The sequence below is a fragment of the Curtobacterium citri genome, from assembly GCF_030362955.1.
Classification (GTDB): Bacteria; Actinomycetota; Actinomycetes; order Actinomycetales; family Microbacteriaceae; genus Curtobacterium; species Curtobacterium citri.
Map to the genome: position 1 here is coordinate 115,344 of NZ_JAUCML010000007.1, position 56,165 is coordinate 171,508.

Here is a 56,165-nt window from a genome sequence, read left to right on the forward strand (position 1 = left end):
CGTCGCCTTCGACGTCTACTCGAAGTCGCAGGGTCGTCCGTCCCTGATCGGCGGGATGTTGAAGCAGTTCCAGCGGAAGGACACCGAACAGAACACGGTGGCCGCGCAGCAGCCGCGGACCATCGAGGACCAGCCCGAGAAGGTCAACGTCCAGTAACACGTGGCGGGTGGCCACCCCGGTGGCCGCCCGCACGATCCCCGCAGCACACAGCACCACTCCTCAACGAAGAGAAAGCAATCTCATGCGCAAGAAGCTCATCGCCGGCATCGGTCTGGCACTCGTCGCGGGCCTGGCCCTCAGCGGCTGCTCGGCCCGCGGCAACTCGGACGCCGGCTCCGGCTCGACCGGCGGCGCCTCGAACGTCCAGATCAAGAAGGGCGACCTGATCGGCGTCGCGCTCCCCGCCAAGACCTCGCAGAACTGGGTGCTCGCGGGCGCCGCGTTCGAGAAGTCGATCGAGGACGCCGGCTTCAAGGCCGACATCCAGTACGCCAACGCCGGCAACCCGGTCCCGGACCAGCAGGGCCAGATCCAGTCGATGGTCACCAAGGGCGCGAAGGCGATCATCATCGGTGCCGCCGACGGTTCGCAGCTCGGCACGCAGGTGCAGGCCGCCAAGAAGTCCGGCGCCGTCGTCATCGCCTGGGACCGCAACATCCTGAACACCGAGAACGTCGACTACTACGTCGCGTTCAACAACTTCAAGGTCGGCCAGCTGCAGGGCCAGGCCCTGCTCGACGGACTCAAGGCCAAGAAGCCGAACGGCCCGTACAACATCGAGCTCTTCTCCGGCTCGCCCGACGACGCCAACGCGAAGGTCTTCTTCAACGGCGCCATGGACGTGCTCCAGCCGAAGATCGACGACGGCACGCTCAAGGTCGTCTCGGGTCGCACCAGCTTCTCGGACACCAACACGCAGGGCTGGCTCGCGCAGAACGCCCAGTCGCGCATGACCGACATCCTGACGAAGTCCTACACGAACACCGAGCTCGACGGCGTCCTGTCGCCGAACGACACCCTGGCCCGCGCGATCCTGACCGCCACCAAGGCGGCCGGCAAGCCGAACCCGGTCGTCACCGGTCAGGACTCCGAGACCGCGTCGATCCCGCTGATCATGCAGGGCGAGCAGTACTCGACCATCTACAAGAACACCACCGAAGAGGCCCAGGCCGCCATCGACCTGGTGTCGGACCTCGCCGACGGCAAGACCCCGAAGACCACGGACGACAAGAACAACGACAACGGCAAGAAGGTCGTCCCGGCCGTCGAGCTGACGCCGGTCCTCGTCACCAAGGAGAACGCGGTCGAGGCGTACAAGGGCAACGACACCCTCGAGGAGCTCGCCAAGAAGGGCTGATCCCCTTCCGCAGCAGCACCACAGCACCACAGCACCGCAGAAGGCCCCGTCTCGCTCCGGCGAGACGGGGCCTTCCCGCGTCCCGGGCGCGAGACGATCCCCTCGCTCTCGTGGGCAGGCGGCGGACGGGAGGCGCGCGGTGACGCCGCCACGCGCCTCCCGTCCGTCAGCTGGTCGGGCCGGCGCGGAGCGCGTGACGGTCGCGGAGCCGGGTGGCCGCCTCGCGGAGCCGCGGCGCGTCCACCCGCGCGGTCCAGACCAGCACCGGCGGCGAGACCGGACGTCGGCCGTTCGTCAGGCGGTCCCCGATCGCGGCGAGCCGCACCCACGGGATGCCCGGCTCCGAGGCCGTCAGGTCGTCCGGGAGCGCGGCGACCGCCACCCCGATCTCGACGAGCCGCATCCGGACGGCGTCGAGCACGAGGTCCGAGGGCGGCGAGTCGTCGACGTACCGCTCGATGGCCGCGCAGGCCTGCACGACCTCGTCGAGCAGCTCCCCCGTGCCCGGCGTCACAGCGGCACGGCCTTCCGACAGCGCTCCGGGTCGGTGCCCGCGCCGTCCAGCACCTCGACCTCGGCGTCGAGCAACCGCTCGGCCTCGTCCTGGATCCGCATGAGCGTGAAGATCCCGGCGCCCGGCTCGAGGTCGACGAGGAGCCCGACCGCGTCCCGCTGCCGGGACCGCTCGTGCGCGCGGCGCTCGGCCGGCACGAGCCGCGGCCGGGTCCCACCGTTCCGACGCACCGCCGCGACCAGGTCGTCCCGTGCCGCGGCGACGCGGTCGTGCAGCGGCGGGGGTGCGCAGGACGGGAGCAGGTCGACGGAGGCCTCGAAGCCCGCGGCACGCACGAGGCGTTGCAGCGCGGTGAGCGAGGGCTCCCGTCGGCCGTTCTCGTAGGTGCTGATGACGCTCTGCGTGACCCCGGCGCGCGCGGCGAGCTGCACCTGGGTGAGCCCCGCGCGCGTCCGGGCGTCCCGGATCAGCTCGGACGCCGGGATCGGCCGCGGCACGGGGACGGGGACTTCGGCCATGTGGCCACGATACACAGAATGCGAAATGTTGCCCGATGATGACGTGCACCGTGTCATGAAGGGCGGTCAGGGTCCGGTCGGCCCCGACTCGGGTCAGTCCCGGCGGGAGACGTCCGCGCGGTGGAAGTTGAGCGCCGAGCGCGACGGCGTCGGGCCGCGCTGCCCCTGGTAGCGCGACTGGTACTCGGCCGAGCCGTACGGCTTGTCCGCCGGGCTCGAGAGCTGGAAGAAGCAGAGCTGGCCGATCTTCATGCCGGGCCAGAGCTTGATCGGCAGCGTGGCGACGTTCGACAACTCGAGCGTGACGTGCCCGGAGAAGCCCGGGTCGATGAAGCCCGCCGTCGAGTGCGTGAGGAGCCCGAGACGGCCGAGCGAGCTCTTGCCCTCGAGGCGCGCGGCGATGTCGTCCGGCAGGGTCACGACCTCGAACGTCGAGCCGAGGACGAACTCCCCCGGGTGCAGCACGAACGCCTCGTCCGGGTCGGTCTCCACCAGGCGCGTGAGCTCGGGCTGGTCCTCGGCGGGGTCGATGTGCGGGTACTTGTGGTTGTCGAACAGCCGGAAGTACTTGTCGAGCCGGACGTCGATGCTCGACGGTTGGACGAGGGCGGCGTCGTACGGATCGAGGCCGATCCGGCCGTCGGCGAGCTGGGCGGTGATGTCGCGGTCGGAGAGCAGCACGCACGAAGCCTAGCGGCCGGTGGCGCGCCCCCGGTATGCTGCGAGGCTGCCCACCGGGGTGGCGGACGACGGCCGTCCGACCGGCCGCACGAGGGGGCACCCGTGACCGGCACAACCGGCACCACCGACACCTGGACCGTCGAGGAGCTCGACGTCCCGACGACGATGGACGACGACCCGGCGCGGGTGCAGGCGTTCCGGGACTGGCTCGCGGTGTCCGACGCCGCCGAGTTCGCGGTGCACGGACTCCGCGAGGTCTCGTGGACGCCCGCCGAGTACCTGCCGATGTGCCACGAACCCGGGGCCCCGAGCCGCCTGTTCGTCGTGCGCGACGACGCGGGCGAGGTCGTGGCGTCGGGGGCGTACGACTCGAGGACCGAGCCGGGCACGACGAACTGCTGGCTGTCGCTCGGCGTTCGGCCCGACCGGCAGCGCCGCGGCATCGGGACCCTGCTCGCCGACCACCTCGAGCAGCTCGCCCGCGCCGAGGGACGCACCCAGTGGAAGACCTACGCCGTCTCGCGCCAGGTCGGCCCCGGAGCCGGGCCCGGGTACGTCGCAGCACCCACGGGCCACGGCGCCGTGCCCGCGGACGAGGCCGGCGTGCGCTTCCTGACCGGCCGCGGCTGGCGCTTCGGTCAGGTCAACCGGATGAGCCGGCTCGGGCTGCCGTCGGACGGGTCGGTCGTGCGCGCCCTGCACGAGCGCGCGGCCACGGCGGCCGGCCCCGGCTACCGGGTGCACACCTGGACCGGCCCGACCCCGGACCGGTGGCTCGACGACCTCGCGCTCCTGCACACGAGGATGAGCACCGACGCCCCCGAGGGCGACATGCAGGAGCCCGAGGACGTCTGGACCGGCGAGCGCGTCCGCGAGTCCGAGGAGCAGTTGGCGACCGGCCCGCACACGATGCTCACGATCGCGGTCGAGCACGCCGAGGACACCGCCCTGGTCGGTTTCAGCCAGCTCAAGGTGCCGGAGAACCCGGAGCGCCCGGTCATGCAGTGGGACACCCTCGTGCTCCGTGAGCACCGTGGGCACCGGCTCGGGTGGCTGCTCAAGGTGGTCGGGATCGAGACGATCGAGCGGGACTTCCCGGGCCGGCCGTCGATCGTCACGTTCAACGCCGAGGAGAACCGGCCGATGCTCGACGTCAACGAGGCGGTCGGCTTCGTCGGGGTGGGCAGCGAGGGGATCTGGGAACACCGGGACTGACGGGTCGCGTCCGCTGCCGGACTGGGATGGTGGTGTCAGGCGGCGGACCTACCATTGGACGGTCATGACCGTCACGTCAGCCGCCACGCAGCCCGGGGACACGGCACCCGAACCCGCCCCCACCACCGCACGGTCCACCACCGTCGCGACGGTCCTGGTCATCGCCGTCCCGCTCGCCGTAGCCTGCGCCGTGCTCGGCATGACGCTCACCGGCGCGTTCACCGCCTCGCAGCAGCTCGTCTCCGCCGGTGACCTCGTGGAGTACGGCCTGCCGGTCGCCCGGGTCGTGCACGACACCGCCGCGGCGCTGTCGATCGGCCTGCTCGTCGTGGCCGCGTTCGCGCTCCCCGCGAAGAAGCAGGACCACCGCACGATGTCGTCCGTGCAGCACCGGGCCGCCCGCTGGGGCGCCGCGGCCGGTGCCGTGTGGTTCCTCGCCGCGGTCGTGGGGATCGTCCTCACGGGCGCGAACACGCTGGGTGTCCCGCTCACGAGTCCGGTGTTCGCGCGCAACTTCCTGCTCTTCGCGTTCCAGGTCGAGATCGGGCAGGCACTCGTCGTCTCCGCCGTCGCGGTGCTCGTCGCGACGCTCGTCGCCGCCTTCGCCACGCGGGTCACCTCGCTGGCGGTCGCGACGGTCGCCGGACTCTTCGCGCTGCTGCCGCTCGCCCTGTCCGGTCACGCCGCCGGGGCGCTCGAGCACGCGAACGCGGTGAACTCCCTCGCCGTGCACCTGGTCGCCGTGTGCGTGTGGGCCGGCGGACTCGTCGCCGTGCTGCTCCTGCGCACCCGCACGAAGGGCGCCACGGGACGCGTGGTCGCGCGCTACTCGACGCTCGCGGGGTGGGCGTTCGCCGCGGTCGCGTTCTCCGGCATCGTCAACGCCTCGCTGCGCCTGACCGGTCCGGCCGACCTCGTGACGACGACCTACGGGTGGCTCATCACCGTCAAGGCGGTCATCCTCGTGCTGCTCGGGCTCGCCGGTGTCGCGCAGCGCCGGAAGCTCGTGCCGGGACTCCTCCGTGCGCCGCTCGACCGCAGGCTGTTCGTCCGCTTCGCCCTGGCCGAGGTCGTGTTCATGGCCGTCGCGATCGGCGTCTCCGTCGCGGTGTCCCGCTCGCAGCCGCCGATCCCGCAGACGCCCGAGACGGGACAGGACACCCGGTCCGGCCTGCTCGGCTACACCTACCCGCCGGCGCAGACCGTGCAGACCTACCTGACGCAGTGGCACATCGACTGGGTCTACCTGGCGATCGCCGTCGTCGGAGCCGGCTGGTACCTGCTCGCCGTGCGGAAGCTCCGGCAGCGCGGTGACTCGTGGCCCGTGGGTCGCACCATCGCCTGGCTGCTCGGCTGCGCGCTCTTCATCTGGACGACCTCGGCCGGACCGGCGGTCTACGGCATGGTGCACTTCTCGTCGCACATGCTCCAGCACATGCTCCTCATGATGTTCGTGCCGCTGCCGCTCGTGCTCGGCGGCCCCGTGCTCCTCGCGCTGCGCACGCTCCCGGTGCGGAACGACGGCTCGCGCGGTGCCCGTGAGTGGCTCATGCTCTTCACGCACTCGCGGTACATGCAGTTCATGGCGAAGCCCGCCGTCGCCGGGACGATCTTCGCCGGCTCGCTCGTGGTGTTCTACTTCACGCCGGCGTTCCAGTACGCGATGCAGTCGCACGAGTGGCACGTCGCGATGGTCGTGCACTTCGTGCTGAGCGGCTACCTGTTCTTCTGGGTGTTCGTCGGCGTCGACCCGGGGCCGCAGCGCCCGCAGTACCCGATCCTCATCATCGCGCTGCTCGCGACCCTGGCCTTCCACGCCTTCTTCGGCGTCGCCGTGATGACCTCGCAGTCGGTGTTCGCGGCCGACTGGTTCCACGCGCTCGGCCAGACCGACGACCGCGCGCTCCTCGCCGACCAGCACACCGGGGGCGGCATCGCCTGGGGCGCGTCGGAGCTGCCGATGGTCTTCGTCGCCCTGCTCGTGGTGCGCAACTGGGTGCGGAGCGACAAGCGCGACGCCAAGCGCCTCGACCGCAAGGCCGAGCGCGACGGGGACGCCGACCTCAAGGCGTACAACGAGCAGCTCGCCGCAATGAACCGACGCGACTGAGGCCGCTGCAGGGAGCACCCGCCCCGGAACGAGACAGCGCACCGTGCGGTTCCGCACGGTGCGCTGTCTCGCTGCGCTGGCTCGCTGCGCCGGAGCGACCCGACTAGCCCCGGGCCGCCCGGGTGCGACGGCCGAGCAGGAGCACGACACCGGCCACCAGCAGCGCGACGGCGAGGGCGATCCCCGTCCAGAGCGCGACGGTCGGGCCGGTGAAGGCGAGGCCGCCGGGTGCGGCTGCCGCCGTCGGGGTCGCGCTCGGCGTGGCGCCCGCCGGAGCCGAGCTGGGCGCTGCCGCCGTCGGGGCCGGTGCCGGTGTGGTCGGCGCCGTGGTCGGTGCCGGTGCCGGGGTGGTCGGCGCGGGGGTCGGGACCGGCACGACGGCCTCGGCCACGGTCACGTCGAACTCGTCCGAGGTCGACGCGGCGTACACCGCGTCGCCGGAGTAGACCGCGACGATCCGGTGACGGCCGGACCCGAGCCCGGCGACGTCGCAGCTCGTGACCGGGAGCGTGACGGCGCAGAGCACCCGGTCACCCTCGCGGAACTCGACGGTCCCCGTGGGTGCCGGCTGACCGGCACGTGCCGCGGGTCCGTCGACGGTCAGCGTCACCGGGGCACCGGCCGCGACGGGCTCGGAGGCGTCCGGCGAGGTCGCGGTGACCACCGTCGGGACCTTCGACACGACGAGCGACCCCGTGCCCTCGGCGGTCGCGTGGTCGGCGTCGCCGAGGTACGCGGCGGTGACCACGGTCCCGCCGGCGGTCGTCGCGGGGACGGTGCAGCTCGCCGTACCGTCCGTCAGGTCGGCCGTGCACAGCTCCGCACCCGTCTGCGCGTCGGTGAACCGGACGGTCCCGGTGGGGACGGTTGCGTCGGTCGTCGCGGACGACGAGACGGTCGCGCGGAGCGACGCGTCGTCGCCGACGGTGACGGCGGTGTCCTCCACCGTGACGACGGTCGTCTGCGGGGCGACCGTGACGTCGCGGGTGACGGTGATCGCCTCGGCGTCGATCGACGACACGACCGTCGACACCGTCGCGGTGCGGGCGGTGCCGGTCACCGTGAACGGGATCGTGAGCTCGGGCAGGTCCGTGCCCGGGGCACGGTCGGCGGCGGCCTGCTCGCAGGTGACGACCTGACCCGACACGGAGCACGTCCAACCGGTGCCGGTCGCGCCGTCGGCCGACGGGGTGACGCCGGTCGGGAACGTGGTGGTCGTGCGGACGGCGCGCGTCTCGGAACCGCCGTCGGCGGAGATCGTCGGGGTGACCGTGACGGTGCCGGAGCCGGCGTGCGCGACGCTGGTCGCGCCTCCCGTCCGCGCCGTCAGGACCGGGACCGCGCCCGCGGCGGTCGTCGCGACGAGGTCGGTGACCTCGTGCACGTCGGTCGCACCCCCCGTGCCCGCGGTGAAGCCGTAGGTGAGCTTGTAGGGGTACCCGGTCGCCGGGTCGATCCACGAGGGGTCGATCCCCGCGACGTTGCTGCTCGGGTCGAGCTCCGGCAGGGCACCGGTGACGACCTGGCGCGCGCCGCCCACGCTCGTGAAGACGACGGCGTACTGCCCGGCCGGTACCGACACGTCCGGGTACCGGCGTGCCGTCAGCGCCGATGCGGTCGGGTTGACGACGACCTCGACGGGCACGGCGACCTCGCTGCGGTCGGTGAAGACGGAGCCGCGGAGCGAGCGGTCGGCGCGCGTGACCGACTGGACGCAGTACCCGGAGGACCCGTTGCCCGGTCCGCGGACGGTCACCGAGTTCTCCGCACCGCCGCGGCTCTGGTCACCGACGCAGCCGGTGTAGTTGCCGGCGAACCCGCCGTAGGTGTCGAGACCGACACCGAGGTACGCGTGCTCGAGGCCGTCGACACCGCCGGCGGGGTAGGCCGCGTAGCCGAGCGCACCGCCGGTGTAGCCGGTCCTCGTGGGCACGGCGGGGTTGTACGGGTCGGTCGCCGCCAGGTAGAAGACCATGCCGTCGGCACCGCTGCCGTCGTACTGGTAGGTCGTGAACGAGGCGTCGAGGCCCTTGTCCGTCGGCACGGCCTGCACGGCTCCGACGGCACCGATCAGGGCCTGCGACGCGGACGTCAGGCGGAGCGCCCCGGACCCGGCGTCGTCGGCCGTGTCACCGCAGGCGGGGATCGAGCCCGTGCCGGGCCCGCCCGACGCACCGGCCGTCAGGCAGGCGCTGTTCCCGGCGGCGGAGGGCGTCGACGGGAGCACCCAGCCGTCGCCCGCGCTGGTGCCGCGGAAGGTCTGGTCGGCGAAGGTCGTCTGCGTCGGGGCCGCGGCGCTGGCGGCGGTGACGTCCGCGCCGAGGAGCGCGAGACCGGCGAGTCCGGCCACGGTGAGACCGGCGAGGATGCTGCGAGCGCGCGCGACGGCGCGCCGCTGAGGTCGTTGAGCCAAGGGAGCCCTGTTCAGTGAGGAGGGGTGCCGACGAGGAGCTGCCAGCCCGGCTCGTCGACTCGGGTCCTCACACCGTAGGGCGATCCGCGCGATGTGGAGCACCGGGGACGCCGGACACCCCCGTACTGGGGGCAGGACGCCTGTCCGGAGACCGCCGACCGCGAGGGACGCTCAGTCTCCGTGCACGATGCAGACCGCGTCGAGCTCCATCGAGGCCTCGAGCGCGGCGCTGACGCCGGGCTCTCCCTCGGGCCCGAACGGGGTGACGGTGTCGACCCACCACAGCGGGGTCGAGAGGGCGGGCGCATCGGGCAGGATCCGCTCGACCTCGTCGAGCGAGTCCACCCGGCGGACGCCGAGGACCGTGATCACGGGGTGTCCCGCGTCGCGGCAGACCTGCAGCACCGGGCCGTCGTCGAGCGCACGGACGCCCCACGCGTCGTCGTGCAGCAGGAGCGCCTCCGCGACGTCCCGCGCCTGCACCGGCCCGCGGCAGAGGAGTGTCACGTCACGCGGCACCCTGACCGCCCGTCCGGTGGGCGGAGTGCGCGTGCGCGCCGCGGTCGTGTCCGTCGAGGGTGCCCTCGTCGTGCGCGGGGTCGAGCGGCGCGCCGCCGACGAGCTGGAGGAAGCGGTCCTCGTCGATGCGGTCGAGAAACGCCTCGAGGGCCTCCCACCCGTCCTCGAGCCGCACGACCAGGCCGCCGCCCCCGAACACCGACGTCGAGGTCCGCGCCGGCGGCCACTCCCCCGTGCGGTCCAGGAACCCGGCGGCCTCCGGACCGACGACGACCGCTAGCGGCGACGGTTCGCCGTATGCGACCGCGCGGACCAGGTGGTCGGCGTCGCCGCGGCGCTGCATCACGACGCCGAACACCGGCTCGACCTCGGCGGCAACCCGGTGCACGGCGTCCAGGAGCTTCGCCGCGAGCGCGGGGTCGGTGCCGTCCTCGGGGATCGTGAGCACGGCGGACATCGTCTCGACGACGACCCCGTCGAGCAGGTGCGCGGTCATGGTCGCCGAGAAGCCGTCGCCCACCGCGTACGACGTCGACACGTCCGGGGCGTCGTGCTTGGCGTACTGCGTGACCACCCAGCGGTCCCACGGCACCGTCAGCGGTTCGCTCGTGCCCCACCGCGTGGGACAGGTGCCGACGGTGTCGCAGAGCGCCTCGATGGCGGAGCCGAGGTCGACCGCCCGGTCGGCGTGGTGCCGGAGCGTCAGGTCGATGCTGATCTGCCGGACGGACCCTGACGCGACCGGGTGCGCGGGCGACGGCGGACCGACGAGTTCCGGACCGGCGTGCACGAAGTCCTCGACGCCGGCGGCGCGGACGCCGGTGCGGCCGTCCCGCAGCGAGCCGTCCTGCTCGTCGACGGCCCACGCGGCTCCGTGCGCGCCCAGCGCGTGCCGCAGGGCGGGGCTGAGCGACGCCTCCCGGCCGGTGCGGAGCACGACCGTCCGCCCGGAGGCCGAGGCGCGTCGCAGCAGCGAGGCGAGCGAGTCCGTCAGCCACACGACCGGCGAGGCCGAACGGACCACGATGGCGGGGCCGACCACGTCGTCGATGAGGGGATGCCTGACCATCCGGGTCCTCCTCCGGTAGGGCGTCGGAACCCCCTGGACGGTACACACGGCGACGACACGTGTCCGTCGACCCGGGGACCTCACAGGGGAGACACGGCGACCGGACGGGAGGCCCGACCCACCCTCGCCGCGCCGCGTGCGGCGCGCGCACGGCTGGCATCCAGCGGAGAATCCGCTAGGCTTGCCACGTCCCGCCGGGCGGGACGCGCGAGTGTAGTTCAATGGTAGAACTCCAGCTTCCCAAGCTGGTAGCGCGGGTTCGATTCCCGTCACTCGCTCTCCAGATGGACACGCTCCCGAGGGAGCCACTTCCCGAACGCGGGGTTGCCCTCTCCGCGCGCACGGCCTTGGATCGGGTCGGAGCACGTCGGCTCCACCGGAGCAAGGAGGTGCGAGCATGCGTTCGCTCGTCTACACCAGCACGCAGACGCGTCCGATCACCGACTCGGAGCTCGCGCAGATCCTCGCCGTCGGCCGCGAGAAGAACACGCGCCTCGGCGTGACCGGGATGCTCGCGCACAAGGGCGACAACTGCATCGGGATCCTCGAGGGCGAGGACGACGTCGTGCACGACCGGTTCGAGCAGGTCCGCGTCGACCCGCGGCACACGAACGTGCGTGTCCTGCTCGACGAAGCGATCACCGAGCGCTCCTTCCCGGACTGGTCCATGGCCTTCCAGTCCCTCGACCCGCTCGTGCAGGAGGTGCCCGGCTTCAGCGACCTGTTCCGGGCGGGCCGCCCCGCCGACCCGGCGTCCGCGGCGTCGCGTGCGCACGGGCTGCTCGAGTGGTTCCGCAAGCACCCGCTCGCGCCGCTGACGTCGCAGCAGACGATCGACGACGAGGCCCCCAGGACCCGGGCGATCAACGGTGCGATCACCGTGATCCACGACCACGGTCCGGCCGGGTTCTCGGTCGAGGCCGTCGCCGAGCGCAGCGGCATGTCCGTCGCGGAGGTCGACGCCCTCTTCCCGAACCCGCACGCGCTCCTCGCCGCGACCGTGATGCGCTGGACCCGCGCGGTCTCCCTCCCGCTGCAGCCGCTCGCCGCCGAGAAGGGCACCGTCGCGTACCTCCACGCCCTGCTCGTCGCGCACGCCGAGGAACCCGCGCTGATGCGGCTCATCGCGTCGAGCCTCGTCGTCGCCACCGACCCGGAGGCGCCGGGCGCCGACTACTACCGGTCGGCCTACCTGCAGTTCCGCGAGGTCGTCCGCGAGGCACTCACCGAGGACGTCCGGAGCGGGCGGGAGCCCGCCACGATGGACCCGGTGCGCGGCACGCAGCAGCTGCTCGCGCTGTACGACGGGCTGCGGTTGCAGTCCCTCCTGACGACGGACACCGACGTGGTCGACGCCTTCGACCGCGCGGCGACCCGGATGCGCCGCGGGTGGGCCGAGCAGTACGAGCAGCCGACGTACTGGGACGTCCCGGTCGCACCGGCGCACTGACCACGGCGACGACGGCCACGCGCACTACGCTGCCGTCATGCAGCCCGACCCGACCACGTCCGAGGTCCCCCACGTGGTCGTCGGCGGCGGGGTCGTCGGCGCCGCGACGGCGTACACCCTGACCGCCCGCGGCGAGCGCGTCCTGCTCGTCGAGCAGCACGGCCGCGGCCACCACGAGGGGTCCTCCCACGGTGCCACCCGGATCTTCCGGCAGGGCTACGCCGACCCGGAGTACGTCGACCTGACGACCCGGGCGCTCGCGCTCTGGGACGCGCTCGAGGCACGCTCGGGCACCACCCTGCTCGACCGCACCGGCGCCGTGGACCACGGGCGACCCGAGGTGGTCGACGCGATCGCCGCGGCACTGGCGTCGGCCGGGATCCCGCACGAGTCGCTCACCACGGACGAGGCCGCAGCCCGCTGGCCGGGCATCGCCTTCGAGGGCCGCGTCCTGACCCACGCGACCGCGGGGCGGATCCGGTCCGCCGACGCGATCGAGGTCTTCCTGACCCTGGCCGAGCGCACCGGGCTGGCCGAGCTCCGCTTCGACACCCGCGTCACGGCGATCGAGGACCACGGTGACGACGTCACCGTGTCGCTCGGCGACGGCACGTCGGTCCGGACGCCGAGCCTGGTGGCGGCCGTGGGGTCCTGGGCGCCCACGCTGGTGGGTGCGCTGCTCGCGGCACGCGGGGCGCGCCTCCCGGCCGTCCGCGTCACGCAGGAGCAGCCCGCGCACTTCCCCAGCCACCTGCCGGACACGGCGTGGCCGTCGTTCGTGCACTGGGCGGACGGCGACGACGTCTACGGGCTCCTGACCCCGGGCGAGGGCGTGAAGGTCGGGTTCCACGGCACCGGACCGGTCGTCGACCCCGACGCCCGCGACCACCGGCCGGTGGCGGCCGAGGTGGAGCGCCTGCAGGCGTACGTCGCGCGGTGGGTGCCCGGCGTGGACGCCTCGCGGCCGAGCCTGATCAGCTGCCTGTACGACACCACCCCGGACGAGGACTTCGTGATCGACCGCCGCGGGCCGCTCACGGTGGCGACCGGGTTCTCCGGGCACGGGTTCAAGTTCGCACCGCTGCTCGGCGAGCTCGTCGCCGACCTGGCGACCGGCGGGGAGCCCCACCCGCGCTTCGCCCTCTGACCGCCGGGCGCCCCGCTACGGTGGTCGGGTGCGCGTCGTCATCGCTCCGGACTCCCTGAAGGGCACCGCCACCGCGGCCGACACCGCTGCGGCGATCCGTGCCGGCTGGCTCGACGAACGCCCCGACGACGACGTCGTGGGCGCCCCCACGGCCGACGGCGGCGAGGGCACGATCGACGCGTTCGCCGCGGCCGTCCCGGACGCCGTACGCGTGCCGGTCACCGTGACCGGGCCCGCGGGGACACCGGTCGACACGGCGTGGCTCCGCCTCCCCGACGGGCGGGCGGTGGTGGAGCTCGCGGCGACGAGCGGCCTGCCGCTGCTCGGCGGACGGCTGCAGCCGGGGACGGCCACGAGCCGCGGCTTCGGCGAGGCGATCGCGGCGGCACTCGACGCCGGGGCGACCGGGCTGGTGCTCGGCATCGGCGGCAGCGCGTCGACCGACGGCGGACGGCCCGTGCTCGAGGCGCTCGGGCTCACCGCGCACGCCGACGGCTCCGTCGACCGGAGCCACCTGCGGCCGCTGCCGCCCGGTGGTGCGGTGGTGCTGACGGACGTGACCTCGCCGCTGCTCGGGCCGGACGGCGCGGTCGCCGTGTTCGGACCGCAGAAGGGCGTCACGCCCGAGCTGGCACCGGCGCTCGAGGAACGGCTCGCCGCCTGGGCGCTGGCCCTGCCCGACGTCGACCCCGCGACGCCCGGGGCGGGTGCCGCCGGTGGCGTCGGGTTCGGCCTGCTCGCCTGGGGCGCGACCCTCGCCCCTGGCGCGCGTGCGGTCGCCGACGTCCTCGGGTTGCCCGCGCTGCTCGACGGCGCCGACGTGGTCGTGACCGGCGAGGGTCGGTACGACGACCAGAGCGCCGCGGGGAAGGTGCCGTCCGTCGTCCGGGCGCTCGCGGCCGAGCGCGCTCCCGGGGCGCGGGTCCTGCTCGTCGCCGGCGAGGTCGACGCACCGCTCGACGGGTTCGACGCGGCCGCATCGCTCATGGTGCTCGCGACGCAGACGACCGGGGAACCGGACGACGCCCTGCGCGAGCCGCTGCGGTTCGCCCGGATCGCCGGGCAGCGGTTGGCACGGCTCACGGGCTGACCGGCTGCGGCACCGCGCCACGCCCGTCCCACCGTGCCTGGGGGTCCCCATCGCAACCTCCCTCGTCCAGGAGCGCTCCACCAGACTGGAGGACGGGTCGCACCCGGCCCGCCAAGCAGCACCCCACGAGGAGACCAATGCGCACCGTCAACGCGTACGCGGCACCGTCGGCCACCGAGCCGCTCGTCAAGACCACCATCACCCGTCGCGACCTCGGCCCGAACGACGTCGAGATCGACATCGCCTACGCCGGCATCTGCCACTCCGACATCCACACCGTCCGCGGCGAGTGGGGCCCGATCCAGTACCCGCAGGTCGTCGGCCACGAGATCGTGGGCCACGTCTCCGCCGTCGGCAGCGACGTCACCAAGCACCAGGTCGGCGACCGTGTCGGCGTCGGCTGCATGGTGAACTCCTGCGGCGAGTGCGCGCAGTGCGTCGCCGGCCAGGAGCAGTACTGCCTGAAGGGCAACATCGGCACCTACGCCTCGGTCGACCCGGCCGACGGCTCGATCACCCAGGGCGGCTACTCCGAGGCCGTCGTCGTGAACGAGGACTTCGTGCTCCGCGTCCCGGAGTCGCTCGACATCGAGAAGGTCGCGCCGCTGCTCTGCGCCGGCATCACGACCTACTCGCCGCTGCACCACTGGAAGGTCGGCCCCGGCTCGAAGGTCGCCGTCGTCGGCATGGGCGGACTCGGCCACATGGCCGTCAAGATCGCCGTCGCCCTGGGCGCCGAGGTCACCGTCCTGTCGCAGACCACCTCGAAGCAGGAGGACTCGCTCCGCTACGGCGCGAAGGCCCACTTCGCCACGAAGGACCCGTCGACCTTCGAGCAGCTGGCCGGCTCGTTCGAGCTGATCATCAACACGGTGTCGGCGAAGCTCGACATGGCGGCGTACCTCGGCCTGCTGCAGGTCGACGGCACGCTCGTCAACGTCGGTGCGCCGTCGGAGCCCCTCGAGGTGCCGGCCTTCGCCCTGATCCCGCGTCGCCTGAGCTGGGCGGGCTCCGCCATCGGCGGCATCGCGGAGACCCAGGAGATGCTCGACTTCTGCGCGGAGAAGGGCATCCTGCCCGAGACCGAGCTCATCTCGGCCGACCGCATCAACGAGGCGTACGAGCGCGTGCTCTCCTCGGACGTGCGGTACCGCTTCGTGATCGACACGGCGACCCTCGCCTGACGACCCGGGCCACGGGGGTCCGGTGACCCCCACCGGACGGGAGGCGCGCTGCCGGTGAGCAGCGCCTCCCGTCCTTCCCCTGGCCACCCCGCGGACCTACGCTGTCCCCGGAACGCGACCGCATCGTCCACGTCACGCAGCTCGTCGCCGCCGCGGCCCGGACGCGAGAGGCTTGACGGATGGACAACACGACGAACGAGGGACTCCGTCCCCTGGTCTCGGTGTCCGGCACGGAGACCGACACCGCGATCGCCGACCTGGCCGGCATGTACGCCGGCAAGACCTGGCACTCCGGGCACGTCGACGACGACTACTGGTACCGGTACGTCGCGGTCGGTGACGACCGGATGAGCGTCCGTCGCTCGCAGATGCACGGCACCCTGCGCGGCGACGTCGCCGTCGAGGGCCAGGTCGTCGTGCAGTGGATCGACTCCGGCACCGCGACCGTGGACACCGGTCGCAACGCCGTCCGCATGCAGCCGGGCATCCCGGTGCTGTTCCCCGTCGAGCAGCGCTTCGACATGGACTACCGCGACTGGGACCAGCGGCTCGTGCACCTCGACCGCGACCTCGTGCTCGACGTCGCGTCGGAGCGGTACCTGGTGGACGGCACGCTCGCGTTCGACCGCACCACCCCGCCGACGACGGCCGCGGTGGAGCGGTGGCGCGCCTCGGTGGCGTCCTCCGTCCGCGTCCTGCGTGACGAGGGCACCGCGTCGCTCGCATGGCACGAGTCGCAGCGCGAGGTGGTCCGCTCCCTGCTCGACCTGTACCGCTTCCACGGCGAGGCCGCGCCGGTCGGCTGGGGCGAGCACCGCAACGCCCGCATCCGCAGTGCCGTCGAGACGATCCACGCCCGCGCGCACGAACCGCTCACGGTGTCCGAGATCGCCCGTGCGGCGGACCTCAGCGTGCGGGGGCTGCAGGAGTCCTTCCAACGCACGCTCGACCGGACGCCCATGCAGTACCTCCGCGAGGTCCGGCTGCGCCGGGCGCACGACGACCTGCTCCGCGCCGAGCCCGCGACGGTGTCGGTGGCCGAGGTCGCGTCCCGCTGGGGCTTCACGCACATGGGCCGGTTCTCGGGCGAGTACCTGCGGCGGTTCGGCGAGTACCCGAAGCACACGCTGCGCCGCTGACCGGCAGGACGGGACGCACCGCGTCGCGGGGCGTCGCACCGCGTCCCGTCGGGTCGCGTCCCGTTCTCAGCCCACCTCGTCGCCGGAGGGCAGGGCACCGCACCAGTCGACCGACGACGCGTCCACGCTCGCCTCGAGCGCCCCGGAGGTCGCGTCGACGATGCTGACGAGGGCGCCCGACGCCGACGCGGTCGTGACGGCGAGGAACTGCGCGTTCGGCGACGGACAGACCGCGGTGACGCTCGCGTCGTCGGGCACCCGGACGGGCAGCCGGGAGGCACGGTCCCCGTCCACGCGCACGGTGCGCTGGGCGAGGGTGCCGTCCGCCCGCACGTCGCCCACGACGCGGACGTAGGTGTCGTCGGTGAGCGGGGCGATCCGACCGAGGTACGGCGCGTCGGTGCTGCCAGCCGGCGCGGTGATCGGCGTGCGGCGACCGTCCGTGAGGTCGAGGCGGACGATCCCGGTGCCGGTCTCGACGACGGCCGTGGTGCCGCTGCCGACGAAGCCGTGCAGGAACGTGGCGCTGCCGAGGCGCACCGGGTCGGTCCGCCCGCTCATGTCGACCAGGACGAGGTCGTCGGAGCCGGTGCGGACCAGGGCGCTCTCGGTGCGCGGCACGTACGCCCACTGCGCGACGGTCATCGGGACCGCACCCGTGGTGGGTCGGCCGTCCTCGGCGACGGTGGTCGGCAGGTGCGTGCCCGTCATGTCGACGACGTACAGCCCGACGTTCCGGGACTGCCCGGTCGAGGTGTCGGCGTACTCGAAGCCGAACGACGCCCCGTCGTCGGCGACGTGCAGGGCCGTCACCCGTCCGGACGCGGTGGGGAGCGTCAGTCGCTCGACGGGTGTGCCCCGGTCCTGCACGCCACCGGCGAGCGGGACGATCTCGACCGTCGAGCTGCCGTCGCCGCCGCGGACCACGACGAGCGACCGGCCGAGGCGCGCGTACTCGGTGATGCCCCGCGCCTGGAGGACCGTCGTCGCGCCGCCGGCGTCGAGGGACCGTCGCACGATCCGGTCCGGGGCGCCCGAGGTCCCGGGCACGAGCGCGAGCACGTCGGTGCTCCCGGTGGTGATCGTCGTCCGGAGGTCCGCGGTGGCGGGCTGTCCGGGCGCGCGCACCCCGGCGACCGCGATCTCGTACGACCGGTCGTACGCGAGCGGACCGGCGAACTCGACCGCGATCGTGTTGCCGCTCGACGTCACGGTGTGCGGGGCCGACGGCGTCACCGTGACCGCGTCGGCGGACACGCGCTGGAGCGCCTGGTTCGCGGTGAGGATGACGCGCTGCGCGGGTCGCGACACGAGCCCGGTCGGGTCGTAGGTCACGTCACGGAGCCGCGGGCCCTGCTGCGACCCGACGACCGCGGCGACCGCACCGACGAGGACGAACACCGTGAGCGACGCCACGAGCCGGCGGCGGTAGCGGTCGCGGGGACGCCGCCGGACCGGACCGGCCGCCCGCGCGTCGGTGGTGCGGGGATCAGTACTCATACGGGTCCGTCGGCTGGTCGATCACCCGGACGGACGCCGCACGGACGACGATCCGCGCCTCCGCCGACTGGTCGGGGTTCGCGGCGAGCTTCCCGGTGACCCGGACCCACCGGTCGGCGTCGGGCACCGCGCCGTCCGTGACGACGCCGAGGCCGACGGGCTGCGCGTCGACGGCGCAGCAGCTGATCACGAAGCGGGTGAGCGTGAAGGAGCCGTCGGCGCCGGGCACCACGAAGCCGGACAGCTCCACGGGCTTGCCGACGAGCGCCGTCGTGTCCGTGGTCTGGCGGATGAGCGCCGCCCAGTCCTTCACGCCGTACTCGGACGTGTCGACGCCCTCGCTGCCCAGCAGGGCGACGTCCTGCGTCCCGGTCGCGTTCGACAGGGTCGGGGTGTCGACGCTCCGCTGCTGGGCGGTCCGGGCGGACAGGGTCGTCGGGGGGAGCACGAGCATCGCGGCGGTGATCCCGACCGTGACCACCGCGGCCGCGACGCCGAGCACGCGACGGGTGACGCGGGCGGCCGTCGGTGCCGCGCGGCGGACGGCGCGGGCCGCGTCCGAGCCGTCCTCGTAGGAGGAGTCCGCAGCATCGTCCCGCGCGTGCGCCGGTCCGTCGTCGTGCGCGTGCCCCACTCCGTCGTGCGCGTGTCCGTGGCCCCGTGCCACCGCGACGAGCCCCGCGACGGACGCGGGCACCGCGACGGCGGCCAGCACGGTCGTGAACAGGTCGTACCGCGGGTTGATGTACAGGTCGAGGTGCCCGACGAGCGCGAGCCACAGCGTGCCGAGCGCCACCGCGAGCACCGACCCGAGCCCCAGGTACGCGGGGCCCTGCTCAGACGAGGACATTCATCACCAACCCGACCGCCGCCGTGAACAGGACGCAGACGACCGCGAGCAGCACCAGGAAGCGTGCCCGGAAGGTCGTCCGGAGCAGGGCGATCATCTTGACGTCGATGATCGGCCCGATGAGCAGGAACGCAGTGATCGACCCGGGCAGGAACGTCGACGCGAAGGACAGCGCGAAGAACGCGTCGACGTTCGAGCAGAGCGAGATCGTCATCGCCAGGAGCATCATCGCCGCGACGGACAGCACCGGGTTCGCGCCGATCGACACGAGCGTCGACCGGGGCACGGCGACCTGGATCGCCGCGGCCAGGCCGGCACCGACGAACAGCGCGGGCATCATCGTCGCGGTCTCGCCACCGAACTGCGATGCGCTCTCGCGCCAGCGGTGGCGGCTCTGCGGTGCACCGATCGCCGCGCGGCAGCGGGCCTCGAAGGTGGGGAGCAGGAGCTCGGCCGGACGACGGTGCGCCGCGACGATCCAGCCGACCAGGTTCGCGAGCACGAACCCGCCGACGATCCGGACGACGAGGATCCACCCCGACCACCCGAACGCCTGCGCCGTGCTGATGATCACGAGCGGGTTGAGGATCGGCGCGGCGACCAGGAAGGTGACCGCCTCGGCCGGGGCGAAGCCGCGCATCATGAGGCCGCGGGCGAGCGGCACGTTCCCGCACTCGCAGACCGGGAAGAGCATGCCGATCAGCGAGATCACCGCGCGCCGCGGCACCGGCCGCTCCGGGAGGATCCGTTCGAGCACCCCGGCGGGCACCCACACCTCGACGATGATCGACAGCACGATGCCGAGGACCACGAACGGCAGCGACTCGACCACGACGCTGATGGCCAGCGTCAGGAAGTCCTGCACGACGTCGGGCAGCCCGGCGGTCCCGACGCTCGGCGACACCACGCGCACGCCGAGCAGCACCACGACGGCGCCGAGCACCAGGCCGGGGCCGGTGCGCGTGCGGGTGGGGGCGGGGCGAGTGGGAGCGCTCGTCACCGGGACAGGATAGGCGAGCCGACCGCTGCGGGACCTGCAGCCGCGCCCGCTCGCCCGGCTGCCCGCTCCGCCGCCCGGAGCCTGGTCGGCCGGGTCACCCGATGGGCAGGCTCGCCAGGTGCCGGTCGAGCAGCGCGATCGCCCAGTCGTGGGACGCCCCCGCGTCGAGCCGCGTGACGTGCACCGCGAGCCCGTCCACGAGCGCGTGCAGCCGACACGCCTCGTCCGCGCGCTGGTCCTCGGGCACGCCGACGAGCGCGACGATGCGGTCGCACCACGCCCGCATCTCCGCGACGACCCGGTCGAGCGCCGGCCGGAGTGCGGCGTCGGTGAGCGCGGCGTTCCCGAGCGCCAGGTAGACGTCGAGCTCGACGACCCGCTCGTCGTCCAACGGCAGCAGTTCGAGCAGGATCCGTCGAGCGGTCTCCGCGTCCGGCAGGTCGGCAGGCAGGGCGTCGATGCGCTCCCGCGTCCGGTCGAACACGAGCGTGATGGTGTGCTCGCGCATCGCGGCCTGCGTCGGGAAGACGTACCGGACGGTGCTCGGCGGCAGGCCGGCCTCGGCGGCGACACCACGGACGCTCAGTGCCGCGAGTCCGTCGCGCGCGAGCAGGCGGCACGCGGCCTCGGACACGTCGGTCCGGCGCTGCTCGAGGTCCTCACGGGTCGTCACCGATCCATACTCGCACGCTCGTGCGACTCGTGCTACCGTCGAGCGGGCAAGAGTCGCACAACCGTGCGACTCACGGAGAGGAGCCTCGTGGCCTGGGTGGTGCTCGTCCTGTCCGGCGTGCTCGAAGCGGTGTGGGCCACCGCGCTGAGCGCGTCGAACGGGTTCAGGAAGGTCGTGCCGACGATCGTGTTCGTCGCCGGCATGGTGCTCAGCATGGTCGGACTCGCGTTCGCCATGAAGGCGATCCCGGTCGGCACGGCCTACGCGGTGTGGGTCGGCATCGGGGCGTCCCTGACGGTCGTCGTCGCGATCCTCCGTCGGCAGGAGGCCGCCTCGATCGCCCGCATCGCCCTCGTGCTCGGCCTGGTCGCCTGTGTCGTCGGCCTCAAGGTGGTGAGCTGAGGTGGCGTGGTTCGTCCTGTTCGTCAGCGCCGCGCTCGAGACCGTGTGGGCGACCGCCCTCGGCGCGAGCGACGGCTTCACCGTGCCGGGTCCGACGGCGCTGTTCGCGGTCACCATCGTCGTGAGCCTGGTCGCGTTCGGCTACGTGCTCCGGCACATCCCGATCAGCACGGCGTACGCGGTGTGGACCGGCACCGGCGCGGCCCTCACGGTCCTCTGGGGGATGGCGACGGGCGCCGAGCCGGTCACGTTCCTGCGCCTGCTCTTCATCGCGGGGATCGTCGGCTGCGTGGTCGGCCTGAAGCTGGTGCCGGCGCGTCCGGCGGCGCCCCGAGGCTCGTCTCTGCGGACACCTTCGCGCGGCGAGGACGCGAGTTCCGTCCGCTGAGGCGAGTCTCGGTATCCGGTCACACGCCGGGACGGACGGGAGGCGCGGTGCCCGCTGGCACCGCGCCTCCCGTCCGTCATCGGTCACGGGATCAGACGGACGCTCCCGTGAACTCGTCCTCGGCCGCGACGTGGTCGCTGCCCGCGGTCCCCGCGGCGAGCGCGGCGGCCACGCGGTCGGCGTGCGACGGCGGGTCCGACGGCACGTGTGCCGGGCGGTCCGCCTCGTTGATCTTCCGGAGCTCGGGGACGATGTCCTCGGCGAGGATGTCGATCTGCTCGAGGACCGTCTTGAGGGGCAGGCCCGCGTGGTCGACGAGGAACAGCTGGCGCTGGTAGTGCCCGACGTGGTCCTTCATCGCGGCGTACCGGTCGATGACCTGCTGCGGCGAACCGACGGTCAGCGGCGTCTGGGCGGTGAAGTCCTCCATCGACGGGCCGTGACCGTACACCGGGGCGTTGTCGAAGTACGGGCGGAACTCGTCCCACGCGTCCTGCGAGTTCTTCCGCGCGAAGAACTGGCCGCCGAGGCCGACGATCGCCTGGTCGGCGGTGCCGTGGCCGTAGTGCTCGAAGCGCTGGCGGTACAGGCCGACCATCTGCTCGGTGTGCTGGATCGGCCAGAAGATGTTGTTGTGGAGGAAGCCGTCGCCGTAGTAGGCGGCCTGCTCGGCGATCTCGGGCGTGCGGATCGACCCGTGCCAGACGAACGGCGGGACACCGTCGAGCGGGCGCGGGGTCGAGGTGAAGCCCTGCAGCGGCGTGCGGAACCGCCCCTGCCAGTCGACGACGTCGTTCTCCCACAGCTGGCGGATGAGCGCGTAGTTCTCGATGGCCAGGTTGACGCCCTGGCGGATGTCCTGTCCGAACCACGGGTAGACCGGGCCCGTGTTGCCGCGGCCCATCATGAGGTCCATGCGGCCGTCGCTGATCACCTGGAGCATCGCGTACTCCTCGGCGATGCGTACCGGGTCGTTCGTGGTGACGAGCGTGGTGCTCGTCGACAGGGTGATGTGCTTCGTGCGCCCGGCCAGGTAGCTGAGCATCGTCGTCGGGCTCGAGGCGACGAAGGGCGGGTTGTGGTGCTCGCCGGTCGCGAAGACGTCGAGGCCGGCCTGGTCGGCGTGCTCGGCGATCGTGAGGATGTCCTTCACGCGCGTGGTGTCGTCCGGGGTCGTCCCGGTGGTGGGGTCCGTCGTGACGTCGCTGACGGTGAAGATCCCGAACTGCATGGTGCACGCCTCCTGGCTGCTGGCCGCTCGTCGCTGGCTGCTGTCGCTGGCCGTCCGATTCGATGCGTTTGCATCGACTTGCCGGGTACAACGTAGCGCAGCGAGAGGCATTCCCGCCAGTGCGGACGCGCTCCTCGGCGGTTCAGCCGCGCGGTGGCAAGGCCGCGACGTCGGTCTGTGCCGCGTGGTGCATCCCGTCGGCGATCCACACCACGGTCACGACCGCCAGCACGCTCGCACTCGATGCCATCCGCCCCGCGACCAGGACGGCCCCGTGCACGTCGGCGAGCTGGGCCACCGCCACGACCAGCGCAACCACACCGACCAGGAGCGTGACGCCGGTGGCGAGGAGGAGCACCACCGTCACCGCGCGCCGGGGCCCCCGTCGGCCGTCCCGGTCGCCGCGCTCCCCCCGGTCGACACGCGGCCCGACCGCACGGACGAGCCCGAGCCAGAAGAGCGCGATCGCGCAGGCTCCGACGATGTCGCTCACCCGGTGCCACCCGTACACGACGGTCTGGTTCGCGACGAACACGGCGTACCCCGTCCCGACCAGCGTCACCAGGGGGCGGAACCGTCGCGGTGTCACCAACAGCACGGCGAACAGCGCGGCCAGGGCGATCGTGGCGTGCCCCGACGGGAAGGAGTTGGGCGTGGTCGACTGGGCGATCTCCGGGCGCTCGGCGATACGCTTGACGAGCGTCGAGGTGGCCGCCGAGGCGAGCACCACGACCCCCGCTCCGAGCCCCACGGCGAGACGGCGACGAGCGAGACCCACGGCGGCGATCACGACCACCAGCAACAGGATGACCGGCACCGAGATGACGTTGAGCGCAGTGTCCGACCCGAACAGGTCGGACTCCCGGACCCCGCCCAGTGCGGCGTCCTCGACCCGCTGCCCGATCGGCGTCAACACGGCGGCGGCGTAGACGAGAGGCACGATCACGAACCCCAGAGCTGCCAGCAGCGCCCACCGCATCCGTCGCGAGACACTCGGTCCACGCGACTCGGGTGCCGTGCGTTCGGGCGTGCGGGTCACCGGCGTGGTCCTCCTCGGCGTGGCGATCATCGGGCTCCTCGTCCGTCTCGTGCCGCGGCTGCGATTCGGACGGTCGGGGTCCGACACGATACCGTTGGTCCGCCGGTCCGCGCCTGTGAACCAGGGGTCAGCGACCTCCGGATCCGACGGCCGCACCGCCCGTGCACCACGGGCGGACGCACCGGCTCCCGTCGCCGGCCCGACCGGTGCCACCACCCTGTACCAGGAGGAGACCGAAGTGGCCATCAAGGAACCGAGCATCACGGCGTCGCCGAACCGGGCACTCGCCCTGACCGCCGGATCGCTCCTGGCGCTCTGGGGCTTCCTCGGCTTCTTCTTCGCCGCGGACGGTGACCCGGGCTTCTTCAGCCGTGAGGGCGGCATGCTCTGGAACGCGTTCGGCGTGAACCCGGCGCTGTGCCTGCTGTGGGTGCTGCTCGCCGTCGTGCTCCTCGTCACCGGGCTCGGCACCACCATCGGTTCCCGGAACGGCAACCGGCTCGTCGGGGTCGTGCTCGTCGTCATGGCCGTCTACGGCTTCGCGCTGGGTAGTACCTCGGCCAACGTGTTCGCCCTGACGTTCGCGGACAACCTCTTCCACGCGATCGTCGGTGTGGTGCTGCTCCTCACCGCGTTCGGTGCGGACCGCGAGAACGTCCGGGCGCTGCGGGCGGCCGCGCGCGCCTGACCGCACCGTCCTCGACGCCCCGTCCACCTCCGGGTGGGCGGGGCGTCGTCGTGCCGGGCGGGGCGGGCTGCGCCGAACGGGCAGGACACGCCGTGTGCTGGTCGTCGAGTGGGCAGGACTCGTCGCCCGACGGCACCGAGCGTGCCGGATGGTGCCCGGTCGGCGGAGCCGGTCGGGCGTCAGGCGTCGGCGTCGCGCGGCCGGGCGGCCTCGAGTTCGGTCGCCACGATCCGGGGCGCCTCGGACATGAAGCGCCGGACGTCCAGGTCCACGATGATGTCCTGCGGCCGGAGCGGTCGCGTCAGGTACAGCCCCTCGAGCGACGTGAGGCGTGACAGCGCGACGTAGGTCTGTCCGGCGCTGAACACCCGGTTGCCGAGGTCGACGACAGCTCGGTCGTAGGTGCTCCCCTGCGACTTGTGGATCGTCACGGCCCAGGCCAACCGCAGCGGGAACTGCTGGAACTCCCCCACGGTGTCCTTCTTGAGCTCCTTCTTGTCCGGGTCGTAGGAGTACTTGAACTTCTCCCAGACCGACGGCTGGACCTCGAAGGACTCGCCGTCGACGTCGACCCACACCGTGTCGCGGATCGTCGTGACGACGCCGAGCGTGCCGTTCACCCAGCGCTGGTCGGGGTCGTTGCGCAGGAACATCACGTGCGCCCCGGGCTTCAGCTCGAGCGCCTCGTCCGCGGGGAAGTTCCGCCCGCCGAAGTCGCCGTTCACGTCGGCGCGGGCCGTCTTGACCTTGCCGGGCAGCCGCTCGAGCGCGGCCTTGTTGATCCGCGCCACCGTGTCGTTCCGGGTCGCGAGCGTGATCGCGTCGTCCGGTGCCGGCCGCGCACCCGCGGTGTTGAGCTGTCCGGCCACGTCCGCCGTCACGCGGCCGTGGCGCACCGCCGTGAGCATGGCAGCGAAGGCGTCGTCGCGCTGCCGGTGCACGGTCGCCAGCTCGACGATGTGCAGCTCCGTCTCGAGCCACACCTTCGCGTCGAAGAACCACATGGACCGGTAGTGGTCGGTGAAGTACGCGCGCTCGTCGCCGTCCCCCGGCACGGGCGGGAGTTGGTACGGGTCGCCGAACATCACCACCTGCACGCCGCCGAAGGCCTCGAACTGCCGTCCGCGGGCCTTGCGGAGCGAGCGGTCCATGGCGTCGAGCAGGTCGGCGTTGACCATCGACACCTCGTCGATGACCAGGGTGTCGATGGTGTTCAGGAGCTTGCGGGTCTCCGGCCCCTGGCGGAGTTCCGCGTCGGCGATGAGCCCGATCGGCAGCCGGAAGAGCGAGTGGATGGTCTGCCCGCCGACGTTCAGCGCCGCGACGCCGGTCGGGGCGCAGATCACGACCTGCTTCTCGGTGTTCCACGACAGGTGGTTCAGCAGGGTCGACTTGCCGGTACCGGCACGTCCGGTGATGAAGACGTGGTCGCGGGTGTGCTCGATGTACTCGAAGACGGCCTGCTGCTCGGCGCTCAGCGCGATGCTCACCGTGCCGCCGCCTCGGACGCGGGTGCCGGTGCCGGTGCCGGCGACTTCGGTCCCCGCTCGACGCCGCCGGGACGGACGCGGTCGCGCCGCAGCCGCACCAGCGCGACGACGACGACCGTCACGACGAGCAGGACGCCGGCGACGACGAGCACGACGCCGCCACGGGCCTGGTCGACCAGCGGCGTGGGACCCCACTCGCGGCCCATCGCGCCGAACCAGGACGCCTGCAGCAGCCCGAGCGGCCCCTGCATCGCGATGCCGAGCGAGACCGTGCCGGCGGCGACCACGACGGCGCCCGCGACCCGCACGAGCACGGCACCGGTGCTCGCCGACCGGGCGCCCGCGGCGACCGGGGTGAGGAGCGTGGGCACGGCCAGCAGTCCGACGAGCAGCAGCCCCACGTCCACCAGGGTGCGCCCGGACGGGTCGCTCACCGACCAGCGGAGCACCTGCGTGGCGTAGAGGCCCCACCAGACCGCGGCGAGCAGCACGAACGACGGGAACGGCTGGGCGAGGTACCGCACCACGCCGTTGTCGACGAGCAGCCCGGTCCACTCCCGCACGCCGGTGGAGTCGTCGTCGCGCCGGTGCACGGCGGCGCGGACGAGCTGCACGGGTGCGGCAGCCCAGACGAGCGCGGGGACGACCAGGCCGAGGAGCACGTGTGCGCCGACGTTCGCCGACACGAGGAAGCGGTCGTAGGTGTGCAGCGAGCCGGAGGTCGCCAGGACGAGCGACACGACGGCGATCGCCGCAGCGACGGTGCGGTGGACGGGCCAGGAGACGCCACGGCGGCGGAGACGGACGACACCGGCCGTGTACGCGGCGGCCGCGAGCACGGCGGCCATCAGCCAGAACAGGTCGAGGTTCCACGCGGTCAGCCAGCCCCACGCACCCGGGTCGGCGGGCAGCGGGTCGTCGGTGAGGAGCTCGGCCGGCGTCGGGTTCGTCGTCTTGCTCAGCGCGACCTCGCCAGCGGGGGTGGCCGTGCGGCCGAGCGCCGCGGCGAACCCGCTGGCGACCCCCATCACCGCGAGCTCGACGAGCACCAGGGTCCAGAACGGGCCGCGCCGGTCGGGCGCATCGGTGAGCGCGCGGATGGCCCGGCGGCGCTGGACGGCGCCGAGGACCCCGATGCCGACGATCGCCGCGATCTTGACGAGCACGAGGACCCCGTACGGCGTCGCGAGGTTCGACAGTGCTCCGACGCGGATCTGCGCCGAGGCGGTGCCCGACACCGCGACGAGGACGAAGCACCCCAGCGCGATGCTCGAGTACCGCGAGACGACGAGCGGCAGCCGGTCGCCGGGAAGGACGTTCCGCAGCAGGACGACGAGCAGCAGCCCGCCGACCCAGAGCGCGGCGCCGACGAGGTGCAGCCCGAGCGCGGTCACGGCCGAGTCGTGGCTGGCGGTCCCGGCGGCGTGCCCCTGCTGCGCGAGCGGCACGAGCCCGATCATGGCGACACCGGTGGTGAGGGCGACCATGCCGCGCCCGCGCACGGCGAAGCAGAGCACCGTCACCGCGGCCGCGACGAGCACGGAGACGAGCCAGGCCGTCCCCAGGTCGGTCCCGGTGAGGAACACCCCCATCGACTGGCCGAACTGCTCGCCGATGCTGACGGGCGACCCGGCGACGGACAGGAACGTGAAGAACGTGGTGACGGCTGCCGCCACGGTCCAGACGCCGGCGGCACCCGCGGCGACGTCGATCGCGCGGTTCCACTCCGGACGGCTGCGGGACAGTCCGACGACGGTGAGTGCCAGTCCGCCGATGGTCGCGGCGGCGGACAGGTCGACGACGAGCCGCGCGATCGGCAGCCCGAAGCGCACGACGGCGCCGGGGTCCGCGATGAGTGCACGGTCCGCCCCGCCGCCGATCACGAGGGCGACGAGGAGCGAGACGAACCCGACGAGCAGCAGCACGGCGGGGCCGGCGATGCGTGCGATCCGGTCCACCCGACAAGCCTAGGCGCTGCCCGCCCGACCACGGCACGCGGGTGGGCCGACCTGTGGGCGGTGACCCGCGCCTCCCGGCCGTGCAGGGGTGCCCGTGGACCGTGACTTCGTCCGGGAACGACGGAAGGGACGGCCGAGGCCGTCCCTTCCGAGTGGTGTTCCGGGGGTGCTACTTGACGGCAGCCTTGAGCTTCGAGCCGGCGCTGACCTTGACCGAGTCGCTCGCGGCGATCTCGATGGCGTCACCCGTCTGCGGGTTGCGGCCGGTGCGCGCGGCGCGGTGGGTCTTCTCGAAGGCGATCCAGCCCGGGATGGTGACCTTGGTGCCGTCGGCGACCGATGACGAGACGACGCTGAACAGCGCGTCGACGACGCCGTTGACGGTGGCCTGGCTCTGGCCGGACTCCTGCGCGACGGCAGCGACGAGCTCGGTGCGGTTCAGTGACTTGTCAGCCATGGATGTCCTCCTCGGACTTCTTGCAGTGTCGGTGGGACGTTCGGGACGCCCGCCCGCCCGGAGCGGGTGCCCTGGACGTGGTGGCTCCACAGGCGAGCACGCCGGGCGGAACCGACAGCGAACCTACCAGCCAGCGGGTGTGCGGACGACCGACTCGCCCGGATTTCCGGGCTTGTCGAGGGTTCCGAGGGGTCCGAGTGACGGATGTGACGATCGTGACGGCCACTCAACGACCCGGGGGACGACGAACGCCCCGTCCCTCGGAGGGGACGGGGCGTTCGTGCGGGATGGTGCTTACCAGGAGCTCTTCGTGATGCCCGGCAGCTCGCCACGGTGGGCCATGTCGCGGAAGCGGACACGGCTGATGCCGTACTCACCGAGGTGGCCACGGGGGCGACCGTCGATGGCGTCGCGGTTGCGGTAGCGCACCGGCGACGCGTCGCGCGGGAGCTTCTGCAGGCCGACGCGGGCGGCCTCACGCGACTCGTCGGTGCCGTTCGGGTCCACGAGGGCCTTCTTCAGCTCGAGACGACGCTCGGCGTAGCGCGCGATGACCTCGGCGCGCTGGTTGTTCTTCGCGATCTTGCTCTTCTTCGCCATGCTTAGCGCTCCTCACGGAAGTCGACGTGCTTGCGGATCACCGGGTCGTACTTCTTGAGCACGAGACGGTCCGGGTTGTTGCGACGGTTCTTCTTGGTCACGTAGGTGAACCCGGTCCCCGCGGTGGAGCGGAGCTTGATGATCGGACGGACGTCCTGACCCTTCTTGGCCATCAGATCTTCTCCCCACGGGCGAGGAGATCCTTGACGACGGACTCGATGCCGCGTGCGTCGATCACCTTGATGCCCTTTGCGCTGAGCGTGAGCGTGACGTTACGACGAAGCGAGGGCACGTAGTACGTCTTCTTCTGCACGTTCGGGTCGAAGCGACGCTTCGTCCGGCGGTGCGAGTGCGAGATGTTGTGTCCGAAGCCGGGGGTGGCTCCGGTCACCTGGCACACTGCTGCCATGGTTTCCTCCTGAGGTACCGAGCGACCGGACGGCCGCTCCCAAGTTCACTTGCCTGGCGCACACGCGCAGGTCCGTCGGAACGGGCTGCGAGGGGGTTGTGTGCACCGCCCAGGCCCGCGGACCCTGTCGAAGGGGCTGCGAGCACCGCGCGACCGCGGCGTTCGCGACGGTCGGAGGGCTTGGAACAACTGGGTCTGCCACGCGGACGCGGCGGACCAGGGGTCAACACTACGCGACGACCGGGCGTGTCACAAGCCGGGGCGCGTCCGCCTACAGCCCGGTGGTCGGCCGCGGCGCGAGCGCCTGCACCAGGAGCGCCCCGAGCTCCCCCGGCGCCGTGAACATCGGCCAGTGCCCGGTCTCGAGGCCCACGATCGTCAGGTCCTCCACCGCCGAGAGCTCGGTCGTCCAGGCGTGGTGCTCCGCGACCATCGCCGCGAGCTCCGCCGCCGGGACCTCGCAGGACACGACGGTCGCCGGGATCCGGTGCCGTGCGGCATCGGTGTAGTGGAACGGGTCGGAGGGCACGGCAGCCGGTTCCGGGACCGCCCGGCGTTCGAAGGCCTCGCGCAGCTCGGGCGTCATCCCCCGGACGGTCGCCGGCTCCCACACGTCCCACGACGGCAGCGGCACGACGCCGTCCACCACGGGCAGCTCGTCGTTGACGCACCCGCCCTCGGGCCCGGGGAACGTGTCGACGTACAGCAGGTGCGCCACGAGCGAGGGTCGCCGGTCCGCGGCCATGAGCACCATCGGGCCCGCTCCCGAGTGGCCGGCGAGCACGACGGGTTCCTCGGGTGTCGCGACCTCGTCGAGCACCGCGACGATCCCGGCGACCTGCTCGTCGAGCGTCGCGCCGGTCCGCGTGACCGCCTGGACGGAGTGCCCGGCCTCCTGCAGCACGGGCGTCACCTCGTCCCACGCGCTCGCGTCGAGCCAGAACCCGGGCACCAGGATGACGTGCATGCGCGGGAGGCTACTCCCCGGTGCGCGCCGCGGTGCAGACCGCGCACTCGCCGAAGATGTCCACGACGTGGCTCGCGTTCGTGAACCCGTTCGCGGCGGCGACGTCCTGCGCCCACCGCTCGACGGGGTCGGCCTCGATCTCGACGGTCCGGCCGCAGTTCCGGCAGATGAGGTGGTGGTGGTGCCGGTCCGTCGTGCACGCACGGTAGAGCGACTCGCCGTCCTGCTGCAGCGAGTCGGCGTCCCCCTCGGTCGCCAGGTCGGCGAGCGCCCGGTACACCGTCGCCAGTCCGATGGTGGACCCGCCGTCGCGCAGGTGCTGGTGGAGCGCCTGCGCGCTGACGAACCCCTCGGTGCCGGACAGCGCGCTGCGCACCGCCTCGCGCTGCCAGGTGTTCCGCTTCGGCTTCTGCACGGCGTTCATGCGGTGACTCCTTCCCTGCGGGTCGCGTCGGTCGACGCGTCGGTCCCGGACGGGAGGCTCGGTGCGCCTCCGTCGGTCTGCTCGCGGTCCGCGATCCGGTCGCGTCCGCGCCGGTCCTTGCGTCCGCCCACGATGCGGCAGACGACCCAGATCACGAACGAGATCGTCGTGACGTACGGGCTGATCGGCAGGCCGCCGCCGAGTGCGAGCAGGATGCCACCCACGACCGACACCACGGCGAACACCGTCGAGAGCACGGGCACGACCACGGGGTGCGACGACAGGCGCAGCGCGGCGGCCGCGGGGGTGACGAGCAGCGAGAGCACCAGCAGCGCACCGACGATCTGCACGGAGACCGCGGTGGCCAGGCCGAGCGCGAGCATGAACACGATCGCGAGGGTCCGGACCGGCACCCCGGCCGCCGCCGCGACGTCGGGGTCGACCGACGAGAACATCAGCGGGCGCCAGACGACCAGGAGCGTGACCACGACGATCGCGGAGACGACCACGAGCGAGGTCAGCTGCGGGTTGTCGACCGAGACGATCTGCCCGGTCAGCAGCCCGAACTTGTTCGCCGCCCGGCCCTTGTAGAGCGCCAGGCACAGGATGCCGAGCCCGAGACCGAACGGCATGAGCACGGCGATGATCGAGTTCCGGTCGCGGGCCCGCGAGCCGAGCAGCCCGATGAGCAGCGCCGCGACCACCGACCCGACGAGCGAGCCGGTGACGACGTTCACCCCGAACAGCAGCGCGGCGCTGGCCCCGGCGAACGAGAGCTCCGAGATGCCGTGCACCGCGAACGGCATGTTGCGGGCGACGACGAACGGGCCGATGAGCCCGCCGACGATGCCGAGCACGGCGCCGGCCCAGATCGAGTTCTGCACGAGGACCAGGAGCTCGCCGTAGTCCTGGAACGAGAAGACGGTCGACAGGACGTCCATCAGATCCGCCCTTCGTCCGGTGTGGTGGCGTGTGGGTCCGGGTCGCAGTGGTGGTGCGCCCCGGTCTGGTCGTGGGCCTCGTTCGCACCGACGATGACGATGCGGCCCATGGTCCGGACGACGTCGACGGGGGTGCCGTAGAGGTCGGAGAGGACGTCGGCCCGCAGCACCTCGTCGGGCGCGCCGATCCGGAAGCGCCCGCCCGCGATGTAGAGGACCCGGTCGACGACGTCGAGGATCGGGTTCACGTCGTGCGTGACGAACAGCACGGCGGCGTCCTGCTGGCGGCGCTGCCGGTCGATGAGCTCGGTGACCCCGCGCTGGTGCCGCAGGTCCAGCGAGATGAGCGGTTCGTCGCACAGCAGCAACGCGGGGTCGGCGGCGATGGCCTGCCCGACGCGGGTGCGCTGCTGCTCGCCCCCGGACAGCTCGGCGACCGGGGCGTCCGCGAACGCCGTCGCGCCGACCTCGTCGAGGATGCGGTCGATGCGCGCTCGCTCGGCACGACTCGCTGGTAGGACGCCCCAGCGCGACCCGGTGACCCCCTGCGCGATCATGTCCCGCGCGCGGAGCGGCGTGCCGGACTCCATCAGGCGCTGCTGCGGGATGTACCCGATCCTCCGGTGCCCACGGCGGACGGGTCGGCCGAGGAACGACATCGTGCCGCCGGTCAGGCGCTGCTGGCCGAGGACCGTGCGCAGGAGCGAGGTCTTGCCGGCGCCGTTCGGCCCGAGCACGGCGACGAACTCGCCCGGTGCGACGTCGAGGTCGAGGTGCGACCAGAGCGCCCGCGAGCCGTAGGACAGTGCGGCGTCGCGGAGCGCGAGCACGGCGGAACCGCCACGGCCGGGAGCCGCAGCGGTTCGCGAGGGGGTCTGGACCGCGGTCACTTCGTGAGCGCCCCCTGGATCGCGTCGATGTTCGCCTGCTGCCACGAGACGTAATCCTCCCCCTTCGGGAGCGTCTCCGTGACACCGACCACCGGGATGCCGGCCTGGTCGGCGGCCTGCTTCACCTGCTCGGTCTCCGGGCTGGACGTCTGCTCGTTGTAGGCGAGCAGCTTCACCTGCTTCTCGCTGAACAGTCGGAGCGTGTCGTTGAGCGCGGCCGGCGGGACGTCGTCGCCCTCCTCGATCGCCTCCGAGAACGCCTCCGGCGTGACGTTGTCGAGGCCCATCGCGTCGAACAGGTACCCGGGCACCGGCTCGGTGTACGACACCTTCTGACCGTCGACCTCCTCCTTGGCCGCCGCGGTCTGCGACTCGAGGTCGTCGAGCTTGCTGGTGAGCGCCTTCGCGTTGCGCTCGAAGGTGTCGGCCTGCGCGGAGTCGAGCTTCGTCAGGCGCTGCTCGACGTCGGCCACGAGCTTGACCATGGTCGGGTAGTCGTAGAAAACGTGCTCGTTGAACTCGGCGTCACCGCCCGCGTCGAGGCCGGAGAGCTCCACCACGTCGATCGTGTCGGCCTTGGTGTCCGAGGCCTTCGCGAGCGTCGTCATGAAGTCGTCGTACCCGCCGCCGTTCTCGATGAGCAGGTCGGCCCGGGACACCGCGAGCTGCGTCCGCGCGCTGGACTCGAACGAGTGCGGGTCCTGCGACGGGTCGTCGAGGATGCTCGTGACCTCGACGTCGTCGCCGCCGACGGTCTTCGCGATCGAGCCGTACACGTTGGTCGAGGCGACGACGCGGACGGTGCCGTCGTCGCTGCCGCTCCCGCTGCCGGACGAGGACGTGGCGCACCCGGTCAGCACGAGGGCTGCGGCGCCGGCGACGAGCGGCAGGGCGAGGAGACGGCGGTTCTGCATGGGACGAGCGTACGGCTTGCTGATAACGGTTGTCAAAACCAGTATCAGCCGAACGACGGACGGGAGGCGCGGCGCCATCCGGCACCGCGCCTCCCGTCCGTCGCGTGGTGGCGACTAGGCCTTGGTGGCGGCGTCGATCGTGTTCTCGGCGATCGTGTCCTCCTCGCGGCCCGGGGTCCGCAGGTTCCACTTCTTGATGACGAAGCTGAACAGGAAGTAGTAGACGACCGCGTACGCCAGGCCGATCGGGATCAGCCAGATCGCCCCGTCCGCCTTGCCGAAGTTCAGCACGTAGTCGATCGCGCCGGCCGAGAACGAGAAGCCGTCGTGGATCCCGAGCGCGTTCACCAGCGCCAGCGACGTACCCGTGAGGACCGCGTGGATGACGTACAGCGGGAACGCGACGAACATGAACGAGTACTCGAGCGGCTCGGTGATACCCGTGACGAACGAGGTGAGCGCCGCGGAGAGCATGATGCCGCCGACGAGCTTGCGGTTCTGCGGCTTCGCGTTCCGCCAGATGGCGAGGGCACCGGCCGGCAGCGCGAACATCATGATGGGGAAGAAGCCCGTCTGGAAGATGCCCGCGGTGGGGTCACCGGCGAGGAAGCGCGGGATGTCGCCGTGCACGACGTCCCCGGCCGCGTTCGTGAAGCTCCCGAGCTGGAACCAGGGGAAGAAGTTGAGCAGCTGGTGGAGGCCGACCGGGATGAGCATGCGGTTCGCGAACCCGAAGATGCCGCCGCCGATGACGGCGTTGTCCGACACCGCCTGGCCGGCGGCACTCAGGGCGATGTCGAAGTAGCGGTAGACGAAGGACATCAGCACGGCGATGACCAGGCCGGCCGCCGCGGTGAGGATCGGGACGAGTCGACGCCCCGAGAAGAAGCCGAGGAAGTCGGGCATCTTCGTCCGGTGGAACCGCTGCCACAGGTTGGCGGCGACGAGACCCATCACGATGCCGCCGAGCACGCCGAAGTTGATCGTGGCCTGGTCGCCGTTCGCGTCCTTGACGCCCGCGAGCACGATCGGCGACATGACGGCGAAGACCTCGTACATGACCATGTAGCCGACCACCGCGGCGAGCGCCGTGGTGCCGTCCGACTTCTTGGCCCAGCCGATCGCGATGCCCACCGCGAAGAGCAGCGGCAGCCACGTGAAGATCGCCTGGCCCGCCGCGGAGATCACGCCGGCGCCGGTCTCGAACCCGGGGATGGCGCCGAGCAGGTCGGGCTGGCCGATGCGGTTGAGGATGCCGGCCGCCGGCATCACCGCGATCGGCAGGAGCAGGCTCCGGCCGAGGCGCTGAGCGTTCGCGAAGAGCCTGGACTGCTTCTTCGGGGTCTTCTTGTCCGGCACGTCCGTTGCAGCAGCGGTGCTCATCGGCGGTCCTCTCGTCATCGGGTGGAGCTGTCGGCGGTGGGTGGGTTGAGTCACGCGTCCGGCGCGGGTAGCCTCGGCGGTACCGCCGGGTCCGGTCCTGTCCGGTCATGACCAGTTCCGTAGTCTGAACCGGTGACCGGATGTGTGTCAACCCGGCACGGAAACCGCAACGAGGAGGAACCGATGGCCGACATCAAGGCAGCCGACATCATCGCCGCGCTGGGCGGGGTCGACAACATCGAGGAGGTCGAGGGCTGCATCACGCGACTGCGTGTCGAGGTCGAGGACGGTGACCTCGTCGACAAGGCCGCTCTGCAGGCCGCGGGCGCGCAGGCTGTCGTCGGTGGCGGCACCGGCTGGCAGGTCATCGTCGGCACCGTGGCCGACAACCTCGCGCAGGACATCCAGGACGAGCTGTGACGACGGTCCGGACCCCCTTCGCGGGGCCGGTCGTCGCCCTCGCCGACGTGCCCGACCCGGTGTTCGCCGGGCAGCTCGTCGGCGCCGGGGTCGCGGTCGACCCGACCGGTGTCGAGGACGCGGTGACCGCCGTCGCCCCGGTCGACGGCACGATCGTCAAGCTGCACCCGCACGCGTTCGCCCTGCAGGGCACCGCCGGGACCGACGTCCTGGTGCACGTCGGCATCGACACGGTGAAGCTGCGCGGCGACGGCTTCGACCTGCTCGCGGCGGAGGGCGACACCGTCCGCGCCGGTGACCCGGTCGTGCGCTTCACGCCCGCGGCGATCTCGGCCGCCGGCTACTCGCCCGTGTGCCCGGTCGTGGTGCTCGGCAGCGCGCCGGACTCCGTCGAGCAGTCCACGGTCGGCACGACCCTCACCGACGGCGCCACGCTCTTCACGGTCTGACGGCCCGGGCGGCGCTGCCGAGCCTCGCCCCTGCGGACAGTTTCGCGGTCCGGTGACCGCGAAGATGTCCGCGGAGCCGAGGCTCGCGGTGCCGTTCGCACCCGCGCTACGCGACGGGACGGGACGCCGTGACCTCCATCTGCACCCGGTAGCGGTCCGACCGGTACCAGGAGCGTGCGTGCTCGACCGGCCGGTCCCCCGAGTACGACACCCGGTCGAACTCGAGCACCGGTGCGCCGGTCCGCGTCCCGAGCAGGGTGGCCACGTCGTCGGCCGCTGCCTTGGCGGCCACGGTCTGTCGCGCCCGGTCGATCGGCGTGCCGTACTCGTCCGCCGCGAGCGAGTACACCGACCCCGACAGGTCCTGCTCGAGGAGCCCCGGGAACGCCGACGCCGAGAGCCAGGCGTCGTCGATCGACACCGGCACCCCGTCCGCCATCCGGAGCCGCTTGAGGTGGTGCGCCGTGTCCCCGTCGGCCAGCCGCAGCGCCGCGACGGTGTCCGCCGGCGGCACGCGTTCCTCGCGCACGAGCACGACCGTCGTCGGCACGTGCCCGAGCGCGCGCATCTCCTCGGTGAACGACGCCAGGTGGAGCGTCGACTGCACCGGACGTCGCGCCACGAACGTGCCCTTGCCCCGCACGCGCTCGAGGTAGCCCTCGTTGACGAGCTGCCCGAGGGCCTCGCGCACCGTGATCCGCGAGACGCCGTACTCCGCGATGAGCTGCCGTTCCGAGGGGATCGCCGCACCGGGGGCCAGCCGCGTGGTCGCGAGGTCCAGCAGGATCCGGCGGAGCTGCTGGTGCTTCGGCTCGGCGCCCTCGGTGATGCGGGTCGTCATGCGGGTCCCCGTGCTCCGTCGCTCGTCGTGACCGGTCGTGCCGGTGGTCATGCGCGGACATGACCAGTTCCCCTCACAGTAGCGAGTCGGTCCGCGTTCGCCAACGGCGTGTCAAGATGACGACCGTGACCTCGGTGGTGATCGTGGACGACGAGACCCTCGTCCGGTACGGCTTCGAACTCATCCTCGGCGCGGCGGCGGACATCGACGTCGTCGCCACGAGCGGCGACGTCGACGCTGTCGACACGGTCCGTCGCCACCGTCCCGACGTCGTCCTGCTCGACGTGCGGATGCCGCGGGTGAACGGGCTCGAGGTCCTCGACGCCCTCCGCGCGCTGCCCGAACCGCCCGCGGTCGCCATGCTCACCACGTTCGACACCGACACGCAGGTCGTCGCGCAGGCGATGGAGTGCGGCGCGGCGGGCTTCCTGCTCAAGGACACCGACCCGGAGTCGCTCGCCGAGTACGTCCGCGCCCTGGCCCGCGGCGGGATCGTGCTCGCGCCCGGACTCGACCGCACGCGGCTCTTCGCGCCCCGCCCGACCGTCGAGGCGCCCGCGCTGTCCGCCCGGGAGCACGACGTCGTGCGCCTGGTCGCCGCGGGCGCGAGCAACCCCGAGATCGGGCAGCGCATCGGCGTGAGCACCGGGACCGTCAAGGAGGACGTGCGCGCGCTGCTCGCCGCCTTCGGCGTCACGACGCGCGTCCAGCTCGCGCTGCGCGCCGCCGAGGCCGGGCTCCTCGATGGCTGAGCGGACGCGCGTCGCGCGCGTCCGCTCACTGCTGGCGCGGACGGACGGGAGGCTCGACGCGCTCGTCGACGCCGGCCTGCGCCGTGCGCGTGCGCACCCCGCCCCCTGGTGGCTGGTGGACGCGCTCTTCCTCGCGGCCGCCGTCGTCGACGCGGTGCTCGACATCGCGGGTGCGACGGCGACCGAGGTCACCGTCTCCGTGGTCGCGGCCGCGGCCCTGGTCCTGCGGCGTCGGCTGCCCGTGCTCACGTTCGCCCTGACGATGCCCGCACTCTTCTTCGGGTCCGGGGTCGTGGCGGCGAGCGTCGCGCTGTTCACCCTCGGCGAGCGGACGGACCGCCGGTGGCTCATGCTCCTGGCGGCCGCGGTGCAGTTCGTGGGCTTCAGCGGCTTCGTCGTCGGGCCGCCGCAGCAGCTCGACGAGATCGTCGTCTCGGTCGTCTACGCGCTCATCTTCGCGCTCGGTCCGCTCGCGATCGGGCTGCTCGTCCGGACGCGGGCGGACCTGGTGGACCGGATCGCCGAACTGCGGGCGTCCCGGAGCGAGGAACGCCGCCAGGCCGCGGCGGTGGCGCTCTCCCGCGAGCGCGCGCTGCTCGCCCGCGAGATGCACGACGTCGTCTCGCACCAGGTCACGCTGATCGCGGTGCAGGCCGGCGGCGTGCAGATGGCCGGACGCGACGAGCGCGAGCGCGCCTTCGCCCGGACGATCCGCCAGCTCTGCGTCGTCACCCTGCAGGAGCTCCGCGAGATGGTGCTGGTCCTGCGCGCGTCCGGCGGGACCGACCGCGAGACGGCCCCGCAGCCGGTGCTCGCCGACCTCGACCGGCTCGTCGCGGCGAGCGGACTCGAGACCGAGGTGGCGGTCGACCTGCCCGACACCCTGCCCCTGCCCGTGCAGCGCGCGGTCTACCGGTTCGTGCAGGAGGGGCTCACGAACGTCCGGAAGCACGCCCCCGGCGCGCGGGTCCGGGTGAGCGGTCGGCTGCACGGGGACCAGGTCCTCGTCGACCTGGTCAACGGCCCGGCGCAGGCCGAGCGGCTCGAGCTCCCCGGCTCCGGGCTCGGCCTCATCGGCCTCGGCGAGCGCGCCTCGCTGCTCGGCGGCCACCTGGAGTCCGGCCCGCAGCCCGGCGACGGGTTCGCGCTGCACCTGCGGCTGCCGGTCGAGCACCGTCCGGGCGTGCCCGTCCCCTGACGTCGCACCCGGGCCGGACCACCACCGCCCGGGGGATGCCCGGTGGCCGACCGGCCACCGCGGTTCACGCCGTCGCCCGATGTCCCGACTCTGGCCACCCGGCTGTGATGGCACTGTGGACCCCACAGCTCTCGTCGCCGCCCTCCGTCGGCACCCCGTCACGACCGGCGTCGCCGTCGTCGCGGTCCTGCTCGCCGTCACCGCACGGATCGCGCACGCCGAACCGGACTTCCCGCACCACCCGCCGGTCGCCTGGTTCGCCCTCGCGCTCGTCGTCGCGGCGACCCTGCTCGCCGAACGGACCCTCGGCCCGCTGCGCACCGTGCTGATCGGTGCCGGCGCACCCCTGGTCGCCGTCGGCGTGACGTCCCTCGCGGTGACCGTCGGGGTCGCCGTCGGTGAGGCGCACGCACAGGCCGCCTCCGGCGAACCGCTGTTCGCGCCGTCCGCGGTCGCGACCGCACTCCTGGCGGCCGTCTCGGCGTCGATGCCGCCGGCCCGACGGCGGCGCGTCCGCGCCGTCCTCTGGACGGTCGTGCTCACGCTGGTGCTGTTCGCCGGGCACGGGTCCGACACCGCCCGCGCCCTGGCGACCCTGGCCGGGACCGCAGCCGGCGCGCTCGTGGTGCGCCGCGCCTCCCGGCCGGCCCCGACCGCACCCCGCGCCGACCGCACCGTCGTCACGGAACCCCGTCCGGTCGTCGTCGCGACGCTCGTCGCGCTCGGTGCCGGCACCCTGGTCACGCTCGTCGTCCCGGACCCGGACGGGGTCCTCTCCCCCTTCGCCGACGCCATGAGCGACCGCGCGACCGTGCTCGTGGGCGTGCTCCTCGTCGGCGCGGCCTGCCTGGTCCGGCGCGGACGTCGCACCGGGATCGTCCTGGCCGCGGGCCTGCTCGTGACGCTGTCGGCCGTGCTCGCGGACGTGTTCCTGATCGAACCGCTGCAGGACGGGTTCGTGCAGTGGCAGGGGCTGACGACCGACCAGGTCGAGTGGCAGGTCACCCTGCTCGGCGCGTGGGCCGTGCCCGCCGCGGTGCTCCTGGCGATCGTGGTGCTCCGCGGTCGGCTCGTGCGGGCCCGCTTCACCGCGAGTGCGACCTGCCCGGAGACGTACCTCGGCATGCTCCGCGAGGGCGACGCGGGCAGCCTCGGACACATGGGCACCTGGCAGGGCAACGCGACCTGGACCCACCCGGACGGACTCGGCGCCGTCGCCTACCGGGTGCACGGCGACGTCGCGCTGACCGTCTCCGACCCGGCCTGCGCCGCGGCGGACCGGGCCGAGGTCGTCGCCGCCTTCGCGCGCGCCTGCGAGCGCAACGGCTGGGTCCCCGCCTTCACGAGCGTGCACGAGCCGGTGCGCGCGATCCTCGCGGCGGAGGGCTGGGCGTCGTTCCCGGTCGGCGTCGAGTCGGTCCTCGACGTGACGACCTTCGACCTGCGCGGGAAGAAGCGACAGGACCTCCGCACCGCGTCGAACCGTGCCGACCGCGAGGGCCTCCGCGACGAGTGGACGACGCTCGCCGCACTCGACGCCGACCGGCGCGCGCAGGTCGAGGCGATCTGCACCCGGTGGGCCGCCGACCGGCGCCTGCCGGAGATGGGCTTCACCCTCGGGGGCTTCCACGAGCTCGACGACCCGGACGTGCGCCTGCTGCTCGCGGTGACCGCCGAGGGGCGGGTGACGGCGGTGACGAGCTGGCTGCCGATCCACGAGCACGGGACGCTGACCGGGTACACACTGGACGTCATGCGACGCGGTGAGGACGGGATGCCCGGCGTGATGGAGTTCCTCATCGCACGGACGGCCCTGCGTGCCCGCGAGGCCGGGCTCGCCACGATCAGCCTCTCCGGCACGCCGCTCGCTCCGCACGCCGACGCCGGGTCGTGGGTCGCGCGCGGGTCGGCGCTCGTCGCCCGTGCCCTCGAGCCCGTGTACGGCTTCCGGTCGCTGCAGCGGTTCAAGGAGAAGTTCGGGGCCGCGCACGAGCCGCTCTGGCTCGTCGTGCCGAGCGCCCTGCAGGCACCCCGGGTCGCGCGCGCCCTGACCACCGCGTACGTGCCCGGCCTCCGCCCGAAGCACCTCTGGGCACTCCGTCAGGCGCACGTCGGCGCGGGCTCCTCGCGCGTCGGCGCCCGTCGGTGAGCCCGACCGAGTGGCTGCTCGCGACCCAACTGCAGGCGCCGTCGAAGCTCGTGCCGGCCGACCTGGCGTTCACCGTGCTGGCCGTCGCCGTCCTGCTCCCCGCCGTCCGGCAGTGGCGGTCGCAGCAGGCGTGGCGACGGGTCGGCCTCCGGGCGGCCATCGCCGGTGCCGCCGCGCTCGTGGTCCTCGGCGCGTGCTGGTTCACCACGCAGGTCGTCGACCTGTTCGGTGTCGCCCTCAGCCCGGTGACGCAGATGTGGAGCGCGTTCGCCGGAGCAGCACTCGCCCTCGCCGTGACCGGCCTCGTGCAGGGCGGCCGGTGGCGTCGGACCCTCGCGGTCGTCCTGGTGCCCGCGGCGCTGCTCGTGCCCGCTCTCGGCATCAACGTCGAGTTCGCGAAGTACCCCACGCTCGGCACCGTCGTGCAGAGCGACCCCTGGCCCGCGTACGACCCGGACGCTGCGCCGCTCGCCGCACCGCCGGCCGCCGGCATCGTGCGGACCGCCGAGATCCCCGGCACCCGCTCGCACTTCGCGGCCCGGCGCGCGGTGGTCTGGCTGCCACCCGCCGCCCTCGTCCGGGACCCCCGGCCGCTGCCCGTCGTGATCGCCTTCTCCGGGCAGCCGGGTGCCCCCGGGGACCTGTTCACCGCCGGTCGCCTGGCGGAACCGCTCGACGCCTACGCCCGTGCCCACGACGGCCGCGCACCGATCGTCGTCAGCGTCGACCAACTCTCGGCACCCGGGCGGAACACGATGTGCGTCGACTCCCGGCTCGGCGACGTCGCGACGTACGTGACGCAGGACGTGCCCGCGTGGATCACCCGGAACCTGCCCGCCACCACGGACCGGAAGGCCTGGGGGCTGACCGGCTTCTCGCAGGGCGCCACCTGCACCATGCAGTTCCTCACCGGACACCCGGCGGACTTCGGCGCGGCACTGGCCGTGTCGAGCGAGCTCCAGCCGGTCGACCAGGGCCCGCAGCACAGCGCCGACCAGGCGTTCGGTGGGTCCCTGGCGGCGTGGCGGGCCGCGGCGCCGATCGCGCAGATGCGGGCGAACGGGCTCGACGGGCACGCGCTGTGGCTGACGGCGGGATCGGCCGACCGGGAGTTCAGCGAGAACGCGCGGCGGCTCGGGGAGGCTGCTCGTGCGGCCGGGGCGCGGGTGTCGATCGGGTCGGCGCCGGGGAGCGGGCACGACTGGAACACGGTGCAGTGGTCGTTCCGGACTGACGTGGGGCCGTTGGCGGATGCGTTGTTCGCGGCGGAGGACTAGCGCGGAACCAAATATCGTACATCCGGTGTTTGACCGCAGTGCTGCAGTTCCGCCACGCTGATCGGACACGTCAGCGGAGCGGAAGGACGCATGCGATCCCGCGCACTCGTACTCGCCTACGCCATCCCGCCCGTCCTCGCGTTCGTCCTCGCCTTCGTGGGACTCACCGTGGCGGACGAGACCAGCGTGGTCGGGGCGACGTCCTCGGTCACCGTCTCCCTCGACGGCGCGGCGCGGTCGAACCGGATCGTCGCCGGAGCGATCACCCGCGTCGCCGTGGAACACCACGCGACCGTCGTCCGGATGGTCGCCGACCGCGCGGACCCGGACGGTCGCCGGACAGCGCTCGTGACCGACGCTCCGGGGACGCTCGGCGAGCGGTGGCTCCGTGACGGCTACCCGGACTTCTCCCGTGCGGTGTCGACCCGGGTCCGGCCCGTGTCCGACCTCGACCACGTCGATCCGACCGGCACGTACGAACTCTTCGGTGACGACGCCGCCCGCCACGACCTGGTCCGCGCCTTCGACTCGGTCGGTTACCGAGCGACGACCGAGTCGACCCCGGCGCTCGCCCGACTCGGCATCGGTGACACGGTCGACGGCACCCTCGGTCTGGTCGGCGTCCTGGTGCTCGGATCGGCCACCGCGTGCCTGGTGGCGACGGTCGGCTCGCCGCGACGCTGTGCGGTCCCCCGACTGCACGGGCAGAGCACCGTGCGGATCCTGCGGCAGGAGCTCGGTGCGCTGCGGACGAGCGCGGCGGTCGCGCTCGTCGGCGCGCCACTCGTCGGCGTCGGCACCTGGGTCGTCAACGGCGCAGCGCAGTGGCCGGCACTCGTCGCCGCGTCCGCGCTGCTGTGCGCCGCGCTGCTCGTGCCGGTGCTGCTCGCCCACGCGACGGGCGTCCTCCTCGCCTGCCGACGCCCCCTCGTCGACGCCCTCCGTGGGTCGCGGCCACCGGGTGGCGTCGTCGGCCTCGCGCACGCCGCACGCCTGGCGGCGACACTGCTGCTCGTCGCCGCGGTGAGCGGTCTCGTCGGCGCCGAGGTCGTGGCGCGGACGTCCGGCACCGAACGCGACCTCCGCGCGGCTGGGACGGCCGTGCAGCTCTGGATCACGCCGGACCCCCGACCGATCGGGTCGCAGGTGTACTGGGACCGGCTCGGCCGGTTCGTCGGTGGCGCACTGCAGGACCACGACGCACTGCTCACCGCGCTCAGGGAGGTCTCGACCGGCGAGGGCGGCGCGGGGGTGTCCGCGCTCTTCGTCGATGCCGAGTACCTCCGGCTCCAGGACGTCCGCGCAGTAGACGGCACCCGCATCCGTGCCGGTGCGACGCCGACCGTCTGGCTGCCCGAGCGCAGCAGCCTCGACCCGGACGCGCTCGTCGGTTCACTCACCGACTGGGACTTCCGTGACGGGCCCGCTGCGGCCACCGAGGACGTCACCGTCGGGCGGCTCGGCACGCCGGAGCTCTGGACGTACCCGGACGGCGGTCGGGTCCGGGGGTGGGTCGACGACGCCGTCCTGGTGGTCGTCCCGACGCCGGCCACGATGTTCTCGGCGGACCAGCTCGGCTCGTGGCTGTCGACCGGCGACGTCGTGTTCCGCGACCGAGCGCGCGCGGAGCGGGCGATCCACGCTGCCGGGGTCGGCTCGGAGATCAGTGCCGTGGTCGACGTCGGACAAGCGGCAGCCGAGACGGCACGCGGTGCCGGACGGACGGTCGTGGCCCAGTCCGCTGCCGTCGTCAGCGGCGCCGTGGTGGCGGTCGCGCTCGCCGTACTGGCGACGTCGGCACACCGTCGCCGACACGGACGGGCCAGGTTCGCGAAGACCGTCGCGGGCGTCCACCCGGTGCGAGCGGACGCCGACCTGCTCGCCGTGGAGGTGGTGTCGGTCGCCGTCGCAGCGGTCGCGGCGGGTGCGGCGTGGTCCCGGCTCAGGCCGGATGCAACGTGGCAGGTCTCGACGCTGGACCCGCTGACGCAGACCGCCACGCCGGCAGCGCTGCTCGCGATCACGGCCGCGATGGCGGTGTCGCTCGTGAGCACCGGGATCGTCCTCGGCACGGCTCGGGGCACCGACAGGACCCGAGGAGACGGAGCACGATGATCGACGTCCTGGCCGTCAGCAAGCAGCGGGGCGGTCGCACGCTCTGGGAGGACCTCTCCTTCGCGGTCGCGCCCGGCGAGGTCGTGGCGCTCACGGGGCCGAGCGGCTGCGGCAAGTCGACACTGCTCGACTGCGTCGGGCACATCGACCGGGTCGACTCCGGGACGATCACCATCGGTGGCGTGGACGCCGGGCGGAGTGCGCGTCGCGCGCGACTGCTCCGACGCGACCACATCGGGTACCTGTTCCAGGACTTCGGTCTCGTCCACGACGCGACCGTCGGCGCCAACGTCGACCTGGCCCGTCCGACGGGGCGCGGCCGACGCCGGAGCACGTCCACCGCCGCGGCACTCGAGCAGGTCGGCCTCGGCGGCCGCTCGACCCACCGCACGTACGAGCTGAGCGGCGGCGAACAACAGCGCGTCGCCCTCGCACGGCTCCTGGTGAAGGAGCCGTCGGTCATCCTCGCCGACGAACCGACCAGTGCGCTCGACGACGGTAACGCCGCGATGGTGCTGGACCGGTTGGAAGCCTTCGCCGCCGACGGCGCTGCCGTGCTCATCGCGACGCACGCGCCGTCGGTGACCGCGCGCGCCACGCGGGTCGTCACGCTCCACGACCGACGGGATCGCGGCGCTGCCTGACCCGCCCGGCGGCTTCGGGCGGCGGTGCTGGATGCCCGCGTCAGGCGTTGCGGACGAGCCAGGCGAACTGGTCGTCGGTGAGCTCCCGGTCGGTCCACACCTGGCCCGACACCCCGCCCGGTGCCGCCACGGACGCCGGCCCCTGCCACACGAGCGACAGCCCGGCCTTCCGCAGCACCGCTGCCGAGGCCGGGTTGTTCGTCAGCACCCGCCCGGTGACCGGCGCGCACGGGGCGACCCGGTTCGCCTGGGCCACCGCCGCGGCAGCGATCTCACTCGCGTAGCCGTGCCCCCACGCCGACGGCGCGAGGCGGTAGCCCAGGTTCCAGACCCCCGCTGCGGTCATGTCGACGCCACCGATCCCGACGAAGGTGCCGTCGGGTGTCCGAACGGCCCAGGAGCCGAGACCGTGCCGTGCGCGGCCGCCGATCTTCCGCTGGACGAGGTCGACCGTGGTCGCACGGTCGACGTGCCGACCGGAGGGCAGGTGCGCCCACGTGCGGGCGTCCGAGAAGACCGCGTGCGCGTCGTCGATGTCGGCGGGCGTGAGCGGTGTGAGCACCAGGCGATCCGTCCGGATCTCCTGCTGTGGGGTCAGGAGCTGGTGGGCCATGCACCGATCATCACCCGCACCGCCGACAAGCCGGTGAACACCACGCGACGTCCGCGCGATCCGGCCCGGCGCTGCGGCATCGCGCAACACCGGACCGGCTCCGTCGGTCCGATCGCTCGGCTAGTCGAGCAGGAGCGCCGGCTCCTCGAGCACCGAGGCGATGTCGTGCACGAAGCGCGATGCCACGTCCCCGTCGACGACCCGGTGGTCGAACGACGCACCGATCGTGGTCACCATGCGCGAGCGGACCTCGCCGTCGACGACCCACGGCTTCGGCTTGATCGTGCCCATCGCGACGATGGCGACCTCGCCCGGGTTGAGGATCGGCGTGCCGGTGTCCATGCCGAACACCCCGATGTTCGTGATCGTCACGGTGCCGTCGGCCATCTGCTGCGGCGTGGTCTTGCCGTCGCGGGCGGTCAGGGTCAGGTCCTCGAGCGCCTTCGCGAGCTCGAACAGCGACATGTCCTGCGCGTCCTTGATGTTCGGCACGATCAGCCCACGCGGGGTCGCCGCGGCGATGCCGAGGTTCACGAAGTGGTGGACGATGATCTCCTGGTCGGTCCAGGTCGAGTTCACCGACCGGTTCCGCCGGACGGCCCAGATCACGGCCTTCGCGAAGACGAGCAGCGGCGAGACCTTCACCCCGGCGAACGTCGGCGAGGACTTCAGGCGCTTGACGAACTCCATCGTGCGGGTCGCGTCGACGTCGACGAACAGGGACACGTGCGGTGCCGTGAACTTCGACGTGGTCATCGCCTTCGCGATGGCCTTGCGGACGCCCTTCACCGGGATCGTCTCGCGACGGACGTCGCCCCACTCCGGCGTCTCGATGTTGCGGAACACGCCGGCCTGCTTGGCGTGGCGGATGACGTCGTCGCGGGTGACCTCGCCGGCGAGGCCGGTCGGCACGACCTCGGCGAGGTCGACGTCGAGGTCCTTCGCGAGCTTGCGGATCGGGGGCTTCGCCAGGACGATGCCCGACACGACGGCCTTGCGCGGTCGGGAGCCCTGCTCGCCGACGGCCTGCGAGATGCTGTCCTCGCCCGGGTCGGCAGCCGCTTCGGCCGCGGCGACGGCGTCCGCACTGGAGGCGCGGCTCGCCTCGGCCGCGAGCGCTGCGGCCCGCCGCGCGCCCGGCTTCCGGCGGGACGGCGACGTGGTCGCGGAGCCGTAGCCGACCAGGACGGCGCCGGACGACTCGTCGGTGCCGACGACGGTGGCGTGGTCCGCCACCGGTTGCGCCGGAGCGGCGTGCTTCGGCTGCGAGGCGGCGGGGGCGGGCGCGGGCGCTGCTGCAGGAGCGGGCGCCGCGGCCGCGCGCGGGGCCTGCTGCGCCGGGGCCGGAGCGGCCGGAGCCTGCGCGACGGGAGCCGGCACGGCTGCCGCGGCAGGCGGGGTGGCCTGCACGTCCGGCGAGGCCGGGACGCTGTCGGCGACCGGCGCCGTGCCTCCCGGCTGTGCCGCACCCGACGCGACCTGCGCGTCGGAGTCGACCCGGATGATCGGCTTGCCGACCTCGACGGTGTCACCCTCGGACACGAGCAGTCCGGTGACGGTGCCGGCGAACGGGGACGGGAGCTCGACGAGCGACTTCGCGGTCTCGATCTCGACCAGGACCTGGTCGACGGCGATCTCGTCCCCGATCGCGACGCGCCACTGCACGATCTCGGCCTCGGTCAGGCCTTCGCCCACGTCGGGCAGGGGGAATTCGGCGGCGGGCACTGCGGCTCCTTCGAACGTTCTGGTCGGCTCGGTCAGTATGCGAGGGCGCGGTCGACGGCCTCGAGGACACGGTCCGCGTCCGGCAGGTGGAGGTGCTCGAGCTTCGACACCGGGAAGGGCACGTCGAACCCGGAGACCCGGATCGGCGGCGCCTGCATCGTGTAGAAGCACTGCTCGGCGACGGTCGCGGCGATCTCGCTGCCGACGCTCACGAAGCCGGAGGCCTCCTGCGCGATGACGACGCGACCCGTCTTGCGGACCGAGGCGAGCAGCGGCTCCCAGTCGATCGGGGAGATCGAGCGGAGGTCGATGACCTCGCAGCTGGTGCCCTCGGCCTCGGCGATGTCCGCGGCCTGCATGAGCGTGGCGACCATGGCGCCGTGCCCCACGAGGGTGACCTCGGTGCCGGTGCGGGCGACGCGCGTCGTGTGCATCGGGACGTGGCCGTCGACGAGGTCGACCTCGCCCTTCGGCCAGTAGCGGGACTTCGGCTCGAGGAACACGACCGGGTCCTTCGACGCGATCGCCTCCTGGATCATCCAGTAGGCGTCGTTCGGCGTGCTCGGGCTGACGACGCGCAGGCCCGGGGTGTGCGCGAAGTACGCCTCCGGGGACTCCTGGTGGTGCTCCACGGCGCCGATGTGCCCGCCGTAGGGGATGCGGATGACGACCGGCAGCGACATGTGAGGCGGCAGACGGTTCTGCATCTTGGCGAGCTGCGAGGTGATCTGGTCGAAGCCCGGCCAGACGAACCCGTCGAACTGGATCTCGACGACCGGGCGGTAGCCGCGCAGGGCCAGGCCGATCGCGGTGCCGATGATGCCGGCCTCGGCGAGCGGGGTGTCGCGGACGCGCTCGGCGCCGAAGCGCTCCTGCAGGCCCTCGGTGATGCGGAACACACCGCCGAGCTGGCCGATGTCCTCGCCCATCAGCAGGACCTTGTCGTCAGCGGCCATCGCGGCGGCCAGGCCGGCGTTGAGCGCCTTGGCCATCGGCAGGGTCTGCACGGGTTCGCTCGGGATCTCGCCCGCGCCCGGGTGGGCGCGGAGCGTGTAGTCGAAGAGCTGCTCGGTGGTGCTCATCAGTGGGAGCCCCCTTCGTAACCGGCCTCGTACTGCTCGAGCCAGGCCTTCTGCGCGGTGGTGACCGGGTGCGGCTCGCGGTACACGTTGTCGAACATGACGTCCACCGACGGCGGGGTCAGGGCGACGGTCGCGCGGCGGACGTCGGCGGCGATGTCCTCGCCCTCCTCGTCGAACCGGGCGAGCTGCTCGTCCGTCACACCTCGGCTGCGCAGGTACGCGGCCGAGCGGGCGATCGGGTCGCGCTCGACCCACGAGGCCAGCTCGTCGTCGAGGCGGTAGCGGGTCGGGTCGTCGGAGCTCGTGTGGGCGCCGATGCGGTAGGTCTCGGCCTCGACGAATGCCGGGCCCTGACCGCTGCGCGCGTGGTCGGTCGCGACGAGCGACGCCGTGTACGAGGCGAGGAGGTCGTTGCCGTCGACCCGGACGCTCGGGATGCCGAAGCCGCGCGGGCGGTCGACGAGCGGCGTCGGGGACTGCACCGACACCGGCACCGAGATCGCCCAGTGGTTGTTCTGCAGGAAGAAGACGACGGGGGCCTGCGTCGACGCGGCGAAGACGTACGCCTCGTTCACGTCGCCCTGGCTCGTCGCGCCGTCGCCGAAGTACACGATCGTGCAGGCGTCGCGGTCCGGGTCGCCCGTGCCGACGTCGCCGTCGAGCTTCTGGCCGAGGGCGTAGCCCGTGGCGTGCAGCGTCTGCGAGCCGATCACGAGGGTGGAGATGTGCGTGTTGCCACGCTCGTCCGGGTCCCAGCCGCCGTGCGTCTGGCCGCGGTACATCGCGATGATCTCCATCGGCTCGACGCCGCGGTGCATCGTGACGGCGTGCTCGCGGTACGACGGGAAGACGTGGTCCTGGTCGCGGAGCGCGAAGACGGAACCGACCTGCGCGGCCTCCTGTCCGTGGCTCGGGACCCAGAGGCCGAGCTGTCCGGTGCGCTGGAGGTTGTGGCCCGCGTGGTCGAACCGACGTGTCAGCACCATGCGGCGGTGCATCGCCAGCAGGGTCTCGTCCGGGATCGCCCGCGCGACGGCGGCGTACTCGGCGTTCTCGTCGGTCTCCACGAACCGGCCCTCGAGGTCGAGGATCCGGACGGTGGCCGTCGCGGGGGCCGCGGCGTGGAATGACATGTCGGTCAGCGTAACGCCAGGGGCTACCGGGCCGCCTGGAGGTCCCCCACAAGCGACCCCGCCGTTTCGAGGAGCGTTCCCACAGCCTCGTGCTCCCCGATCGAGACCCGGATCCCCTCGTTCCCGAAGGCCCGGACGACGATGCCGGCGGCCTCGAAGCGCTCGGCCGCGTGGGCCGTGAGGTCGCCCGTCGGCAGCCACACGAAGTTGCCCTGCGCGTCCGGCACGTCCCAGCCCTGCTCCCGCAGCGCGGCGACGATGCGGTCGCGGCTGGCGGCCAGCTCGGCGACCCGCTCGAGCAGCTCGGTCTCACGCTCGAGGCTCGCCAGCGCGGCGGCCTGCCCCTGCGCCGTGACCGACAGCGGGATCGCGCAGGCACGGACCGCATCGAGCACGTACGCCGGACCGAACGCGTACCCGACGCGCAGGCCCGCGAGTCCGTACGCCTTGGAGAACGTGCGGAGGACGACGAGGTTCGGGTACCGCTCGAGCAGCGGCGTCCCGCGGACCGCGGTGGGCTCGGTGACGAACTCGGCGTAGGCCTCGTCGAGCACCACGAGCACGGTCGACGGCACGCGGGCCATGAAGGCGTCGAACTCGGCGGCGGTGACGACCGGGCCGGTCGGGTTGTTCGGCGTGCAGACGATCACCATGCGGGTGCGCCCGGTGACGGCCGCGGCCATGGCGTCGAGGTCGTGCCCGCCGTCCGGGCGGTTCGGCACCTGCACGCTCGTGGCGCCCGCGACGGTGACGACGCCCGGGTAGGCCTCGAACGAGCGCCAGGCGTAGACGACCTCGTCACCGGGGCCGCTCGTCGCCTTCGCCAGCTCGTGCAGGATCGCGACGCTGCCCGGTGCGACGTGGACCTCGTCGACGGTGAGCCCGGCGCGCTGCGCGAGCACGGCCCGCACGGCCAGGGCGGTGGCGTCGGGGTAGCGGTTGTAGGCGGTCTGCGCCTGCACGGCCTCGACGACGCCGGGCAGCGGCGGGAACGGGTTCTCGTTGCTCGAGAGCTTGAAGGCCTCGGGCGCGGCCTGTCGGCCCTGCTTGTAGGCGGGGAGGACCGCCACCTCGGGCCGGATGTGCACGCGCTCGTCAGTCACGACAGTCAGCGTAACCGCGCGGACCCAGCGTGACGGGGGCGTCCGCGGGCATCATGGCCGCATGCGATTCCTCGTCCGCCTCGTCGTCAACGCCGTCGCGCTGTGGCTCACCACCCTCCTCGTGAGCGGCGTCACCGTCACGCCCTTCGGGGACGGCGACACCACCGCCGTCGTGCTCACGTTCCTGCTCGTGGCGTTCGTGTTCGGGCTCGTGAACGCGGTCGTCGGCACGATCATCCGGATCGTCGCGTTCCCGCTGTACGTGCTGACGCTCGGCCTGATCTCGCTGGTCGTGAACGCCGTGCTGCTGCTCATCGTCGCCGGCATCTCGGACGCGATCGGCTTCGGGCTGCAGGTCGAGTCGTTCGGCTGGGGCATCGTCGGCGCGTTCGTGCTCGCCGTGTTCTCGTGGCTGATCGGGCTGATCGTGCGCCCGGTGCTGCGCCGCTCGCGTCCGTGACGGACCGTCGCCCCCGGCCGCACCGTCGTCGCGGAGGACACCCGGCTGCGCCATGATGTGCACATGACCGAGGACGGCCCTGCTCCCTTCCGCGTGTCGTTCGTCTGCAGCGGGAACATCTGCCGGTCGCCCATGGCCGGCATCGTGTTCGCCCAGATGGCCGAGGACGCGGGGCTGTCCGACCGTTTCCAGGTGGACTCCGCCGGCACCGGGGACTGGCACGTCGGCGAACCCGCCGACGAGCGCACGATCGCGGCGCTGGCGGCACGCGGATACGATGGCAGCAGGCATCGCGCCCGCCAGTTCGACCCGGACCGGTTCCCGGACCTCGACCTGGTGGTCGCACTCGACCGCTCCCACGAACGCGTCCTGCGGTCGTGGGCACCGACCATGGACGACGCCGCCAAGGTGACGCTCCTGCTGCGGTACGACGACGCCTGGCCCCAGCAGACCGACGTGCCGGACCCGTACTACGCGGACCGGCACGAGTTCGACCGAGTGCTCTCGACCGTCGAGCGGGCCTGCCGGGCGCTCTTCCGCCAACTCGAACCGGCAGTCCGTCAGGGAGCCCCATGACCCCCCTTCCCCCGCAGCCGATCAGCCCGCTCGACGGGCGCTACTACCCGATCGTGCACACGGTGGGCGAGCACCTCTCCGAGGCCGGCCTCAACCGCGCGCGCATCGTGGTCGAGGTCGAGTGGCTCATCTTCCTGACCGACCACGCGATGTTCACCACCTCGCCGCTGAGCATCGACGACAAGGCCGCACTCCGTCGGGTCGTCGAGACCTTCGGCCAGCAGGAGATCGCCGAGCTGGCCGAGATCGAGGCGACGACGCGCCACGACGTCAAGGCCGTGGAGTACTTCGTCCGCCGCCGGCTGTCCGACCTCGGGCTCGACGCGATCGCCGAGCTGACGCACTTCGCGTGCACGAGCGAGGACGTCAACAACCTCTCGTACGCGCTGACGGTCCGCGACACCGTCGACCGGGTCTGGCTGCCCGCGTACCGCGCCGTCCTGGCGACGCTGCGCACGATGGCCGAGGAGCTCCGGGCCGTCCCGATGCTCTCCCACACGCACGGCCAGCCCGCGACGCCGACGACGCTCGGCAAGGAGCTCGCCGTCGTCGTCTACCGCCTCGAGCGGGTGCTCGCGCAGATCGAGGGCGGCGAGTACCTCGGCAAGTTCTCCGGCGCGACCGGCACCTTCTCGGCGCACCTCGCCGCCGACCCCGAGGCGGACTGGCCCGCGCTGTCGAAGGAGTTCGTCGAGGGCCTCGGCCTGACCTGGAACCCGCTCACCACGCAGATCGAGTCGCACGACTGGCAGGCCGAGCTGTACGACCGCGTGCGCCACGCGAACCGGATCCTGCACAACCTCGCCACGGACGTGTGGACCTACATCTCGATGGGGTACTTCACGCAGATCCCGATCGCGGGTGCGACGGGCTCGTCGACGATGCCGCACAAGATCAACCCGATCCGGTTCGAGAACGCCGAGGCGAACCTCGAGATCTCGTCGGCGCTCTTCTCGACGCTCTCCGAGACCCTCGTGACCAGCCGCCTCCAGCGCGACCTCACCGACTCGACGACGCAGCGGAACATCGGCGTCGCGTTCGGGCACTCGCTGCTCGCGCTCGACAACCTCCGTCGCGGGCTCGGCGAGATCGCCGTGAACGAGGGTCGGCTCGCGGAGGACCTCGACCACAACTGGGAGGTCCTGGGCGAGGCGGTCCAGACCGTCATCCGTGCCGAGGTCACCGCCGGGCAGTCGGAGATCGAGGACCCCTACGCGATGCTCAAGGAGCTGACCCGCGGCAAGCGCATCGGGCAGGCCGAGCTCGTGGCGTTCGTCAACGGGCTCGACATCTCGTCGGGTGCGAAGGCGCGGCTCACGAACCTGACGCCGGGGACCTACACGGGCCTGGCGGACGAGCTGGTCGACCACCTGGACGTCTGAGCCCGCTCGCGGGTGGCGACGACAGGGCGGACGGGAGGCGCGGGGCGGACGGGAGGCGCGGGGCGGCCCCGCCGCGCACCGCACCACCTCAGGTGGTGACGGCGCGCGCCTCGGCGACCAGCGCCTCCAGGACGGTGCGGACCGCAGGTCGGACCGCGCGGTCCGGGCGCACCAGCGCCTCGATGCGCCGCCCCGCGCGCACGTCGGCCAGTGTCGCCAGTCGGAACCGCCCCGGTGCCCGCGTCCCCGAGGTGTACCGCGGCACGAGCGCGATCCCGTGCCCCGCGGCGACCAGGTTCTCGATCACCGGCAGGTGGATCGTGCGGAACGCCACCGACGGTGGCACGTCCGACGCCGCCGCCAGCGCCGTCAGCACCCGGTCGATCGGGTAGTCCTCGGGCACGCCGATCCAGGTCTCGTCGACGACGTCCTCGACGCCGACACGCTCCCGTCCGGCGAGCGCGTGGTCGAGGGGCAGCGCGACGTCGAGCGGCTCCCGGAGCAGGGCGACCGTCTCGACCACGGCGCCGTTCGCCCGTCGTGCGCCGTCGGGGCGGTGCCCGATGACGACGTCGTGGTCGGCGGTGAGCGGTGCGAACTCCCCCTCGCTGACGTCGACGTCGGAGAGCTCGAGCACGATGCCGGGGTGGTCCCGCATCCGGGTCAGCAGGCCCGGGAGCAGGAGCTCGGCCGCCGAGGGGAACACCGCGAGGTCGACCGTGCCCGTCGCGCCCGCGAGGTGCTCCGCCCAGGCGGACTCGACCGTGGCCAGTGCCGTCGCCACCCCGGTCGCCATGCCGGCCAGCGCCCGGCCGTGCGCGGTGAGCCGGACCCCGCGGCCGACGCGTTCGACGAGCGGGACACCGGCCTGCCGTTGGAGCGTCCGGAGTTGCTGCGACACCGCACTCGGCGTCCGGTGCGTCGCGGCGGCGACCGCGGTGACGCTCCCCCGCTCGGCGAGCTCGCGGAGGACCGGCAGCAGGGCGATGTCGAAGCCGACCATGCAGGGACCCTACAACGATGCTGTCGAACCCTGCGCTGGTGCTACCGCTTCCGCTCCGGCACGATCGGACCGTGCTCCTCCGTGACCGTCTCCTCGCCCTCGTCGTCGCCGTGGCGTGGGGCCTGAACTTCCCCGCGACCGCGATCGCGCTCGACCACTGGCCCCCGTTCCTGCTCGCAGCCGTGCGGTTCACGCTGCTCGCGGTGCCGACGATCCTGTTCGTGCCGCGGCCGAAGGTGCCGTTCCGGTGGATCGTGCTCGTCGGGACGACCCTCGGCGTGCTGCAGTTCGCGTTCCTCTACCTGGGCATGTCCGCCGGGATGCCCTCGGGGCTCGCCTCGCTGGTGATCCAGGCGTCCGCGCCGTTCACGGTCGTGCTCGCCGGGGTGCTGCTCCGCGAGCGTCTGACGGCACGACAGGTCGTCGGGGTGAGCGTCGCCGTGGCGGCCCTCGGCGTGATCGCCGTGCACCGGGCGCAGACCGCCGCGTTGCTGCCGGTGGTGCTCGTGCTGTGCGGTGCCCTCGGTTGGGCGCTCGGCAACGTGGCGACGCGACGGACCGGACCGGTGAACCCGCTGCACCTGACCCTCTGGTGGGCGGTGGTGCCGCCGGTGCCGATGTTCGCGCTGTCCCTGCTGGTCGAGGGCCCGGCCCGCGTCGGGCAGGCGTTCGGGACCGCGTTCACCACGTCGGCGCTGCCGGCCGACCTCGGCCTGCTCTACATCGTCGTCGCGGGCAGCCTCGTCGGCTACGGGATCTGGTCGCGGCTGATGGGGAAGTACCCGTCGAGCACGGTCGCGCCGTTCTCGATGCTCGTGCCCGTGGTCGGGGTCCTCGCGTCGTGGGCGGTCTTCGGCGAGGTGCCGGACGTGGTCGAGGTCGTCGCCGGCGCGGTGGTCGTCGCCGCCGTGCTCTGGTCGTCGAGGACACCACGGGCGCTGCCGGTCGCCGGTGCCGCTGCCGGTGCCGGTGCCGCCCGTGCCGCCGAGACGCCGTCGATTGCCCGAGACGCCGCCGGATCCGGGACCGTCTCGGCGCCGGAGGACCGTCTCGCGCGGACGGGGGCGTCGCCCGCGGTCAGTCCCGGTGCTGGCGGCGCTCCGCGATGATCCCGGCGAGCGCCCCGCGGAGGTCCGGGTACCGGAACTCGTAGCCCGCCTCGACGAGCCGCGTCGGCACCACCCACCGGCTCTTCAGCACGAGCTCGGTCTCGGTGCGGATCGCGAAGGACCCGAGTTCGAGCATCCAGCGCCACGTGGGCAGCCCGAAACGCCGACCCACCGCCTCCCGGATCGTCGCCATCACCGTGCGGTTGTCCGACGGCTCCGGGCTCGCGACGTTGACCGGTCCGTCGAGGTCCTCGTGGTCGCGGACGAACCGGATCGCCCCGAGGACGTCGGCGATGTGCACCCAGCTGAAGCGCTGGCGGCCGTGGGTGTGCCGGTCGTGGTGGTACGTGCCGGCACGGAGTCGTGCGCGGGTCGGGAACCACGGTCCGTCGAGCTGCGGCCCGCCGAGCCCGGCCTGTGCGAGCCGGAGCAGCGGCACGAGGGCGCTGCCGTCGCCGAACACGATCGTCATCCGGAGTGCGACGCGGCGGGTGTGCGGCAGGTCGGCGGTGAACAGCGCCTCCTCCCAGGCCTTCGCGACCGAGACCGAGAAGCCCTCGCCGAGCTCACCCGTCGCCTCGTCCTGCGGGCGGTCGTCGGCGTGCCGGTAGATCGTCGCGGTCGAGGCGTTCACCCACAGCGGCGGCGGGTGCTCGGCGCCGCGGATCGCCTCGGCGAGCTCCAGCGTCGTGTCGACCCGGGAGCGCACGATCTCCGCCCGGTTCCGGCGTCCGTACCGGCAGTTCACGCTCTTGCCCGCCATGTTCACGACGAGCGCGGCACCGTCCACCAGCGCGCGGATGCGCACCGTGTTGCCCCACACCGCGTCGCCGGTGCGCCCGACCGTGACGACCTCGTACCCCTCGTCGCGGAAGGCGTCCTGCAGGTACCGCCCCACGAACCCGCTCGCTCCCGCGATCACGACACGGCGCTGCTCGTCGCTCATCTCATCCCCGTCCTGTGTCCGGCGCGATCTCGTACCGGAACGCCCCCTCGTACCGGTACAGCGTGCCGAGCACCGGGGCGCTGAGCACCAGGGACACGCGCTGCACGTCGGCATCGTCATCGAATCGTTCCACGAGCGTCACACGCGGTGCGAGGACGGACGGGAGGCTCCGGTCGCGTCCCAGCGCACGCACCGTCACGCGCGTGGAGACCAGGCGCAGGGCGCCCGCGTCCGGGCCGTCGACGTCGACCTCGGCCCGCAGGGTGGCGCTCAGGCGGCCGCGGTGCCCGAGGTGGTCGACGAGGCCCTCCGGCTCGGCGGTGATCGCGTCGACCATGGTCCGGTCGCCGGAGCGGAACCGGAAGGTGCGGTGGGCGCGGACGGCGACGCTGCCCGCCGCCCCGGGGTGGGACCCGGTCGGTGTCGAGGCGGGCCGTCCCGCCGGGGTGGGGTGCGCCTCCCGGCCGGTGCCGCACCCGCGCCCGACGCGCGCCGGGCGGTTCTCGACCGTGAACGGGACGGCCCGCTCCCACACCGGGAACACGATCCCGTCACGGGCGAGCCAGGCGAGGACCGG

At 72.9% G+C, this 56,165-nt stretch carries 57 protein-coding genes and 1 tRNA gene (2 of these 58 cut by a window edge); 25 read left to right on the forward strand and 33 right to left on the reverse strand.

Annotation, left to right across the window (positions count from 1 at the left end; all coding sequences use genetic code 11):
• Together mmsB and QUG92_RS11815 are read left to right on the forward strand one after the other, a co-directional pair.
• Positions 1–157, forward strand: the 3' portion of a protein-coding gene (gene mmsB, locus QUG92_RS11810) for a multiple monosaccharide ABC transporter permease (protein WP_289459202.1). 1,136 nt of this gene lie to the left of the window's left edge; the window shows 157 of its 1,293 coding nt (coding positions 1,137–1,293); the start codon falls outside the window, past its left edge; it ends in the stop codon at positions 155–157.
• 85 nt (positions 158–242) lie between these two features.
• On the forward strand, positions 243–1,358 hold the full coding sequence (locus QUG92_RS11815; RefSeq protein WP_069711991.1) for a substrate-binding domain-containing protein: 1,116 nt from the start codon (positions 243–245) through the stop codon (positions 1,356–1,358).
• Positions 1,359–1,524: 166 nt separating this feature from the next.
• On the opposite strand, the gene QUG92_RS11820 is transcribed toward QUG92_RS11815, so the two are convergent.
• The 3 genes from QUG92_RS11820 to dcd all read right to left on the reverse strand — a co-directional run bounded on the left by QUG92_RS11820 (position 1,525) and on the right by dcd (position 3,071).
• The gene (locus QUG92_RS11820) at positions 1,525–1,872 is read right to left on the reverse strand and encodes a HepT-like ribonuclease domain-containing protein (protein ID WP_182046426.1); all 348 of its coding nucleotides are present in this window, start codon (positions 1,870–1,872) and stop codon (positions 1,525–1,527) included.
• Positions 1,869–2,390 carry a helix-turn-helix transcriptional regulator gene (locus QUG92_RS11825; protein WP_289459203.1) on the reverse strand — a complete coding sequence of 174 codons (522 nt, stop codon included), beginning with the start codon at positions 2,388–2,390 and terminating at the stop codon, positions 1,869–1,871. Before QUG92_RS11825 ends, QUG92_RS11820 begins: the two co-directional genes overlap by 4 nt.
• Before the next feature lie 93 nt (positions 2,391–2,483).
• Positions 2,484–3,071 carry a dCTP deaminase gene (gene dcd, locus QUG92_RS11830; protein ID WP_069711988.1) on the reverse strand — a complete coding sequence of 196 codons (588 nt, stop codon included), beginning with the start codon at positions 3,069–3,071 and terminating at the stop codon, positions 2,484–2,486.
• A gap of 102 nt (positions 3,072–3,173) precedes the next feature.
• On the opposite strand from dcd, the gene QUG92_RS11835 reads away from it, so the two are divergent.
• Both QUG92_RS11835 and QUG92_RS11840 read left to right on the forward strand, forming a co-directional pair.
• Positions 3,174–4,286, forward strand: coding sequence for a GNAT family N-acetyltransferase (locus QUG92_RS11835; RefSeq protein WP_289459204.1), 1,113 nt, complete (start codon positions 3,174–3,176; stop codon positions 4,284–4,286).
• A gap of 64 nt (positions 4,287–4,350) precedes the next feature.
• Positions 4,351–6,396 (forward strand): bifunctional copper resistance protein CopD/cytochrome c oxidase assembly protein, encoded by a 2,046-nt coding sequence (locus QUG92_RS11840; protein ID WP_289459205.1) that lies wholly within the window; start codon positions 4,351–4,353, stop codon positions 6,394–6,396.
• Positions 6,397–6,499: 103 nt separating this feature from the next.
• Here the strand turns inward: QUG92_RS11840 and QUG92_RS11845 are convergent, their stop codons facing one another.
• The 3 genes from QUG92_RS11845 to QUG92_RS11855 all read right to left on the reverse strand — a co-directional run bounded on the left by QUG92_RS11845 (position 6,500) and on the right by QUG92_RS11855 (position 10,397).
• Complete coding sequence (locus QUG92_RS11845; protein ID WP_289459206.1) at positions 6,500–8,809, reverse strand: Ig-like domain repeat protein; 2,310 nt, start codon at positions 8,807–8,809, stop codon at positions 6,500–6,502.
• A gap of 171 nt (positions 8,810–8,980) precedes the next feature.
• A complete protein-coding gene (locus QUG92_RS11850; protein ID WP_289459207.1) occupies positions 8,981–9,316 on the reverse strand; it encodes a hypothetical protein in 336 nt (111 codons plus the stop codon).
• A gap of 1 nt (position 9,317) precedes the next feature.
• Positions 9,318–10,397 (reverse strand): DUF6177 family protein, encoded by a 1,080-nt coding sequence (locus QUG92_RS11855; RefSeq protein ID WP_289459208.1) that lies wholly within the window; start codon positions 10,395–10,397, stop codon positions 9,318–9,320.
• A gap of 207 nt (positions 10,398–10,604) precedes the next feature.
• On the opposite strand from QUG92_RS11855, the gene QUG92_RS11860 reads away from it, so the two are divergent.
• The 6 genes from QUG92_RS11860 to QUG92_RS11885 all read left to right on the forward strand — a co-directional run bounded on the left by QUG92_RS11860 (position 10,605) and on the right by QUG92_RS11885 (position 16,407).
• Positions 10,605–10,675 (forward strand) — tRNA-Gly (locus QUG92_RS11860).
• 119 nt (positions 10,676–10,794) lie between these two features.
• Positions 10,795–11,847, forward strand: coding sequence for a BLUF domain-containing protein (locus QUG92_RS11865; protein WP_182046434.1), 1,053 nt, complete (start codon positions 10,795–10,797; stop codon positions 11,845–11,847).
• Positions 11,848–11,884: 37 nt separating this feature from the next.
• A complete protein-coding gene (locus QUG92_RS11870) occupies positions 11,885–12,994 on the forward strand; it encodes an FAD-dependent oxidoreductase (RefSeq protein ID WP_289459209.1) in 1,110 nt (369 codons plus the stop codon).
• 28 nt (positions 12,995–13,022) lie between these two features.
• Positions 13,023–14,084 (forward strand): glycerate kinase family protein, encoded by a 1,062-nt coding sequence (locus QUG92_RS11875; RefSeq protein WP_289459210.1) that lies wholly within the window; start codon positions 13,023–13,025, stop codon positions 14,082–14,084.
• Between the two features lie 137 nt (positions 14,085–14,221).
• Complete coding sequence (locus QUG92_RS11880) at positions 14,222–15,268, forward strand: NAD(P)-dependent alcohol dehydrogenase (RefSeq protein WP_289459211.1); 1,047 nt, start codon at positions 14,222–14,224, stop codon at positions 15,266–15,268.
• 179 nt (positions 15,269–15,447) lie between these two features.
• Positions 15,448–16,407 (forward strand): AraC family transcriptional regulator, encoded by a 960-nt coding sequence (locus QUG92_RS11885; RefSeq protein WP_182046438.1) that lies wholly within the window; start codon positions 15,448–15,450, stop codon positions 16,405–16,407.
• A gap of 66 nt (positions 16,408–16,473) precedes the next feature.
• Here QUG92_RS11885 and QUG92_RS11890 read toward each other — a convergent pair whose 3' ends face one another.
• From QUG92_RS11890 to QUG92_RS11905, 4 genes are all read right to left on the reverse strand, one after another.
• Entirely contained in the window at positions 16,474–17,907 is a 1,434-nt protein-coding gene (locus tag QUG92_RS11890; RefSeq protein ID WP_289459212.1) for a hypothetical protein, read from the reverse strand.
• The gene (locus tag QUG92_RS11895; RefSeq protein WP_289459213.1) at positions 17,897–18,757 is read right to left on the reverse strand and encodes a TIGR03943 family putative permease subunit; all 861 of its coding nucleotides are present in this window, start codon (positions 18,755–18,757) and stop codon (positions 17,897–17,899) included. Before QUG92_RS11895 ends, QUG92_RS11890 begins: the two co-directional genes overlap by 11 nt.
• Positions 18,744–19,757, reverse strand: a complete 1,014-nt coding sequence (locus QUG92_RS11900) for a permease (protein ID WP_289459214.1) — start codon at positions 19,755–19,757, stop codon at positions 18,744–18,746. Before QUG92_RS11900 ends, QUG92_RS11895 begins: the two co-directional genes overlap by 14 nt.
• 94 nt (positions 19,758–19,851) lie before the next feature.
• Positions 19,852–20,430, reverse strand: coding sequence for a TetR/AcrR family transcriptional regulator (locus QUG92_RS11905; protein ID WP_289459215.1), 579 nt, complete (start codon positions 20,428–20,430; stop codon positions 19,852–19,854).
• Positions 20,431–20,517: 87 nt separating this feature from the next.
• Between QUG92_RS11905 and QUG92_RS11910 the strand changes: the two genes are divergently transcribed.
• On the forward strand, positions 20,518–20,832 hold the full coding sequence (locus QUG92_RS11910) for a DMT family transporter (RefSeq protein WP_289459251.1): 315 nt from the start codon (positions 20,518–20,520) through the stop codon (positions 20,830–20,832).
• 1 nt (position 20,833) lies between these two features.
• Positions 20,834–21,220: a DMT family transporter gene (locus QUG92_RS11915; RefSeq protein WP_182046443.1), complete on the forward strand. Its 387-nt coding sequence runs from the start codon at positions 20,834–20,836 to the stop codon at positions 21,218–21,220.
• A gap of 91 nt (positions 21,221–21,311) precedes the next feature.
• Here the strand turns inward: QUG92_RS11915 and QUG92_RS11920 are convergent, their stop codons facing one another.
• The gene (locus QUG92_RS11920; protein WP_289459216.1) at positions 21,312–22,451 is read right to left on the reverse strand and encodes a CE1758 family FMN-dependent luciferase-like monooxygenase; all 1,140 of its coding nucleotides are present in this window, start codon (positions 22,449–22,451) and stop codon (positions 21,312–21,314) included.
• A gap of 142 nt (positions 22,452–22,593) precedes the next feature.
• Complete coding sequence (locus tag QUG92_RS11925) at positions 22,594–23,391, reverse strand: phosphatase PAP2 family protein (protein WP_289459217.1); 798 nt, start codon at positions 23,389–23,391, stop codon at positions 22,594–22,596.
• Between the two features lie 337 nt (positions 23,392–23,728).
• Here QUG92_RS11925 and QUG92_RS11930 point away from each other — a divergent pair, with 337 nt between their 5' ends.
• Positions 23,729–24,178, forward strand: coding sequence for a DUF4383 domain-containing protein (locus QUG92_RS11930; RefSeq protein WP_189319549.1), 450 nt, complete (start codon positions 23,729–23,731; stop codon positions 24,176–24,178).
• Between the two features lie 179 nt (positions 24,179–24,357).
• Here the strand turns inward: QUG92_RS11930 and QUG92_RS11935 are convergent, their stop codons facing one another.
• From QUG92_RS11935 to QUG92_RS11990, 12 genes are all read right to left on the reverse strand, one after another.
• The gene (locus QUG92_RS11935) at positions 24,358–25,668 is read right to left on the reverse strand and encodes an ATP-dependent DNA helicase (RefSeq protein WP_182048127.1); all 1,311 of its coding nucleotides are present in this window, start codon (positions 25,666–25,668) and stop codon (positions 24,358–24,360) included.
• Positions 25,665–27,626, reverse strand: coding sequence for a bifunctional copper resistance protein CopD/cytochrome c oxidase assembly protein (locus tag QUG92_RS11940; RefSeq protein WP_289459218.1), 1,962 nt, complete (start codon positions 27,624–27,626; stop codon positions 25,665–25,667). Before QUG92_RS11940 ends, QUG92_RS11935 begins: the two co-directional genes overlap by 4 nt.
• Positions 27,627–27,795: 169 nt before the next feature.
• Entirely contained in the window at positions 27,796–28,083 is a 288-nt protein-coding gene (locus QUG92_RS11945; RefSeq protein WP_058727660.1) for an HU family DNA-binding protein, read from the reverse strand.
• 294 nt (positions 28,084–28,377) lie between these two features.
• Entirely contained in the window at positions 28,378–28,683 is a 306-nt protein-coding gene (rpsN, locus tag QUG92_RS11950; RefSeq protein WP_022903745.1) for a 30S ribosomal protein S14, read from the reverse strand.
• A 2-nt stretch (positions 28,684–28,685) separates the two neighbouring features.
• Positions 28,686–28,856 carry a 50S ribosomal protein L33 gene (gene rpmG / locus QUG92_RS11955; RefSeq protein WP_022908193.1) on the reverse strand — a complete coding sequence of 57 codons (171 nt, stop codon included), beginning with the start codon at positions 28,854–28,856 and terminating at the stop codon, positions 28,686–28,688.
• Positions 28,856–29,092, reverse strand: a complete 237-nt coding sequence (rpmB, locus tag QUG92_RS11960; RefSeq protein ID WP_022903747.1) for a 50S ribosomal protein L28 — start codon at positions 29,090–29,092, stop codon at positions 28,856–28,858. The genes rpmG and rpmB overlap by 1 nt, the downstream gene beginning before the upstream one ends.
• A gap of 271 nt (positions 29,093–29,363) precedes the next feature.
• Complete coding sequence (locus QUG92_RS11965) at positions 29,364–30,059, reverse strand: alpha/beta fold hydrolase (RefSeq protein ID WP_289459219.1); 696 nt, start codon at positions 30,057–30,059, stop codon at positions 29,364–29,366.
• Positions 30,060–30,069: 10 nt separating this feature from the next.
• Entirely contained in the window at positions 30,070–30,483 is a 414-nt protein-coding gene (locus tag QUG92_RS11970; protein WP_069711965.1) for a Fur family transcriptional regulator, read from the reverse strand.
• Entirely contained in the window at positions 30,480–31,424 is a 945-nt protein-coding gene (locus tag QUG92_RS11975; RefSeq protein ID WP_069711964.1) for a metal ABC transporter permease, read from the reverse strand. The genes QUG92_RS11970 and QUG92_RS11975 overlap by 4 nt, the downstream gene beginning before the upstream one ends.
• Entirely contained in the window at positions 31,424–32,254 is an 831-nt protein-coding gene (locus QUG92_RS11980; protein WP_223246552.1) for a metal ABC transporter ATP-binding protein, read from the reverse strand. The genes QUG92_RS11975 and QUG92_RS11980 overlap by 1 nt, the downstream gene beginning before the upstream one ends.
• 56 nt (positions 32,255–32,310) lie before the next feature.
• Complete coding sequence (locus tag QUG92_RS11985; RefSeq protein ID WP_289459220.1) at positions 32,311–33,228, reverse strand: metal ABC transporter solute-binding protein, Zn/Mn family; 918 nt, start codon at positions 33,226–33,228, stop codon at positions 32,311–32,313.
• Positions 33,229–33,342: 114 nt separating this feature from the next.
• A complete protein-coding gene (locus QUG92_RS11990) occupies positions 33,343–34,611 on the reverse strand; it encodes a PTS transporter subunit EIIC (protein ID WP_182047315.1) in 1,269 nt (422 codons plus the stop codon).
• A gap of 183 nt (positions 34,612–34,794) precedes the next feature.
• Here QUG92_RS11990 and QUG92_RS11995 point away from each other — a divergent pair, with 183 nt between their 5' ends.
• Both QUG92_RS11995 and QUG92_RS12000 read left to right on the forward strand, forming a co-directional pair.
• Entirely contained in the window at positions 34,795–35,031 is a 237-nt protein-coding gene (locus QUG92_RS11995; protein WP_069711960.1) for a PTS sugar transporter subunit IIB, read from the forward strand.
• Complete coding sequence (locus QUG92_RS12000; protein WP_289459221.1) at positions 35,028–35,480, forward strand: PTS sugar transporter subunit IIA; 453 nt, start codon at positions 35,028–35,030, stop codon at positions 35,478–35,480. The genes QUG92_RS11995 and QUG92_RS12000 overlap by 4 nt, the downstream gene beginning before the upstream one ends.
• 106 nt (positions 35,481–35,586) lie before the next feature.
• Here QUG92_RS12000 and QUG92_RS12005 read toward each other — a convergent pair whose 3' ends face one another.
• A complete protein-coding gene (locus tag QUG92_RS12005) occupies positions 35,587–36,321 on the reverse strand; it encodes a GntR family transcriptional regulator (protein ID WP_289459222.1) in 735 nt (244 codons plus the stop codon).
• Positions 36,322–36,437: 116 nt separating this feature from the next.
• Here QUG92_RS12005 and QUG92_RS12010 point away from each other — a divergent pair, with 116 nt between their 5' ends.
• The 6 genes from QUG92_RS12010 to QUG92_RS12035 all read left to right on the forward strand — a co-directional run bounded on the left by QUG92_RS12010 (position 36,438) and on the right by QUG92_RS12035 (position 44,456).
• Complete coding sequence (locus QUG92_RS12010) at positions 36,438–37,073, forward strand: response regulator (RefSeq protein WP_182047316.1); 636 nt, start codon at positions 36,438–36,440, stop codon at positions 37,071–37,073.
• Positions 37,066–38,271, forward strand: a complete 1,206-nt coding sequence (locus QUG92_RS12015; RefSeq protein ID WP_289459223.1) for a sensor histidine kinase — start codon at positions 37,066–37,068, stop codon at positions 38,269–38,271. Before QUG92_RS12010 ends, QUG92_RS12015 begins: the two co-directional genes overlap by 8 nt.
• 115 nt (positions 38,272–38,386) lie before the next feature.
• Positions 38,387–40,420: a bifunctional lysylphosphatidylglycerol flippase/synthetase MprF gene (locus tag QUG92_RS12020; protein WP_289459224.1), complete on the forward strand. Its 2,034-nt coding sequence runs from the start codon at positions 38,387–38,389 to the stop codon at positions 40,418–40,420.
• Positions 40,417–41,697, forward strand: a complete 1,281-nt coding sequence (locus QUG92_RS12025; protein ID WP_289459225.1) for an alpha/beta hydrolase — start codon at positions 40,417–40,419, stop codon at positions 41,695–41,697. The genes QUG92_RS12020 and QUG92_RS12025 overlap by 4 nt, the downstream gene beginning before the upstream one ends.
• Before the next feature lie 90 nt (positions 41,698–41,787).
• Positions 41,788–43,812 carry a hypothetical protein gene (locus tag QUG92_RS12030; protein ID WP_289459226.1) on the forward strand — a complete coding sequence of 675 codons (2,025 nt, stop codon included), beginning with the start codon at positions 41,788–41,790 and terminating at the stop codon, positions 43,810–43,812.
• On the forward strand, positions 43,809–44,456 hold the full coding sequence (locus QUG92_RS12035; RefSeq protein ID WP_289459227.1) for an ATP-binding cassette domain-containing protein: 648 nt from the start codon (positions 43,809–43,811) through the stop codon (positions 44,454–44,456). The genes QUG92_RS12030 and QUG92_RS12035 overlap by 4 nt, the downstream gene beginning before the upstream one ends.
• 40 nt (positions 44,457–44,496) lie before the next feature.
• Here QUG92_RS12035 and QUG92_RS12040 read toward each other — a convergent pair whose 3' ends face one another.
• The 5 genes from QUG92_RS12040 to QUG92_RS12060 all read right to left on the reverse strand — a co-directional run bounded on the left by QUG92_RS12040 (position 44,497) and on the right by QUG92_RS12060 (position 50,112).
• Positions 44,497–45,069 carry a GNAT family N-acetyltransferase gene (locus QUG92_RS12040; RefSeq protein WP_289459228.1) on the reverse strand — a complete coding sequence of 191 codons (573 nt, stop codon included), beginning with the start codon at positions 45,067–45,069 and terminating at the stop codon, positions 44,497–44,499.
• A 120-nt stretch (positions 45,070–45,189) separates the two neighbouring features.
• Positions 45,190–46,794, reverse strand: a complete 1,605-nt coding sequence (locus tag QUG92_RS12045; protein WP_289459229.1) for a dihydrolipoamide acetyltransferase family protein — start codon at positions 46,792–46,794, stop codon at positions 45,190–45,192.
• 32 nt (positions 46,795–46,826) lie between these two features.
• Positions 46,827–47,786: an alpha-ketoacid dehydrogenase subunit beta gene (locus tag QUG92_RS12050; RefSeq protein ID WP_289459252.1), complete on the reverse strand. Its 960-nt coding sequence runs from the start codon at positions 47,784–47,786 to the stop codon at positions 46,827–46,829.
• An 89-nt stretch (positions 47,787–47,875) separates the two neighbouring features.
• Positions 47,876–49,009 carry a thiamine pyrophosphate-dependent enzyme gene (locus QUG92_RS12055; protein WP_069711955.1) on the reverse strand — a complete coding sequence of 378 codons (1,134 nt, stop codon included), beginning with the start codon at positions 49,007–49,009 and terminating at the stop codon, positions 47,876–47,878.
• Between the two features lie 23 nt (positions 49,010–49,032).
• Positions 49,033–50,112 (reverse strand): histidinol-phosphate transaminase, encoded by a 1,080-nt coding sequence (locus QUG92_RS12060; RefSeq protein ID WP_182047324.1) that lies wholly within the window; start codon positions 50,110–50,112, stop codon positions 49,033–49,035.
• Between the two features lie 61 nt (positions 50,113–50,173).
• On the opposite strand from QUG92_RS12060, the gene QUG92_RS12065 reads away from it, so the two are divergent.
• From QUG92_RS12065 to purB, 3 genes are all read left to right on the forward strand, one after another.
• Entirely contained in the window at positions 50,174–50,572 is a 399-nt protein-coding gene (locus tag QUG92_RS12065) for a phage holin family protein (protein WP_069711953.1), read from the forward strand.
• Positions 50,573–50,635: 63 nt separating this feature from the next.
• Positions 50,636–51,148: a low molecular weight protein-tyrosine-phosphatase gene (locus QUG92_RS12070; RefSeq protein WP_069711952.1), complete on the forward strand. Its 513-nt coding sequence runs from the start codon at positions 50,636–50,638 to the stop codon at positions 51,146–51,148.
• Positions 51,145–52,530 carry an adenylosuccinate lyase gene (purB, locus tag QUG92_RS12075; RefSeq protein ID WP_289459230.1) on the forward strand — a complete coding sequence of 462 codons (1,386 nt, stop codon included), beginning with the start codon at positions 51,145–51,147 and terminating at the stop codon, positions 52,528–52,530. The genes QUG92_RS12070 and purB overlap by 4 nt, the downstream gene beginning before the upstream one ends.
• A gap of 88 nt (positions 52,531–52,618) precedes the next feature.
• On the opposite strand, the gene QUG92_RS12080 is transcribed toward purB, so the two are convergent.
• The gene (locus tag QUG92_RS12080) at positions 52,619–53,533 is read right to left on the reverse strand and encodes a LysR family transcriptional regulator (protein ID WP_289459231.1); all 915 of its coding nucleotides are present in this window, start codon (positions 53,531–53,533) and stop codon (positions 52,619–52,621) included.
• 71 nt (positions 53,534–53,604) lie between these two features.
• Here QUG92_RS12080 and QUG92_RS12085 point away from each other — a divergent pair, with 71 nt between their 5' ends.
• Complete coding sequence (locus QUG92_RS12085; RefSeq protein ID WP_289459232.1) at positions 53,605–54,642, forward strand: EamA family transporter; 1,038 nt, start codon at positions 53,605–53,607, stop codon at positions 54,640–54,642.
• On the opposite strand, the gene QUG92_RS12090 is transcribed toward QUG92_RS12085, so the two are convergent.
• Together QUG92_RS12090 and QUG92_RS12095 are read right to left on the reverse strand one after the other, a co-directional pair.
• A complete protein-coding gene (locus tag QUG92_RS12090) occupies positions 54,611–55,588 on the reverse strand; it encodes an epimerase (protein ID WP_289459233.1) in 978 nt (325 codons plus the stop codon). The genes QUG92_RS12085 and QUG92_RS12090 overlap by 32 nt on opposite strands.
• A 1-nt stretch (position 55,589) precedes the next feature.
• Positions 55,590–56,165 carry the 3' portion of a DUF4166 domain-containing protein gene (locus tag QUG92_RS12095; protein WP_289459234.1) on the reverse strand. It continues 156 nt past the right edge of the window, so the window shows 576 of its 732 coding nt (coding positions 157–732); its start codon lies beyond the right edge, outside the window — the gene reads right to left on this strand; the stop codon is at positions 55,590–55,592.

Coding starts and splice junctions, on each gene's coding strand:
- QUG92_RS11840 (WP_289459205.1), top strand. CDS start 4,351: ATGACCGTCACGTCAGCCGCCACGCAGCCCGGGGACACGGCACCCGAA.
- QUG92_RS12005 (WP_289459222.1), bottom strand. CDS start 36,321: ATGACGACCCGCATCACCGAGGGCGCCGAGCCGAAGCACCAGCAGCTC.
- QUG92_RS12035 (WP_289459227.1), top strand. CDS start 43,809: ATGATCGACGTCCTGGCCGTCAGCAAGCAGCGGGGCGGTCGCACGCTC.
- QUG92_RS11885 (WP_182046438.1), top strand. CDS start 15,448: ATGGACAACACGACGAACGAGGGACTCCGTCCCCTGGTCTCGGTGTCC.
- QUG92_RS12030 (WP_289459226.1), top strand. CDS start 41,788: ATGCGATCCCGCGCACTCGTACTCGCCTACGCCATCCCGCCCGTCCTC.
- QUG92_RS11990 (WP_182047315.1), bottom strand. CDS start 34,611: ATGAGCACCGCTGCTGCAACGGACGTGCCGGACAAGAAGACCCCGAAG.
- QUG92_RS11825 (WP_289459203.1), bottom strand. CDS start 2,390: ATGGCCGAAGTCCCCGTCCCCGTGCCGCGGCCGATCCCGGCGTCCGAG.
- QUG92_RS11895 (WP_289459213.1), bottom strand. CDS start 18,757: ATGTCCTCGTCTGAGCAGGGCCCCGCGTACCTGGGGCTCGGGTCGGTG.
- QUG92_RS11890 (WP_289459212.1), bottom strand. CDS start 17,907: ATGAGTACTGATCCCCGCACCACCGACGCGCGGGCGGCCGGTCCGGTC.
- QUG92_RS12065 (WP_069711953.1), top strand. CDS start 50,174: ATGCGATTCCTCGTCCGCCTCGTCGTCAACGCCGTCGCGCTGTGGCTC.
- rpmG (WP_022908193.1), bottom strand. CDS start 28,856: ATGGCCAAGAAGGGTCAGGACGTCCGTCCGATCATCAAGCTCCGCTCC.
- QUG92_RS12070 (WP_069711952.1), top strand. CDS start 50,636: ATGACCGAGGACGGCCCTGCTCCCTTCCGCGTGTCGTTCGTCTGCAGC.
- QUG92_RS11970 (WP_069711965.1), bottom strand. CDS start 30,483: ATGAACGCCGTGCAGAAGCCGAAGCGGAACACCTGGCAGCGCGAGGCG.
- rpmB (WP_022903747.1), bottom strand. CDS start 29,092: ATGGCAGCAGTGTGCCAGGTGACCGGAGCCACCCCCGGCTTCGGACAC.
- QUG92_RS11880 (WP_289459211.1), top strand. CDS start 14,222: ATGCGCACCGTCAACGCGTACGCGGCACCGTCGGCCACCGAGCCGCTC.
- QUG92_RS12055 (WP_069711955.1), bottom strand. CDS start 49,009: ATGTCATTCCACGCCGCGGCCCCCGCGACGGCCACCGTCCGGATCCTC.
- QUG92_RS12050 (WP_289459252.1), bottom strand. CDS start 47,786: ATGGCCAAGGCGCTCAACGCCGGCCTGGCCGCCGCGATGGCCGCTGAC.
- QUG92_RS11855 (WP_289459208.1), bottom strand. CDS start 10,397: ATGGTCAGGCATCCCCTCATCGACGACGTGGTCGGCCCCGCCATCGTG.
- QUG92_RS12015 (WP_289459223.1), top strand. CDS start 37,066: ATGGCTGAGCGGACGCGCGTCGCGCGCGTCCGCTCACTGCTGGCGCGG.
- QUG92_RS11920 (WP_289459216.1), bottom strand. CDS start 22,451: ATGCAGTTCGGGATCTTCACCGTCAGCGACGTCACGACGGACCCCACC.
- purB (WP_289459230.1), top strand. CDS start 51,145: ATGACCCCCCTTCCCCCGCAGCCGATCAGCCCGCTCGACGGGCGCTAC.
- QUG92_RS11945 (WP_058727660.1), bottom strand. CDS start 28,083: ATGGCTGACAAGTCACTGAACCGCACCGAGCTCGTCGCTGCCGTCGCG.
- QUG92_RS11865 (WP_182046434.1), top strand. CDS start 10,795: ATGCGTTCGCTCGTCTACACCAGCACGCAGACGCGTCCGATCACCGAC.
- QUG92_RS11965 (WP_289459219.1), bottom strand. CDS start 30,059: ATGCACGTCATCCTGGTGCCCGGGTTCTGGCTCGACGCGAGCGCGTGG.
- QUG92_RS12040 (WP_289459228.1), bottom strand. CDS start 45,069: ATGGCCCACCAGCTCCTGACCCCACAGCAGGAGATCCGGACGGATCGC.
- QUG92_RS11870 (WP_289459209.1), top strand. CDS start 11,885: ATGCAGCCCGACCCGACCACGTCCGAGGTCCCCCACGTGGTCGTCGGC.
- QUG92_RS11815 (WP_069711991.1), top strand. CDS start 243: ATGCGCAAGAAGCTCATCGCCGGCATCGGTCTGGCACTCGTCGCGGGC.
- QUG92_RS11985 (WP_289459220.1), bottom strand. CDS start 33,228: ATGCAGAACCGCCGTCTCCTCGCCCTGCCGCTCGTCGCCGGCGCCGCA.
- QUG92_RS11995 (WP_069711960.1), top strand. CDS start 34,795: ATGGCCGACATCAAGGCAGCCGACATCATCGCCGCGCTGGGCGGGGTC.
- QUG92_RS12080 (WP_289459231.1), bottom strand. CDS start 53,533: ATGGTCGGCTTCGACATCGCCCTGCTGCCGGTCCTCCGCGAGCTCGCC.
- rpsN (WP_022903745.1), bottom strand. CDS start 28,683: ATGGCGAAGAAGAGCAAGATCGCGAAGAACAACCAGCGCGCCGAGGTC.
- QUG92_RS12090 (WP_289459233.1), bottom strand. CDS start 55,588: ATGAGCGACGAGCAGCGCCGTGTCGTGATCGCGGGAGCGAGCGGGTTC.
- QUG92_RS12010 (WP_182047316.1), top strand. CDS start 36,438: ATGACGACCGTGACCTCGGTGGTGATCGTGGACGACGAGACCCTCGTC.
- QUG92_RS11975 (WP_069711964.1), bottom strand. CDS start 31,424: ATGGACGTCCTGTCGACCGTCTTCTCGTTCCAGGACTACGGCGAGCTC.